At 66.7% G+C, this 57,671-nt stretch carries 45 protein-coding genes and 1 tRNA gene (1 of these 46 running past the window's edge); 25 read left to right on the top strand and 21 right to left on the bottom strand.

The window, feature by feature from the left end:
- Positions 1 to 595, bottom strand: partial view of a CBM96 family carbohydrate-binding protein gene (locus AC1DGD_RS14950; RefSeq protein WP_476857314.1) — the 5' portion only. It extends 2,330 nt beyond the left edge of the window; the window shows 595 of its 2,925 coding nt (coding positions 1–595); its start codon is at positions 593 to 595; its stop codon lies beyond the left edge, outside the window.
- A 440-nt stretch (positions 596 to 1,035) separates the two neighbouring features.
- Here AC1DGD_RS14950 and AC1DGD_RS14945 point away from each other — a divergent pair, with 440 nt between their 5' ends.
- Positions 1,036 to 1,488 carry an FAD synthase family protein gene (locus AC1DGD_RS14945; RefSeq protein WP_476857313.1) on the top strand — a complete coding sequence of 151 codons (453 nt, stop codon included), beginning with the start codon at positions 1,036 to 1,038 and terminating at the stop codon, positions 1,486 to 1,488.
- Between the two features lies 1 nt (position 1,489).
- Positions 1,490 to 2,968 carry a glycerophosphodiester phosphodiesterase gene (locus AC1DGD_RS14940; RefSeq protein WP_476857312.1) on the top strand — a complete coding sequence of 493 codons (1,479 nt, stop codon included), beginning with the start codon at positions 1,490 to 1,492 and terminating at the stop codon, positions 2,966 to 2,968.
- Between the two features lie 46 nt (positions 2,969 to 3,014).
- Here AC1DGD_RS14940 and AC1DGD_RS14935 read toward each other — a convergent pair whose 3' ends face one another.
- From AC1DGD_RS14935 to AC1DGD_RS14915, 5 genes are read right to left on the bottom strand one after another with little or no spacing between them, the layout of a single operon-like run.
- Entirely contained in the window at positions 3,015 to 4,289 is a 1,275-nt protein-coding gene (locus AC1DGD_RS14935; protein WP_476857311.1) for an MATE family efflux transporter, read from the bottom strand.
- Positions 4,290 to 5,048 carry a CDP-alcohol phosphatidyltransferase family protein gene (locus AC1DGD_RS14930; protein WP_476857310.1) on the bottom strand — a complete coding sequence of 253 codons (759 nt, stop codon included), beginning with the start codon at positions 5,046 to 5,048 and terminating at the stop codon, positions 4,290 to 4,292.
- Positions 5,045 to 6,487 (bottom strand): hypothetical protein, encoded by a 1,443-nt coding sequence (locus AC1DGD_RS14925; RefSeq protein ID WP_476857309.1) that lies wholly within the window; start codon positions 6,485 to 6,487, stop codon positions 5,045 to 5,047. Before AC1DGD_RS14925 ends, AC1DGD_RS14930 begins: the two co-directional genes overlap by 4 nt.
- On the bottom strand, positions 6,471 to 7,625 hold the full coding sequence (locus AC1DGD_RS14920; RefSeq protein WP_476857308.1) for a glycosyltransferase: 1,155 nt from the start codon (positions 7,623 to 7,625) through the stop codon (positions 6,471 to 6,473). The genes AC1DGD_RS14925 and AC1DGD_RS14920 overlap by 17 nt, the downstream gene beginning before the upstream one ends.
- Complete coding sequence (locus AC1DGD_RS14915) at positions 7,618 to 8,466, bottom strand: glycosyltransferase family 2 protein (protein ID WP_476857307.1); 849 nt, start codon at positions 8,464 to 8,466, stop codon at positions 7,618 to 7,620. Before AC1DGD_RS14915 ends, AC1DGD_RS14920 begins: the two co-directional genes overlap by 8 nt.
- A gap of 41 nt (positions 8,467 to 8,507) precedes the next feature.
- Here AC1DGD_RS14915 and AC1DGD_RS14910 point away from each other — a divergent pair, with 41 nt between their 5' ends.
- Positions 8,508 to 9,290 carry an SGNH/GDSL hydrolase family protein gene (locus AC1DGD_RS14910; RefSeq protein ID WP_476857306.1) on the top strand — a complete coding sequence of 261 codons (783 nt, stop codon included), beginning with the start codon at positions 8,508 to 8,510 and terminating at the stop codon, positions 9,288 to 9,290.
- Between the two features lie 14 nt (positions 9,291 to 9,304).
- On the opposite strand, the gene AC1DGD_RS14905 is transcribed toward AC1DGD_RS14910, so the two are convergent.
- From AC1DGD_RS14905 to AC1DGD_RS14890, 4 genes are all read right to left on the bottom strand, one after another.
- On the bottom strand, positions 9,305 to 9,769 hold the full coding sequence (locus AC1DGD_RS14905) for an LbetaH domain-containing protein (RefSeq protein ID WP_476857305.1): 465 nt from the start codon (positions 9,767 to 9,769) through the stop codon (positions 9,305 to 9,307).
- Positions 9,770 to 9,909: 140 nt separating this feature from the next.
- On the bottom strand, positions 9,910 to 11,169 hold the full coding sequence (locus tag AC1DGD_RS14900) for a glycosyltransferase family 4 protein (protein WP_476857304.1): 1,260 nt from the start codon (positions 11,167 to 11,169) through the stop codon (positions 9,910 to 9,912).
- Positions 11,170 to 11,175: 6 nt separating this feature from the next.
- Positions 11,176 to 12,141 carry an NAD-dependent epimerase/dehydratase family protein gene (locus tag AC1DGD_RS14895; RefSeq protein ID WP_223915147.1) on the bottom strand — a complete coding sequence of 322 codons (966 nt, stop codon included), beginning with the start codon at positions 12,139 to 12,141 and terminating at the stop codon, positions 11,176 to 11,178.
- Positions 12,142 to 12,186: 45 nt separating this feature from the next.
- Positions 12,187 to 13,803: a sugar transferase gene (locus tag AC1DGD_RS14890; protein WP_223915145.1), complete on the bottom strand. Its 1,617-nt coding sequence runs from the start codon at positions 13,801 to 13,803 to the stop codon at positions 12,187 to 12,189.
- 600 nt (positions 13,804 to 14,403) lie between these two features.
- Between AC1DGD_RS14890 and AC1DGD_RS14885 the strand changes: the two genes are divergently transcribed.
- From AC1DGD_RS14885 to AC1DGD_RS14875, 3 genes are all read left to right on the top strand, one after another.
- A tRNA-Gly gene (locus tag AC1DGD_RS14885) sits at positions 14,404 to 14,477 on the top strand.
- Positions 14,478 to 14,567: 90 nt separating this feature from the next.
- Entirely contained in the window at positions 14,568 to 14,717 is a 150-nt protein-coding gene (locus AC1DGD_RS14880; protein WP_018774018.1) for a hypothetical protein, read from the top strand.
- Positions 14,714 to 15,874: a N(5)-(carboxyethyl)ornithine synthase gene (locus tag AC1DGD_RS14875; RefSeq protein ID WP_476850773.1), complete on the top strand. Its 1,161-nt coding sequence runs from the start codon at positions 14,714 to 14,716 to the stop codon at positions 15,872 to 15,874. The genes AC1DGD_RS14880 and AC1DGD_RS14875 overlap by 4 nt, the downstream gene beginning before the upstream one ends.
- Positions 15,875 to 15,932: 58 nt before the next feature.
- Here AC1DGD_RS14875 and AC1DGD_RS14870 read toward each other — a convergent pair whose 3' ends face one another.
- A complete protein-coding gene (locus AC1DGD_RS14870; RefSeq protein ID WP_476857303.1) occupies positions 15,933 to 17,288 on the bottom strand; it encodes an MFS transporter in 1,356 nt (451 codons plus the stop codon).
- A 140-nt stretch (positions 17,289 to 17,428) separates the two neighbouring features.
- Here AC1DGD_RS14870 and AC1DGD_RS14865 point away from each other — a divergent pair, with 140 nt between their 5' ends.
- Complete coding sequence (locus AC1DGD_RS14865) at positions 17,429 to 18,283, top strand: LysR substrate-binding domain-containing protein (protein ID WP_476857302.1); 855 nt, start codon at positions 17,429 to 17,431, stop codon at positions 18,281 to 18,283.
- A 240-nt stretch (positions 18,284 to 18,523) separates the two neighbouring features.
- Positions 18,524 to 18,919: a hypothetical protein gene (locus tag AC1DGD_RS14860; RefSeq protein ID WP_476857301.1), complete on the top strand. Its 396-nt coding sequence runs from the start codon at positions 18,524 to 18,526 to the stop codon at positions 18,917 to 18,919.
- Positions 18,920 to 19,051: 132 nt separating this feature from the next.
- Here the strand turns inward: AC1DGD_RS14860 and AC1DGD_RS14855 are convergent, their stop codons facing one another.
- Positions 19,052 to 22,606: a proline dehydrogenase family protein gene (locus AC1DGD_RS14855; RefSeq protein ID WP_476857300.1), complete on the bottom strand. Its 3,555-nt coding sequence runs from the start codon at positions 22,604 to 22,606 to the stop codon at positions 19,052 to 19,054.
- Between the two features lie 249 nt (positions 22,607 to 22,855).
- Positions 22,856 to 24,319 carry an amino acid permease gene (locus tag AC1DGD_RS14850; protein WP_476857299.1) on the bottom strand — a complete coding sequence of 488 codons (1,464 nt, stop codon included), beginning with the start codon at positions 24,317 to 24,319 and terminating at the stop codon, positions 22,856 to 22,858.
- Between the two features lie 142 nt (positions 24,320 to 24,461).
- On the opposite strand from AC1DGD_RS14850, the gene AC1DGD_RS14845 reads away from it, so the two are divergent.
- The 5 genes from AC1DGD_RS14845 (at position 24,462) to AC1DGD_RS14825 (ending at position 29,485) form a co-directional block, all read left to right on the top strand.
- On the top strand, positions 24,462 to 25,412 hold the full coding sequence (locus tag AC1DGD_RS14845) for a LysR family transcriptional regulator (protein WP_476857298.1): 951 nt from the start codon (positions 24,462 to 24,464) through the stop codon (positions 25,410 to 25,412).
- Positions 25,413 to 25,504: 92 nt separating this feature from the next.
- A complete protein-coding gene (gene panD / locus AC1DGD_RS14840; protein WP_028275366.1) occupies positions 25,505 to 25,933 on the top strand; it encodes an aspartate 1-decarboxylase in 429 nt (142 codons plus the stop codon).
- Positions 25,934 to 26,060: 127 nt separating this feature from the next.
- The gene (locus AC1DGD_RS14835; RefSeq protein WP_018774009.1) at positions 26,061 to 26,987 is read left to right on the top strand and encodes an AEC family transporter; all 927 of its coding nucleotides are present in this window, start codon (positions 26,061 to 26,063) and stop codon (positions 26,985 to 26,987) included.
- Between the two features lie 67 nt (positions 26,988 to 27,054).
- Positions 27,055 to 28,185 carry an FAD-dependent oxidoreductase gene (locus tag AC1DGD_RS14830; RefSeq protein WP_476857297.1) on the top strand — a complete coding sequence of 377 codons (1,131 nt, stop codon included), beginning with the start codon at positions 27,055 to 27,057 and terminating at the stop codon, positions 28,183 to 28,185.
- A gap of 151 nt (positions 28,186 to 28,336) precedes the next feature.
- Positions 28,337 to 29,485 carry a GmrSD restriction endonuclease domain-containing protein gene (locus tag AC1DGD_RS14825; protein WP_476857296.1) on the top strand — a complete coding sequence of 383 codons (1,149 nt, stop codon included), beginning with the start codon at positions 28,337 to 28,339 and terminating at the stop codon, positions 29,483 to 29,485.
- Positions 29,486 to 29,515: 30 nt separating this feature from the next.
- Here AC1DGD_RS14825 and AC1DGD_RS14820 read toward each other — a convergent pair whose 3' ends face one another.
- On the bottom strand, positions 29,516 to 32,143 hold the full coding sequence (locus AC1DGD_RS14820; protein ID WP_476857295.1) for a trehalase-like domain-containing protein: 2,628 nt from the start codon (positions 32,141 to 32,143) through the stop codon (positions 29,516 to 29,518).
- Positions 32,144 to 32,332: 189 nt separating this feature from the next.
- Positions 32,333 to 33,664: a right-handed parallel beta-helix repeat-containing protein gene (locus tag AC1DGD_RS14815; protein ID WP_223915113.1), complete on the bottom strand. Its 1,332-nt coding sequence runs from the start codon at positions 33,662 to 33,664 to the stop codon at positions 32,333 to 32,335.
- 239 nt (positions 33,665 to 33,903) lie between these two features.
- On the opposite strand from AC1DGD_RS14815, the gene AC1DGD_RS14810 reads away from it, so the two are divergent.
- The 8 genes from AC1DGD_RS14810 (at position 33,904) to galK (ending at position 44,935) form a co-directional block, all read left to right on the top strand.
- The gene (locus AC1DGD_RS14810) at positions 33,904 to 35,220 is read left to right on the top strand and encodes an ABC transporter substrate-binding protein (protein WP_476857294.1); all 1,317 of its coding nucleotides are present in this window, start codon (positions 33,904 to 33,906) and stop codon (positions 35,218 to 35,220) included.
- An 88-nt stretch (positions 35,221 to 35,308) separates the two neighbouring features.
- Positions 35,309 to 36,259 (top strand): carbohydrate ABC transporter permease, encoded by a 951-nt coding sequence (locus AC1DGD_RS14805; protein WP_028278192.1) that lies wholly within the window; start codon positions 35,309 to 35,311, stop codon positions 36,257 to 36,259.
- The gene (locus AC1DGD_RS14800) at positions 36,256 to 37,224 is read left to right on the top strand and encodes a carbohydrate ABC transporter permease (RefSeq protein ID WP_476850786.1); all 969 of its coding nucleotides are present in this window, start codon (positions 36,256 to 36,258) and stop codon (positions 37,222 to 37,224) included. Before AC1DGD_RS14805 ends, AC1DGD_RS14800 begins: the two co-directional genes overlap by 4 nt.
- Positions 37,225 to 37,226: 2 nt before the next feature.
- Positions 37,227 to 39,347 carry a beta-galactosidase gene (locus AC1DGD_RS14795; protein ID WP_476857293.1) on the top strand — a complete coding sequence of 707 codons (2,121 nt, stop codon included), beginning with the start codon at positions 37,227 to 37,229 and terminating at the stop codon, positions 39,345 to 39,347.
- Between the two features lie 9 nt (positions 39,348 to 39,356).
- A complete protein-coding gene (locus tag AC1DGD_RS14790; RefSeq protein WP_079550600.1) occupies positions 39,357 to 40,175 on the top strand; it encodes a DeoR/GlpR family DNA-binding transcription regulator in 819 nt (272 codons plus the stop codon).
- A gap of 104 nt (positions 40,176 to 40,279) precedes the next feature.
- Positions 40,280 to 42,517: an alpha-galactosidase gene (locus tag AC1DGD_RS14785; protein ID WP_476857341.1), complete on the top strand. Its 2,238-nt coding sequence runs from the start codon at positions 40,280 to 40,282 to the stop codon at positions 42,515 to 42,517.
- Position 42,518: 1 nt separating this feature from the next.
- Positions 42,519 to 43,700 carry a galactose-1-phosphate uridylyltransferase gene (gene galT, locus AC1DGD_RS14780; RefSeq protein WP_476850788.1) on the top strand — a complete coding sequence of 394 codons (1,182 nt, stop codon included), beginning with the start codon at positions 42,519 to 42,521 and terminating at the stop codon, positions 43,698 to 43,700.
- The gene (galK, locus tag AC1DGD_RS14775) at positions 43,697 to 44,935 is read left to right on the top strand and encodes a galactokinase (protein ID WP_476857292.1); all 1,239 of its coding nucleotides are present in this window, start codon (positions 43,697 to 43,699) and stop codon (positions 44,933 to 44,935) included. Before galT ends, galK begins: the two co-directional genes overlap by 4 nt.
- Before the next feature lie 19 nt (positions 44,936 to 44,954).
- On the opposite strand, the gene AC1DGD_RS14770 is transcribed toward galK, so the two are convergent.
- Together AC1DGD_RS14770 and AC1DGD_RS14765 are read right to left on the bottom strand one after the other, a co-directional pair.
- A complete protein-coding gene (locus tag AC1DGD_RS14770; RefSeq protein WP_028278201.1) occupies positions 44,955 to 45,944 on the bottom strand; it encodes an LLM class flavin-dependent oxidoreductase in 990 nt (329 codons plus the stop codon).
- A 133-nt stretch (positions 45,945 to 46,077) separates the two neighbouring features.
- Complete coding sequence (locus AC1DGD_RS14765) at positions 46,078 to 46,878, bottom strand: glycoside hydrolase family 25 domain-containing protein (protein WP_476857291.1); 801 nt, start codon at positions 46,876 to 46,878, stop codon at positions 46,078 to 46,080.
- A 178-nt stretch (positions 46,879 to 47,056) separates the two neighbouring features.
- Here AC1DGD_RS14765 and AC1DGD_RS14760 point away from each other — a divergent pair, with 178 nt between their 5' ends.
- The 4 genes from AC1DGD_RS14760 to AC1DGD_RS14745 all read left to right on the top strand — a co-directional run bounded on the left by AC1DGD_RS14760 (position 47,057) and on the right by AC1DGD_RS14745 (position 51,626).
- Positions 47,057 to 47,926: an aldo/keto reductase gene (locus AC1DGD_RS14760; protein WP_476857290.1), complete on the top strand. Its 870-nt coding sequence runs from the start codon at positions 47,057 to 47,059 to the stop codon at positions 47,924 to 47,926.
- 70 nt (positions 47,927 to 47,996) lie between these two features.
- Entirely contained in the window at positions 47,997 to 48,701 is a 705-nt protein-coding gene (locus tag AC1DGD_RS14755) for a type 1 glutamine amidotransferase domain-containing protein (protein WP_476857289.1), read from the top strand.
- Between the two features lie 49 nt (positions 48,702 to 48,750).
- Positions 48,751 to 50,499 (top strand): helicase HerA-like domain-containing protein, encoded by a 1,749-nt coding sequence (locus tag AC1DGD_RS14750; protein ID WP_476857288.1) that lies wholly within the window; start codon positions 48,751 to 48,753, stop codon positions 50,497 to 50,499.
- Between the two features lie 134 nt (positions 50,500 to 50,633).
- Positions 50,634 to 51,626, top strand: coding sequence for a hypothetical protein (locus tag AC1DGD_RS14745; RefSeq protein WP_476857287.1), 993 nt, complete (start codon positions 50,634 to 50,636; stop codon positions 51,624 to 51,626).
- Positions 51,627 to 51,732: 106 nt separating this feature from the next.
- Here the strand turns inward: AC1DGD_RS14745 and AC1DGD_RS14740 are convergent, their stop codons facing one another.
- The 4 genes from AC1DGD_RS14740 to AC1DGD_RS14725 form a co-directional block, all read right to left on the bottom strand.
- A complete protein-coding gene (locus AC1DGD_RS14740; protein ID WP_476857286.1) occupies positions 51,733 to 53,691 on the bottom strand; it encodes an NHL domain-containing thioredoxin family protein in 1,959 nt (652 codons plus the stop codon).
- The gene (locus AC1DGD_RS14735; protein WP_476857285.1) at positions 53,688 to 55,862 is read right to left on the bottom strand and encodes a bifunctional copper resistance protein CopD/cytochrome c oxidase assembly protein; all 2,175 of its coding nucleotides are present in this window, start codon (positions 55,860 to 55,862) and stop codon (positions 53,688 to 53,690) included. The genes AC1DGD_RS14740 and AC1DGD_RS14735 overlap by 4 nt, the downstream gene beginning before the upstream one ends.
- Before the next feature lie 221 nt (positions 55,863 to 56,083).
- On the bottom strand, positions 56,084 to 56,371 hold the full coding sequence (locus AC1DGD_RS14730) for an HU family DNA-binding protein (RefSeq protein WP_011776355.1): 288 nt from the start codon (positions 56,369 to 56,371) through the stop codon (positions 56,084 to 56,086).
- A 425-nt stretch (positions 56,372 to 56,796) separates the two neighbouring features.
- Complete coding sequence (locus tag AC1DGD_RS14725; protein ID WP_476857284.1) at positions 56,797 to 57,279, bottom strand: hypothetical protein; 483 nt, start codon at positions 57,277 to 57,279, stop codon at positions 56,797 to 56,799.
- Positions 57,280 to 57,671 lie beyond the last annotated feature (392 nt).

Genomic DNA, 57,671 nt, shown 5'->3' with positions numbered 1-57,671 from the left:
CGTTCGCGCCGGTGTTCGTGTCGACGACGGCGATCGACTGGGATGCCACGCCGTTCACAGTTGCGAAATCGCCACCGAGGACGGCCACGTTGCGGCCGGCGGGGATGTCCAGCGCGCGGGCTGACGCGTTGACGGCCGGCGCCCATGGAAGGAGCGCGCCGTTTGAGTCCATGGCCGCGTAACGGCTGCGGGCCTCGGTCCCGACCGTTTGGAAGTCGCCACCGAAATAGACGGCGGTGTCGGTTGCGGCGATTGTCCGGACTGTGGCCGAGACGATTGCCGGCCGGAAGGTCGTGTCTACCGTGCAGCCAGGAAGCTTGACGGCAGCGATGCGGGTGGTGTTGACGCCGTTGATGGCCCCAAACAGACCGCCCACATAGAGCCGGCTGCCGTCCGGAGTTACCGCCAGGGCACGAACGGTTGTACCTGTGCCGCCCGTCACGGACAAGGCGCAGGAAGTGGGGTTGCCGGTGAACGCATCGAAGGCCGCGAAGTTCACCGCATTTCTTGACTGGGCGCTGCCGGCGGCGGTGCCAGGAGGCCGGATCTGGGTGAACGTTCCGCCGGCGTAGACAACACCGTTTGACTGGGCCATGGTCCAGGCAACGCCGTTTGTCTGCCAAGTCGGGAGGGCGTTGGCGGAAAACGCAACTCCCGGAGATAGAGCGAGCGCGGAGCTGCTGGTGGCAATTAACGGCGCCACCGCTAGCGCTATGCCCGCTAGAACAGCTGGGATTTTTTGACGCATGGAGTCCCCCCCGGTTACGTAATCATGAACTTCAGGGCTGAAGCTACCAAGATCAAATCAGCAAAGACCAAGGGCGGGAACGGTTGCTCCTACTAGCTTTTCCACCCCTCCTACTTGTCTTACTAGTCCCGCTACCTGCTTTAGCCGCCCGCCCACGCGTTTCTCCCCAAAGTGCTTTCCGTTAGGCAATAACACCCTCAGCATGGAATTGGGGGGACCAGCCCAGCGCCTCGACGGCCGGCCGGTGCCTATGACCTATTCGGCATTCGTGAAGAATCGAGTTCGTTGTGACTGTTCGTATCGGCTATGCATCCGGTGTCTACGATCTTTTCCATGTCGGGCACCTCAACCTGCTCAAACATGCACGGTTGCACTGCGACTATCTGGTCGCGGGAGTGGCTTCCACTGAAGCGACACTGCTTGTGAAGAACAGAGAGCCTGTCGTGCCTCTTCATGAACGGCTTGAGATCGTCCGGAATATCCGGCTTGTCGACGAGGTGGTGGTCGACAACTACCCGGACAAAGTAGACGCCTGGCATGCCGTTGGCTTCCACGTAATTTTCAAAGGCGATGATTGGCGCGGAACAGAAAAGGGAAACCGCCTCGAAGCCGGCATGCTGGCGCTCGGCGTCGAGGTGGTGTATTTTCCCTACACCGTTCACACCTCCAGCACCCTGCTGCGGCGCGCCCTGAACCTGCTTGATAACGGCCTTGAAGACAACGAGTCATTGAAGGCGTGAAATGCAGGCAAATCGAAGTGCGGGGAAATCAGGAACCGGCACTGGGAATATTCCGGACAATCGCAGAGCGCTCTCCCGGCGCCAGGCCATCTTCCTTGGAGCATCGGGATTATTTCTGGCCGGATGCACGCCCGCTCGTCCGCCTGTTCAAGCTCCACCAATTCACACAGTAGCCACGCTATTCGAAAATGATCGTTTTATTGTGGCTCACCGCGGCTCAGGAGATAACTGGCCGGAACACACTATGCACGCCTATGAGCAGTCGGTAAATTCCGGTGTTCCGGCGCTCGAAGTTTCGGTGAACGCCACCAAGGACGGCGTGCTGGTGTGCCATCACGACCAAAGTGCGCTCAGGGTGACCGGGCAAAACCGCAAGGTCGCGGAACTTACCTATGCCGAGCTCAGCGGCCTCCGGGTCGATGCCCGCGCTTGGCTTGGCCCGTCGACGGCCCTTGAGCCCATTCCGAAGCTACGGGACGTCCTTGACCGGTTCGCGGCTTCGCATGTCATCTTCATCGAAGACAAACAAGGCACGAACACAAGAACGCTTCTTGACCTGATGGACAGCTACCCGAATTCCACCGAGCATTTCATCTGGAAGCAACCGGCCCCCGCCCTCCAGGTTGCGGCAGCCGCCAAGCGCGGCTACAAAACGTGGGGGTACTTCATGCCGGATGCCATTCCCCGTTCGGACGAGCTCGCCGCCGGATTCGATTATCTTGGCGTTTACCACACCGCCGATGACGCGACGGTCCGCAAGGTCGTGGCCTACGGCAAGCCCGTCATCTGCTGGGAAATCCATACCCGTTCCGCTGCCAACCGCGTGACCAGCCTGGGCGTTCAAGGCCTGATGTGCTCAAACATCCCCTATGTGACATCGGCGACCGCGGAATCTCAAGACACGTTCTCGACCGGTTCCCGGGCCGCCGGCGACCTTCCTTGGACTGTGGACCAAGGCTGGGGAGCCCAACCGGTGATCGACGCGTCATCGGCATCAGTAGTGCTGGATAAAAGCGAGAACTTCAGCTACCGGCTGGGTTCAATGGGTCCTGTCACGAAAGAGATCCACAGCATTACGTTCGAAATGTGCTGGCCCCAGGAACTTCCGTCGAACCTTCAGCACGCCGGGATCGCGTTCGGGCAACAGGATGACACCCCCTACCGGGTGTTGGTGCCAAGCAGCGTCGGGGGATATCACCTGATCATTCGGCCGGCCGGAGAGCTGGTCCTGTACCGGCGCGACCCAGGCAATCCCGCCGGCACACGGCTACAGACGATCGCGACGTCACCCGTGAAGCCCGGGGAATGGATGCACTTCAAGATCGACGTTACGCCGTCTTCCATCCGGTTCTCGAGGGTAGACGGCGCCGGCTGGTCAGGAGAGACGATGGACCGGGAGTATCGCGGGGGCTACATCAGTCTCTGCAAGGATTACCCTGCCCCGGTCCCCGTGCAGTTCAGGGGTGTCACGGTCACCTAGACCGGATGCCGGTCAGGGCCGGCCACCCGCCGTGTTTCTGCCGCGCTCACCGGGCGTCAGCAGCCCGCCGGAGCTCGACTTCCGCCGGATCGGGCCGATGCAACGACGATTCTGTCCGGGAACGGGAACGGGATCTCGACACAACGGTGGCGGTCCCCCCGACGACAACCGCGGCCGCGACTGCCAGCGCAAACGCCCAGGCGGCGCCAACGGTGCCGCCGGCATACGCCAGGGCAAGGGGCAGCACAAGCGTCAGAAGGGCCAGAACTGCCCGCATGAGCGTCGACAGCCTGTTCGCCTGGACGGACCTGTAGTAGGCCAGCAAGACGGTGTAGGGAACCATCGCGACGTATTGCACCAAGTAAGGAAGTCGCAGCCCGGACGCAGCCTCCCAGGATGCGCCGAGCACGAGGGCCCCTATGGAGCCCGGCAGCAGCATGACGGCCGCGCCCCACAGCCCGGCCATGGCTGCCACGACCACAGCCGTTTCGATCAGCCGCATTCGAAAGACCGCAGTGCCCTTGGAGCGCACGAGCTCGGGAATGACAGCCATCTTGATAGCGGAAAAGGCGGTGTTGAGGGGCGAGAACAGCAATTGCGCCGCCCGCAGCGCACCCACGCCAGCAGCACCCAGAGGCAGCGCCAAGAGATACAGCACGACGAAGTTGGACGCATTGAGCGCTGAAAACTCCCCGAGATAGCGAAGCCCGGGGTTACGGTTGACGCCCAGCCAGCGCCTGCCGTCGCGCAGCGAAGGCAGCACCCGCCCCAGCAGGAGTCCCAGGACCAATGCTGCCGCTGCGCCGCCGCCCCAGCACAGAACGACGGCCCACACGGCTCCGGTGGTGGCCGCGACAGCCACCATGGACGTGATCGACAAAACGGCCCACACAGCGTCGATGAGCAGCGCCCGCCATGGACGGTGCTCGCAGATAAACAAATACCGGAGTGTGTCTTGGAGGAGCACGAAGGGCAGGCTCGCGGCGATGACAAACCAGATGAGGCGGGCCGATTGGTCAGCCACGACGGCGCCGGCCAGCAGCAACGGAACGGTGGCGGCTGCGACCAGTACGCTGGCACCCATAACGCCTCTTCTCACCGGGGCTTTCAGGGAGCCCGCGGCGGAGTATTTGACCAGCATTGTCTCTCCGATAAGCGCACGCTGGGCGCCCAGGAACAGGAGCAACCCCGCATAGCCCAAGGAGAACTGACCGAACTGGCCGGGGGTCGCGACATTGGCCGTAATGGCTACCGCGACGAAGTTCGAGATGCTGGATACGGCCTGATCGCCGAAGGCGACATACCTGCTCAGGCGGGCCATCTAGTCCATCCTTGCCAGGGCACGGGAAAACTTCGCCACATAGGCGGCGCAGAAGACGCAATGGAAGATCGCCAAAGCCGCGTAGCTGGGCAGGAATATGTTGATCCACGGCACTGTCATAAGGGCCAGGCACGTCACGCCGTAGTCGACTGGCAACGTGAGGATTGATCGCTTTATCGAAGTTGAGGCATCGTGGCCGGGAGGTGACGGGCGCTGCCCCGCCTGGCGGGTCAGCTGATCGAACAGTGCGCCGGCGAAGAAGATTGTGGAGTTGGCGAAAAGGAACACGCCGCACAGCGCGGCCAGCTGCAGCGCCGGAATGGAAGTTGTGCGCAGGAGGAAGCAGAAAACGGCTCCGTGCAGGACGACGATCCGCCCGCTGTCCAGCACGTGGTCGAGCCACTCACCCAATTTTGAGCTCCGTCCCTGGAGCCTTGCCAGCTGCCCGTCTGCGGAGTCGAGGACAAACCCGGCGGCGAGCACTACTCCCACCAGGGCTGAGCCTGCCCCGGTTCCTGCCCCGAGGGCCAGCCACAGCAACGCCCCGTAGGTAAGGAACGCCCCCGCGAAAGTCACCTGGTTTGGCCCGAACCGGGTGTTCCTGAGCGCGGCTGCGACCACCCGGCCGGCCGGTCGGTTGACGTACAGGCAGTACAGGGGCACCCCCTTCTTGCCTTTCTGCGCCAGGCTGAGCTCCCTGAAGGACTGGGCAAAACCGGGCCCTGCGGCATGTGGACGCTCGAGCTTGTCCGTACTCATTTCGTGTCACCTGGCTTTCGTTTGGCGCTCACGCTCAGAACAGCAATGGCCAGGGCGAGGATCAGCAGCCTCCCCATCGACTGCAGCAAAGAGCCGCGGAGCAGGATAAACATGTACCCGGAGAAGATGGCGACGCCCAGATAGCCCACCGATCCGGCGGACAAGGCACCCGCGCCGAAACCGACGTCGAGCCTTCTGCTCAGCAGTCCCAGCAGGGCGAATGTGACCGCCACCCCGAGGACCCCGAAATTGATCCAGGCCTCTGCCCACAGCGGGGACGACAGGTTGACGTTGGCACTGCTCATCCACTGGCCGACCTCAACACCGCTGTCGAGCGGTTTGGTCGGCCAGACGACGCGCGGCACCCAAAACAGCACGGCGCCAAGGAACTGGTACCCCCAGGTCAGTCCCTCATCCCGGGTGAACCCAAGGGTATTCGCGAGCATGCTGAACTGGTCATAGTCCTTGGTCGAGATCATCCGCCACACCGAGTCCGTCTGGAGCATGACGCCGGTCCCCGCTGCCCGGCGGGTGATGTCGCTTAGCGGAAAAAGGAAGATCGCCGCCACCACCCCGCCGACGATCGCCAAGTTGAAGAGGGCTTTGCGTGACCCGATGAGCGGCATGACCAGGCCGAAAAGCACGGCCAGCGTCCAGTAACGAGAGTTGGAGATCGGGTTGTTCACGACGACATTGAGCACCACCAGGCCGACTATTAATACGGAGTCAAGCAGGTTGAGGGAACTTCGGAGGACCCGGAATATGTGGATGTAGAAAATGAGCGCCACCAGGCAGGTTACGGAGCCGAAGGCGGAGATGATCGCCCGGGCGGCTTGTCCGCTGTCGGGGCTCACCTGGTCAAGGGCCTGGCTCGCCTCCTGCCGGCTGGCAAAGAACACGCTGATTCCGCCGACCTGAGCCACGTATATCAGCCCGCCCAGGATCGCGGCTGTCGCAAAGATCCTCAGGGTTTCCATGCTCCGCAGCCTGCGCACGGGCGCCGGGCCGCCCAAGTTCTTGAAGAGTCTGAGGTGATAGGCCAGGTCGAAGCTGACGCAGCCAAGAAGAGTGATGGCGGTTGCCGCGTACAAGGTCGAGTCGTCGACCTGGACGGCAAGGATGGTTGACGCGCCGGTCGACAATTGGGCCAGTGGAACCACGCCCAGGCAGACATAGACGAACATCCAGAAGACACCGGCTACCGGTCGCACCTGGTCTTTCCAGAGAATGGCACTCATGCGGAAAGCCGCATAGAGGAGCACCGAATATCGGATGAGGAAGTCAGTATCGCTGTAGGTGGCTTCCGACGTCGACCGCAGGATGAGCGGTATGGCGACGGCAAAACACAAGAAAGTCAGGATCGCCAGCGCCGCGCCGATTCCTGACTTCCTCTCGCCCGGCAGGCTGACCGGGCTCCGGAGGTCACTGCCGGCCAGCATCTATCGCCTCCGCATACAATCCCAGGAGACTTTCCGCGAGGGATTCGGCAGACCAGAGACCCAGGTGCAGCTCACGGGCCTGCGCACTCAGCCGGAGCCGCAGATCCTGGCTGGCCGCCACTGTGGCCATGGCTGCGTGGAAGGCCCCGGCCGTGGGCGCGGCGACAACCGCCGCGCCCGCTTTCTGCAAGGGCGCGGCCAGTCCACATTCCGAGGTCAGGATGATGGGCGTACCCACAGCCGCCGCCTCGATGATCACCATCGGGTAAGGCTCGTGGCGGGCGGGCAAAACGACGGCGGTCGCATGGGACAGCGCCTCCAGCACCTGGGGTTCCGTCAACTCCCCCGGAAGATCGAACCGGTCGCGGAAGCCTGAAGCCTCGATCAAACGGTGCACGCTCTCCAGTTCGCCTTGGTCAGGTCCGGCAACCACGAACCGGGCTTCCGATCCCTCCCGCAGGAGGGCAATGGCTGCCTCGACGAACACCGTGGGCTGCTTGCGCGCCGCCAGCCGCGAAACAAACAGAAAGGTGGGGGTCTGCGGGTCTTCCCACACGGTGCCGGGGTCGGCTGTAGCGTTCACCACCCTGCGCATCTTCGTCTTCGGCACGCCGAGGGACTCAAGGTTCTTTTCTTCGGCCTCCGTCAGGGTCAGCCATATTTGCGGCGTCCGCATCGCCCGACGGAAGATCAGCGCATCGAACACCCGCAACCCGCGCGAACGCGGCGCTGCCAGCATGCCGTGGGCCTGCGCGATGACGGGAATGGCAGCACCGCGGAGCACCAGGGCGCTGAAGGTCGTGATGAAGTCGCGGCAGAGGTGCAGCTGGACGACGTCGACCTGGCGGCTCCGGTCCCAAACATGCCTGACGAGGCCAACCCCAATCAGGCCCCTGAGACGCGCGCCCCGGAAAGGGCGCCGGACGCGGAAAATTCTTTCATGCGGTTCCGGGCGAGTGGCCGGCCGGCCGCCGAGCCAGCCCCCGACGAGTTCAACAGCGGCACCGCGGCGCACCAGCGCTGCAGTCTGCATGCGCGCGACCGCCCAGACGCCGCCCGCGACGGCCCCCGGGCCGGCCAGGCCGCCGATCTGCAGCACGCTCAGGGGCGGCCTCGACGATGCGCGATTTTCAGACATGCTCAGCCAGCCGGCTGCCGTTTTGCTGTAGTTCGCGGGTCTTCAGGCCGATCTGCCAGTAGTACGTGGCCAGGGCGACGGCGTAGTCCATGCCGGCCCGTCCGTCCAGGAAGCCGCCCCGGACGATGTAGCTGTAGACCCAGAAGGCAACTGGTTTGAACGGGACGACATCAAAGCGCTGGCCTTGCATGCTTTTCGACGAGCGCACCGAGCGCCGCATGGCCGGGTCGGCATGGATGTACGCCTCCCAGTCGGAGTACTTGTTGTGCCTGTCGAACCAGGTGCGGACCGGATCCAGATCGTGGTGTGCCAGCAGGCCCGCTGTGCGTCCCACCTCACCTGTCGCCTCTGGCTGGTAGTGCACTTCCAGCTCTGTCATCACCGGGAGATTCACCAAACCAGTGTCCTCATAGCGGTTGAAGCCCCGCTTCAACAGCGAACGCTTGACCACCCGGTGGCCGTGTTTGAGGACCTTGCCAGCGAAGTGATAGGAGATGGGGATGTCGAAAGCCACACGGCGTTCCAGCGGATCCGAGACGATCACGGCGATTTCCTCGATCAGTTCCCGGCTCGGAAATTCGTCGGCGTCAAGGAACAGGATCCACGGGTGGCGCGTCGGCGCATGTTCAAGCTGCCACTGCTTCTTCTGCGGATAGGCCCCGTTCCAGGTGAAGTTGATAACGGTCGCACCGCCGGCGGCGGCAAGTTCCGCGGTCCGGTCGGCGCTGTTTGAATCGACCACGATGACCTCGTCAAAGTCGCTCAGTGCCGCCAGGCACCTCTCGATGCTCGCCTCTTCATTTTTCGTCTGAATCAGGACCGAAGCTGGTATCTTCTGCATTCACTTCCCCCTCGAGAGTGGATTGCCGATAGTCTTTGCGAATGGATTTTCTGAAGAGCACAAACAGGACCAGATCATCCTTCCGGTTCCGTCACGTGAAGGAACTTGGATTTGGCCTGCTGGCCGTCGTGGCGGTCATGATTGCTGTGCTGGCATTCACCGCGCGGGGCAACGGGGCCGCTCCCTCGCCGGCTCCAGCTGCCAGCACGCCGGAATCGAGCCGTGCCGCGGTCCCAAACGTTGACATCATCGGCGACTCCTACGTTGTTGGCTCCGACCAGGGTGGCTACGGAGCAGCAAACTGGGCAAAGATCGTCGGGTCCCGCTTTTACTCGGAATCCCATCCGGTCGACATGAACGTCATCGGCCATCCCGGCGCCGGGTACATCGTCAGGGGAACCGAGAAAGTCACGTTCGCCGAAGCCGCCACCACCAGCCTGCGCTCGACGGCAGATCTGGTTCTCGTCTTTGGGAGCAGGAACGACGGTAAGCAGGACCCTGCAACGATGGCTGCGGCTGCGACGGATCTCTACACAAAGATCCACGAGCGGGCGCCCCACGCGAAGCTGATCGTCGTCGGGCCGGCCTGGGTCAACGAGCGGGTGCCGGACTTCATCACCAGTGACAGCAAGGCGATCGCCGGGGCAGCGTCTGCCAGTGGCATTCAGTTCGTCGACCCGTTGAGCGAGCGCTGGTTCTTCGGCGCCGATTCCAAGCTCATCGGCGCCGACGGCGTCCACCCGACCGACGCCGGCCATCAGTACCTCGCCGACAAGATGTACGCGTTGATTTCCAAGACCCTGGCCACCATGGCTACCCCCTAGGATGCATTGTGCCATCACAGGACATCATTTCCCCGGAACCGTTCTCTGATCACTGAGGGGCCGGGCACCCGCCCGTAGACAGCATTCGGCGGAACCTCACCACGGACCACGGTGAGCGGCTCCACGACGGCTGACTGGCCAATGTGGGCTCCGCCGAGCACCATGCAACGCGAGGTGACCCATGCACCATCGTCAATGTAAACGGGGCTGGTTATCAGGCCCATGTCGCTGCGGGCCCGGTGGCTTCCCGTGGTGATGAAGCATTCCTGTGAAACCACAGCGTTGGCGCCGATGTAGACATCGTCCTGGTTGTGGAACCAGACGCCCTCACCAATCCAGCAGCCGGCCCCGATGTGCAGCTTCCACGGAAACTTGACGCGGGTGCGGGGCCGGAATGTGACGCCCGGACCGATCTCGGCGCCGAAAGCCCGCAGCACGGCGACCCGAAGCCGTGAACTTATCTGCCAGGGGTTGCTCACGAACAATAGCTCGCAGGCCCCCCACAGATAGACAATCGCCCGTGGCCGGTCCCAGGCCTCACCGGCGCCCGGCGCCTGAGCCAGATCAATGACAGGCGTCTGCCGCCCTGGTCCGGCGTCCGGCGATGATTGTGCTGGCATCAGGACACCGCCTCGGCAGTCTGCGCGGACCCTTGTGGTGCCAGACGGCGGTCCGCAACGGCTTTGGCCAGCACTTCTTCGAATCGGGTGGCGATCGGACCAATACCAAACCGCTCGACGGAAAGCTGGCGGCTTCGCTCTCCGGCGGAGACAAGCGCCCCTGGCGACTGGACCATCCCCTGGAGCCAATCGGAGGCACCCACCACACCCTGCGCGTCCGGAGTCCCGACATACCCGCCGGCCGCCCCGATGTCCACGGCCGCTGGATTGTCCCGCGGCATGAGTCCCAGGACGGGACGGCCAGCCGCCAAGGATGAGAGCACCTTGCTGGGTATCGAAAACTTTGACGCCCCGGGCTCCAGGAGGGCCAGGAGCACGTCAGCGGAGCCGAGCATTTCAGAGAGTTCGGAAGCAGGCTGGAACGGCAGCAGGGTGATCGGCAATTCCGGCTGCCGCTCCGCGATCTGGCGCACGGCTTCAATCCCTTCCCCCTCCGAGGCGACCACGAGACGCGCCGGGATGCCCTTGCCCAGGGCGGCGCGCAGGAGATCAATCAACAGCAGCGGATTGTGCTTCCGGCCGAGCGTTCCGGCATAGAGCAGACGGATCTCCCGGCCCTGCGGGAGATGGGCGCGCGCCCACCCGTTGTCCCTTGGCCCGGGCAGGATCTCACCGAGCGGCGCCCAGTTTGGAATGACAGAAACGTGGCGCACATCGAGGCCCCAGCGCCGGTACGCCCGGCGGAATTCCTCGCCGATTGCGACGACCTGGCTGGCACTGCGGACCAGGTTCTTCTCCGTGCGCGTGACCCATCGCTGCGCTGCCGGACCGACAGCCGCAGGCAGCCGTTTCCTGATCTCTTCTCCGATGGCTCTGCTGAAGAGGTCCTGATGCCACAACACCCAGGGCTGCCCCGACTTTGCCATCGTTGAGCTGAATCTGTTCAGGACGAACAACGGAACGTTGCATGCCACGACGCAATCGGGACGGGCCTGCTCGAGGTGGCTGACCCAAGCTTGGGCAAATGACTTCTCGAACCGCATCCGTCCCAACGGCGAATACTTCTCGAAGGTCCTCACGGCGGTGATTCCGCGGAAAGTCAGCGCGTCCGGGTCACCGTCCAGGCGCTCCAGCTTTCCCTTGCCACTGGGATACTGGGTCGCGTAGGCGTGTTCGACGTCGTGTCCCCGCGCGGCGAGTTCCCGGGAGAGCTCCGCCTGGAACGGGTGCCCGGCGAAGTCGTGAATATGGATGCGCACGGGGGTTCACCCCTGCGCCTTGAGCTGGTCGAAGATCCACTCGTAGGTCTTTTCCAGTCCGGTCCGGAGCGTGATGGACGGCTCCCAGCCGTACGTGGCATGGAAGAGAGTGTTGTCGCTGTTCCGCCCGCGAACTCCCTGCGGGGCGTCGAGCTTGTAGTGCCTGGTCACCACGGTGCCGGAGATCTGCTCGAGGAGATCCACCATCTGGTTGATCGAGACCAACTCAGAGGATCCCAGGTTGACGGGCTCGGTCAAATCGCCGTGCAGGACGTCTTTAGTGCCCTGGATGCAGTCGTCAATGTACATGAAGCTGCGGGTCTGTTCGCCGTCGCCCCAGATCTCAAGATTGGTGTCGCCTGTCAGTGCCGCCCGTGCGAACTTGCGCGAGAGTGCGGCCGGCGCCTTCTCCCGCCCACCGTCCCAAGTGCCGTGCGGGCCGTAGACGTTGTGATACCGGGCGATTCTGGTCTGCAGCCCGAAGTCCTCGCGGTAATGCCGGGCCATGCGCTCGGTAAAGAGCTTCTCCCATCCGTAGCCGTCCTCCGGCTGTGCGGGGTACGCGTCTTCTTCACGCAGTGCGATGACGTTAGAGGACGTTTGATGTCCGGCAGCATAAACGCAGGCTGAGCTGCTGTAGAAGAACCGCTCAACGCCTGCTTCCTGCGCTGCCATGAGCATGTGAGTGCTGGTGAGCACAGTCAGCATGCAGGCCGCCTTGTTGTTCTCAATGAAGCCCATGCCGCCCATGTCGGCGGCGAGGTTGTAGACGTACTGCACGCCCCGGTTGACCTCGCGGGCCGTCTCCAGCAGCGAGCAGTCGCCCTGGATGTTCTCCGCCTCCGGGTGCACCTGGTACCACTCTGCAAAAGGCTTGCGGTCTACTGCCCGGACTGATTGTCCGTCTTTGAGGAGTTGGGCCACCAAATGGCCTCCGATGAATCCACCAGCCCCCGAAACAAGTGTGGTCATTGCCTTGCCTTTCTCAATTTTTGTAGAACAGAAACCCTTGGTTTGTCAGTAGGCCCCGACCGGATTGATGAGCATCTTTGCTGTGCGCCAAAGGATGATCAGGTCTCCGGCCAGCGACCAGTTTTCGACGTAGTACAAATCCAGGCGGACGCTGTCGCGCCAGTTCAGCTCCGATCTCCCATTGATCTGCCACATGCCTGTCAGGCCCGGTTTGATGTAGAGCCGCCGGAGCACCTTGTGGTGGTAGTTGTCGACCTCGCGCTGCAGCGGGGGCCGTGGACCGACCAGGCTCATGTCGCCCTTAAGGACGTTCCAGAACTGCGGCAGTTCGTCGAGGGAGTGCTTGCGCATCCAGCGGCCGACCCCGGTGACCCGCGGATCGTTGTGCATCTTGAAGAGCACACCCGCGCCCTCGTTGTGTTCCAGGAGCCCGGCGAGATCGTCCTCCGCGGTTTCGACCATTGACCGAAATTTCAGCATGTTGAATTTCTCACCGCCGCGACCCACCCGTTCCTGCCTGAAGATCACGGGCCCGGGGCTGTCCCGCTTGATCATCACCCCGAGGACCAGAAACACCGGGATGAGCGCCACCAGGGCCGCGGCGGCCAACGTGATGTCGAATAGCCTCTTCAGAGCATGCTTGGCGCCGGCGTACTGCGGCAGTTCCACGTGCATGAGGGGCAGGCCCTCCACGGGACGGGAGTGGATCCGGGGACCGGCGACGTTGGTCAGTCCGGTGGTGAGGATCAGCTGGGTGGACGACTGTTCCAGCTTCCATCCGAGTCGTTGTATGTAACGGCTGCCGCCCTTCATGGGTCCGGCCACGATGACAGCATCGGCGTCCACGGAAGCCACTGCTTCCACGACGCTCCGCTCGTCTCCAATGACGTTGAGGACATGGCTGCCCTGGGTGAAGGTGCCGGCGCCGGCGGACCCGGAAAGTGCGACACCCACGACCTTGTACGCCGCACCGGACTTCTTTTCGATCTGGCTGACGACGTACCGGACGTCATTCGGCCGGCCCAACACGATCACACGCGAAAGGTAATGGCCGTGAACCCGCTGCCTGGACAGCCACTGACGCATGCTCCAGCGTGCCGCCAGCAGGCCGGTCAGCCCGGCGGGCAGGGCGAGCGCGAAGAATCCCCGGGCCACGTCGATATTCAGGACAAAGCAAACCAGAGCGATGAGGCCCAGAAGCATTGCGCTTGCGCTGACGACCCGTCTGTATTCGTCGATTCCGATTCCGACGATCCGCGTGTCCCTGCTCTTGTACAGCCCCAACGCAAGCATCCAGGCGGCCGCGATGACCACGGAAATGTAGAGGTAATCCACTCGGAACTCGCCCACTTGAACCGAACTCACTGTGCTCAACCCGAACCGGGTGATGTGGGCCGCCGCAGTCACTGCCGCAATCACCAGGGCGTCTGCGGCTATCAGCAGATGCCGATAACGGTTTGCCCAACGAATGCCCTCGCGACGGGAGCTGCTCGCAAGCCGGAGTTTCGCCGACCTGAAGTCGGGAAATGGGATGGACGGCGGGGCTAAAGCTGCCGCGCCGGCAGCAGACCTCGGTGAATCTTGCGTTCGTGGGGTGACCCGGACATGATCCGGGGATCGATACCCCGTATGGACCGGAACGCGCTGCTTGAGCTCACTCATGCTTGCCGCCAATAGCGCCGACAGGACCACTGAACCCGGCCGTCCGGCGGCCCTGATGCCATGCCAACTGCGTGGCCCGCGAGTGGCCTTGATCCGGCACGTTTGGGTGGGCAAACCCACCCGTTGGCAACAAAGGACGGGCCACCATCAACTTTTGGTCGTACATGTGAGACCTTCTAGCGACTCGGTTGGCTGTGGTCTCCTCCAGTAAATTCGATGGCTTTCTGCTGCACACGAGTGTGGCCTACCCCTCTTGAGTTGGTGGACCACTCGTCAAATTCGCCGCCACGGGCGGACTACTTGCGCCCATTACCCGGATTCGAGACAGCACTACCCATTTCGGGGTGCGGTTTCGGCTCGCTTTCTGTGCAGATGAACGAGGCGTTCCCACAGCGTTTCGGGGAAATGACGGGCGCGGGGATGCCGGGATCAGCGATCTTCAGAGCGAGGGACACCGCAGGCGCGCCATCCGGTCACAATCACGCCACCCCGGCGTGGTACCGGCCAGGCGAGCGCGGCGTGTACAACCTCGAACTCAGACTGAGGTAATGTAAACCTCGTTGATCGGGACTCACGGCTGGAATTCAGGCCGGTCCCACTGCGGCTGTAGCTCAATGGTAGAGCGCTAGCTTCCCAAGCTTGATACGCGGGTTCGATTCCCGTCAGCCGCTCCAAATGCCCCCACAGCATCCCGGGCTCCTATTAGGTTGCTACCTGTATCGTCGGAAGTCAGGAACCTCTTCGGTTCCGCTACAGGAGCAATCATGGCTGACAAATCCCCCCGTCAAGCAGCATCCAAGAAATCCGGCAAATCCATTAAGGAAAAGCGCGCTGACAAGAGGGCCGCTTCAGCGCCGGCCAGCTCCCTCGATAAAGTGACCGCCGCAAAGACGGCGAGCCCCAAAAAGAAGTGACCCGTTCACCGAATTACCTCACGCTCGGCATCCTCGCCGGCACACGCAAACCGGACGAGCGGCGCCTCCCGATCCACCCCCTGCACCTGGACCGCATCGCGCCGGAGATCCGGGACCGGTTGATCCTCGAGGAAGGCTACGGCGAGCGCTTCGGCCGGTCCGACGCCGAGCTCGCACCCCTCGTGGGGCGCATCGCGCCGCGACAGCAACTGCTGGCGGAAGCCGACGTCGTCCTCCTGCCCAAGCCGCAACCCGAGGACCTGGCCGAACTCCGGGACGGGCAGGTCCTTTGGGGCTGGCCGCACTGCGTCCAGGACCGGGCCATCACCCAGCTGGCGATCGACAAGAAACTCACGCTGATCGCCTTCGAGGCCATGAACCACTGGGCCAGCGACGGCGGGTTCGGCCTGCATGTCTTCCACAAGAACAACGAGCTCGCCGGCTACTGCTCCGTGCTGCATGCCCTGGCGCTGACCGGTTCCACCGGGGACTACGGCCGCCGGCTGAGCGCCGTCGTGATCGGCTTCGGGGCCACCGCCCGCGGCGCTGTGACGGCGCTGAATGCCCACGGCGTCCATGACGTGCAGGTGCTGACCAACCGCGGTGTTGCCGCCGTTGGCTCTCCCATCCACTCGGTACGCATCGCGCAGTTCGACCATGACAGCGAGGCGCCGTTCCTGAGCGAGGTCATCACCGAGCGCGGGCGCGTGCCGCTGGCGCCGTTCCTGGCCGCGAGCGACATCGTGGTCAACTGCACGCTGCAGGACCCCAACGCGCCGCTGACCTACCTGCGCACCGGGGACCTGGCCGCCTTCCGGCCCGGCAGCCTGATCGTGGACGTCTCCTGCGACGAGGGCATGGGCTTCAGCTGGGCGAAAACCACCACCTTCGCCGAGCCGATGTTCAAAGTGGGTGACCACATCGACTACTACGCCGTGGACCACAGCCCGTCCTATCTGTGGAATTCCGCCAGCTGGGAAATCAGCGAGGCGCTGCTGCCGTTCCTCGAGACCGTGGTGTCCGGCCCCGAAGCCTGGGCGGGAAACGAGACCATCCGCCGCGCGATCGAAATCCGCGACGGCGTGGTCCTGAACCCGGATGTGCTGCAGTTCCAGCAGCGGGAAGCCGAGTTCCCGCACCGCCCCTTGGAGCTCTAGGGGTTTCCGCGACGAATTAGGACAGCCGCTGCGTGGATCCACGTAGCGGCTGTCCTTTTTAGGTGCGGAAATCGGTCCGGACGATCCGCAGCAGCCGGCGCCGGTCCTTCAGGTCCACTTTGAGCATGAGCTGCCCGCGCCGGGCGAGGACGACGGCGACGGTCGCGGCAGCCAGCACCGGGACGCCGCCGGAGACGAGGACGGCGGTGTGCGGGTCCGCGTGCTCGGCCAGCCAGCCCATCATCGGGCCGCCGATCGCCTGGCCGCCGATCAGCACCATGATGTACAGGCTCATGACCCGCCCGCGGATGGCCAGGTTCGCGCTGACCTGGACCAGCTGGTTCGCGGCGGTCAGGAACATCAGGCACCAGAATCCGGCCAGCACCATGGCCGCGCCGAACCAGGCCATGGACGGTGCCAGGGAAGCCAGGCACAGCATGAGCCCGTACATCCCGGCGCCCAGCACCACGGAGCGCAGCCGCAGGGCGCGCCGCCGGGCCGACGTGATGGCGCCGGCCAGGGCGCCGAGGGCCACGAGCGTGTTGAGCAGCCCGTAGCCGCCGGCACCGGCGTCGTACACGTGGTCCGCGAAAGCGGCCAGCAGCACCGGCAGGCTCATCGCGAACACCGCGATGAACCCGGCCATCAGCCAGGGCCAGTAGATGGTGGGCTTGCTGAGCGCATAGTCCAGGCCTTCCCGCAGCATGCCCGGGCGCTTGGGGGCCGGGGTGCTGACATGCAGCTGGTCCTTGCGCAGGCTCAGGAGCATGGCCACCGTGAAGCAGCAGGCCACCGCATTGGCGGCAAAGGCCCAGCCGGCCCCCACGGCGGTCAGCAGGATCCCGGCGATCGCAGGACCGATCAGGCCGCCCAGCTGGAAGATCGTGGAGTTCACGCTGATCGCGTTTCGCAGATAGCCGGGGCCCACGAGCTCGTTGACGAACACCTGGCGGGCCGGCTGGTCCAGCACGGTCACGAGGCCCAGAACCAGCGCGATCGCGTAGACGTGCCCCACCTCGATCCGCTGGCTGAGCGCCAGGACGGCAAGGACCGCGGCCAACGCGGCGGCCACCGACTGGCACAGCATGAGGATCTTCCGCTTCGCGAAGCGGTCCGCCATCATGCCGGCCCACGGGCCGAGGAACAGGGACGGCAGGAACTGCAGGGCCACGGTGATGCCGACGGCGGTGACGGAACCGGAGAGCTGGAGCACCAGCCAGTCCTGGGCGATCCGCTGCATCCAGAGCGCGATGACGGCGACGAAGTGCCCGATCGCGAAGATGCGGAAGTTGCGGACCTTGAGCGAAATGAAAGTGTGGCGCCAAGGCAGAGGCTGGCTGACGACGGCGAGTGGTTGGGTGATGGTGTCCGGCAGGGAAGCTGCGTTCGCCTCTAGCGGCGGAGGGGGTGCCACGGAAAAGTCCTCAAAAGAGCGGGTGAGTGGAATGGACTTAACGCTAGGCTGGCCCTAAGAGATTATGGAAGCCTATTCCACGCATAACTCGCATTACAAAACGCAATGCAGGGTATGCGGCACCTGATCCGGAGACCGCCATGTTCGAACCCGCCCAGCTCCGCTCGTTCCTGGCCGTGGCCGAAACCTTGAGTTTCACCAAGGCCGCCGAGCGCCTCGGCCTGGCCCAACCCACCGTCAGCCAGCACGTCCGCAAGCTGGAGACCGCCGCCAAGCGGGTGCTGATTGCCCGGGATACCCGGGATGTACGCCTGACCGACAACGGCGATGCCATGGCCGGCTTCGCCCGCAGCATCCTCGCCGCGCACGACTCCGCCGCCCGCTATTTCTCCGGCTCCGCCATGCGCGGCCGCCTGCGCTTCGGCACGGCCGATGATCTCGCCATCACCGGGCTGCCACGCATCCTCCGGGAGTTCCGGCAGATCTATCCCCAGATCAACCTCGAGCTGACGGTCGGGCAAAGCGACCAGCTCTACAAGCGCCTGAACGCCGGGCAACTGGATCTGGTCTTTGTGAAATGGGTGGCCGGGGCCAAGGACGGAACCGTGGTCCAGCAGGACGCCTTCGCCTGGGTCGGCCTGGAGCAGACCGTGCTGGAACCGGCTGATCCTGTCCCGCTGATCGCCTACCCCTCCCCCAGCCTAAGCCGGACGCTTGCGATCGACGCCCTGGAGGCCACCGGGCGCACCTGGCGGATCACCTGCACCACGCGCCAGATCAGCGGCGTACTGGCCGCCGTCCGGGCCGGCATCGGCGTGGCGGTAATGCCTTCCTCCCTGGTGCCGGAGGATCTGAAAATCATCACCCGCCGCTTCGATCTGCCGCCGGTGGGCGACGTCGATTTCACGCTCATCCGCAATCCGCTGGCCAATACCGAGGTGATCGATGCCCTCACGCAGGCGATCGTGGGCCGGACCCTGAAGCGACCGGCCTGACGCGCGGGCGGTCCCGCAGCCAGCGCTGATCCTGCCACGGTACCTACGGGGCGGACTACCCGGACCCGAGCAGTACTTACTTGACCATTGAACCGTGCACGTACTTCATCTATCCTGACACTACTTAAGATCCACCGTTCGAGGTCAAGCAGTGGCCCACGACAACGATTCGAAAAACGAACGCTGTCCGTCGCTGGCGCCTGTGGCTGGCGTCGGAACGTTCGGGATAGGCCGCCATTGATGCCAGCCATTAATCACCCCCGATTGCCCGCCCCCGCCGCCCACGCGACAAAGTCCGCCCGTCAGGTAACCGCGCCGGCCCACCCCGCAGCGGCCATGCACCACTCGACCGCCGGAATGCAGCACTCAGCCGCGGCCCAGCACGCGGCCACCCCGGGCCAACGGGGAATCCGCCCGGCTACCCTCGCAGAGTCCGATTATGTGGCCAGCCCGTACTGCGAACGCTGCGGCACGGACGAGTTCATTTACCTGGAGACCTTCGTCCCGGCCACGCACCGGAGGGACGGCTCGGTCAGCAAGCTCGGCGAGGTCACCTACTTCTGCTCGGGCTGCGACGATTTCTCCGCCCACGCGGTCCCCGCTTCCTGGGTCCCGCCGGGCTGGTACTTCGGCTAGCCCCGGCTCTACTTAGCGCCTTCGCCGTTAAACGCCGCCGCCGTGCCGCACCTTATGGTGCCTGCACAGCGGCGGTGTTTTTTGGGTTTCAGGGTTTTAGCACGCCCGAGACGGGGTTCTAGCAGCCCCGGGCTAGATCAGGGCGTCCGAGATGTGGTTGGGCGTGCCGAAACGGTGCGCCGTGATGCTGATGGCCTGCTCATGCAGGAACGGCAGCAGTTCCACGCGTCCGGCTTCCGTGACGGGGTGGACATACACCGCCAGGTCCGGGCGTCCGCCCGTGGCCTCGGCCAGCGCCTTGGCGTCCCCGCCAATCAGCCGGATCCGGGCGCCGGAGAGCTTGCCCGCCGCGGCGAGGGTGCCGGCGGAAGCGAGCCATTCGGCGTCGTTCTCAACAGTCGCGGCGATGCCAAGCCCGGACAGGACGGCGCGCAGCTGGGCGGGCAGTTCGACGGCGGTGGAGACCGTCAGGACGGACCCGGCCAGGACGCCGGCGGCGACGGTCCGGACGAGGCCGGCAAGCGGCTCGCCTTCCGCGAGGCGGACCGTGACGGGCAGAGCACGGTAGCGGAAGACGTTGCGTTCCGCACTCAGGCCGGAGACGTCCTTCGCGGTGCCGAACTCTTCGGCCCAGGCGCGGGCGTCGGAGGCGAGCGCGCGCTGCAGCGGCGCGAGTTCGTCGGCGGTCAGGAAGCCCTTGGCGGCGTCCTCGATCCGGCGGACGCCGGCGTGGGCGGGAGCAGCGCCCGGGGTGCCGGCGGCGGTGCTGGGCTTGCTGACCCATTCGCCGAGGCCGACGAGGTAGTTCGGGCCGCCGGCCTTGGTGCCGGCGCCGACGGCGGATTTCTTCCAGCCGCCGAAGGGCTGGCGCTGGACAATCGCGCCGGTGATGCCGCGGTTGACGTAGAGGTTGCCGGCCTGGATGGTGTCCAGCCAGATCCCCAGTTCCTCGCTGTTCAGCGAGTGCAGGCCCGCGGTGAGGCCGTATTCGATCTGGTTCTGGATCGCGATGGCCTCCTCGAGGGTCTCGGCGGTCATAACGCCCAGGACCGGGCCGAAGAACTCGGTGAGGTGGAAGTAGGATCCGCGGCGGACACCGGAGCGCACGCCGGGGCTCCAGAGTTTGCCCGTATCATCGAGCTTCCGCGGCTCGACGGCCCAGGTCTCGCCCTCGCCGAGGGTGGTGAGGGCGTTCAGGAGCTTGCCGTTGGCGGGCTCGATGATCGGGCCCATCTGGCTCGCCGGGTCCTGCGGGTAGCCGACCTTGAGCGAGGTGACGGCGTCGATCAGCTGGTTGTGGAAGCGCTTCGACTTCGCCACGGAGCCGACGAGGATCACCAGCGAGGCGGCGGAGCACTTCTGGCCGGCGTGGCCGAACGCGGAGTACGCGACGTCCTTGGCCGCGAGGTCCAGGTCCGCGCTCGGGGTGACGATGATGGCGTTCTTGCCGCTGGTCTCGGCCAGCAGGGGCAGGTCCTTGCGGAACGAGCGGAACAGCTCGGCGGTCTCGTAGCCGCCGGTCAGGATGACGCGGTCCACGGCCGGGTGGGAAATGAGCTGCTGGCCCAGTTCCCGCTCGCCCAACTGGACCATGGTGAGCACGTCGCGCGGAACGCCGGCCTCCCAGAGGGCCTCGATCATGACGGCGCCGCTGCGGCGGGCCTGCTTGGCGGGCTTGACCACGACGGCGGAGCCGGCGGCGAGGGCCGCAAGGGTGGAGCCGGCCGGGATGGCGACCGGGAAGTTCCACGGCGGCGTCACAACGGTGAGCTTGGCCGGGACGAAGGTGGCGCCGTCGACGTCGTCGAGCTTGCGGGCGGACTCGGCGTAGTAGTGCGCGAAGTCGACCGCCTCGCTGATCTCCGGATCGCCCTGGTCGATCGTCTTGCCGGTCTCGGAGGCCATGACCTCAAGAAGGTCCGCGCGGCGGGCCTCGAGGACGTCGCCGGCGCGGTGCAGGATTTCGGCGCGCTCGGCGCCGGAGAGCGCACCCCAGGCCTTGCCCTTCTCGACGGCGGTATCGATCACGGCATTCAGGGTCGCGGCATCGTTGATCGTGGCGGCCTCGACGGAGGAGTTGCCCAGTGTCGACGTCGTGACGCGGCCCAGGATGGCGCGGCCCCAGTCGCGGTTCGCGGGCAGCGACGGATCTGTGTCGGCAGTGTTCTCGAACGAGTCGTGCGGCAGCGGCGCGGCCGGAAGGGCGCGGTTCTGCAGCCGGTTCGGGCCCGGGACCTCGTCGTCGAGCTTGGCCAGCGAGGCGAGGAAGCGCTGCTTCTCGCGCTCAAACAACGTTTCGTTTTCGCTGAGTTCGAACACGGCGGACATGAAGTTGTCCTGGCTGGCGCCCTCTTCGAGGCGGCGGATCAGGTAGGCGATCGCGACGTCGAACTCGGCAGGGTGGACCACGGGAGTGTAGAGCAGGAGGGAGCCGACGTCCTTCTTGACGGCTTCGGCCTGGCCCTGGGCCATGCCGAGCAGCATCTCGAATTCGATACTCTGCGGTGCGGTATCCGCGATGCCGCGCTGCTTGGCCAGGAGCCAGGCGAAAGCGATGTCGAAGAGGTTGTGGCCGGCGACGCCGATCCGGATGTTGCGGATCCGGTCCGGGTGCAGCGAGTAGTTGATGACGCGCTTGTAGTTGGTGTCCGAGTCCTGCTTGGTGCCCCAGGTGGCGAGCGGCCAGTCATGCAGGGAGGCCTCGACCTGCTCCATCGGCAGGTTGGCGCCCTTGACGACGCGGACCTTGATGGCGGCGCCGCCGTCGGCGCGGCGGGCGGCGGCCCAGTCCTGCAGGCGGATCATGGCGGACAGGGCATCCGGGAGGTAGGCCTGGAGCACGATGCCGGCCTCCAGGTTCTTGAACTCGGGCTTGTCCAGGATCCGGGTGAAGACCGCGATGGTCATGTCCAGGTCCTTGTATTCCTCCATGTCCAGGTTGATGAACTTGGCTTTCTGGCCAGTGGACGCGTAGGAGGCGGCGCGGGCGAAGAGCGGGGTGAGCTTCTCCACGACATGCTCCACGGCCTCGTCGAAGGCCCAGGCGGAGTGCGGGGCCACCGTGGAGGAGACCTTGATCGAGACGTAGTCGACGTCGGGCCGGGACAGCAGGGTGTGCGTGCCCTCGAGCCGGCGGGAGGCCTCGTGTTCGCCGAGCACGGCCTCGCCGAGAAGGTTGACGTTGAGCTTGATGCCGTCTTTGCGGATCTTGGCGATGGCCGGGCCGAGCTTGGCGTCGGTGGCGTCGACAATGAGGTGGCCGACCATTTCACGCAGCACCCGGCGGGCAACCGGTATGACCACCTGGGGCAGGACCGGGGCCATGGTGCCGCCGAGGCGGACCGCGCTGCGCATGTACCAGGGCAGGAAGGCCGGGACCTTGGGGGCCAGTGCGGCGAGGTTGCGGGCGGCGACCTGCAGGTCTTCGGGACGGACGACGCCGTCGACGAACCCGACGGTGAAGTCCAGGCCGTTGGGGTCCTTCAGGACCCCGGCGAGCTGCTCGGCCGAGGCGTCGACGGGCACCTTTGCAGCCTCGGTGAGCCAGCGGCGCACCAGCGCGATGGTGTCCTCGGCGAGGGCTGCGGCCTCAAGGACCGTCGAGCCTTCCGAAACGGCGGCGTGCGTGGCGTCGTTGCCTGCGGCGTTTCCGGTGGTGGCGCCGGGCTCCGTGGAGATGTTGGTCATGGCTGAAACACGTTCTTTCTCAAAATGTGGACCTCTTACGAAACAGTATGCGACCGGATTTTCATAAGATAAAGCGAAGTTTTCTGAGCAATACCGGTTAGAAAAACCGACGCTTCCGGTTCCCGCCCGAACGTTCGGGAACCACCCCTGCCGCTTAAAAACCCGTTGCGCTATCACTTCCGGGCCTTAAACCCCGGGAAGAGCCGGGAATGGGAGCCAGAAGTGATAGCGCAACGGGGGGTGGGGTGGCTAGGTCAGGGGGCGGTGCATCTCCACGATCTCCTCGTGCCGCGGGCTGTCCGGGTTCATCAGCGAGTGCCTGCGGCCGTACGTGAAGTAGATGATCAGGCCGACGATGAGCCAGACGACGAACCGCAGCCAGGTCTCCCAGTGCAGCTGGAACATCAGGAAGAGCGAGGCAAACACGCCGAACGCCGGAACCACGGGCATCAGCGGCAGCCGGAACGTCCGCGGGGCGTCCGGCTTCTTGTAGCGGAACACGATCACCGACAGGCACACGACGACGAACGCAGCCAGGATGCCGATGTTGGTCAGGTCTGCCACGGCCTTGATCGGGAGAATGCCGGCCAGGACTGCGGCCCCGGCGCCGGCGATCCAGGTCACGCGCTGCGGCGTGCCGTTCTTGTCCGTCTTCGAGAACCAGCCGGGCAGCAGCCCGTCGCGGCTCATCGAGAACCAGACGCGGGTGACGCCGAGGAGGAAGGTCAGCATCACCGTGAGGATGGACAGGACGGCGAACACGGAGATGATCGTCGCGATCACCGGAAGGCCAACGCTGTTGAAGGCGGAGGCGAAGCCGGCCTTGGGGTCGATCTCCGTGAAGTTCTGCATTCCGGTGAGCACCAGGGTGGCGGCCGCATAGAGCAGCATGGCAATGACCAGCGAGAGGATGATCGCCTTCGGCATGTGCTTCTTGCCGTCGGTGGCCTCCTCCGCCGCGGTACTCATGGCGTCATAGCCGAACACCGCGAAGAACACTGTGGCGGAGCCGGCCACCACGGGACCGAAGCCGCTGGGGAAGAACGGGTTGTAGTTGTTGGTGTTGATGTAGAAGATGCCCAGGCCGATGATGAACAGGATCAGCACCACCTTGATGCCGACGGCGATCAGCTCGAAGCGGCCGAAGGTCTTGGTGCCGCGGGAGAGGATCCAGGTCACGAGCAGGCAGACGAGGATCGCAGGAAGGTTGATGATGCCTCCCGTGCCCTCGTCCGGCGTCGAGGTCATCCAGTCGGGCATATGGATGCCGATGCCGGAAAGAGCAGCATCGAAGTAGCCCGAGATGCCGATGGCCACCACGGCCACGATGGCGATGTACTCCAGCAGCAGGTCCCAGCCGATAAACCAGCCGATGATCTCGCCGAGGGCAACGTAGCCGTAGGTGTAGGCCGAGCCCGCCCGCGGGATCATTCCTGCGAACTCCGCGTAGGACAGCGCCGCGGCGGCGGATGCCAGGCCGGCGATCAGGAAGGAGATGAGCACGGCCGGTCCGACTCCGGGCTCGGACTCGCTGCCGTGGGCCACAAGGCCCGCCAAGGAGAAGATGCCGACGCCGATAATGCCGCCGACGCCGATGGCCGTCAACTGCCAGAGCCCCAGGCTCCTGTGCAGACCGCTGTGTTTGTTTTCTTCCTCGATGTCGTCGATGGGCTTGCGCCGCATGATCGACTGTGACAAATCCCGTGTAGCCATGAGGGCCTCCTGCTTAGGTGCGGTGCCCATCACTCCACCCTGTGATGGGGCTTATCGAGTGAGAACAGTATGCAAGCCCGGTTGCATTAGATAAAGTGAATTCTCTTAATGAATAACCGTCAGGATTCACAAAGGAATAGAGATGCTCGACGTCCGGCGTTTGCGACTGTTGCGCGAACTGAAGATCCGGGGCACTTTGGCCGAAGTGGCCGAAGCGCTTCAGTACAGCCCGTCGTCAGTCTCGCAACAACTGGCCCTCCTTGAGAAGGAGGCAGGGGTGGAGCTCCTCCGCAAGACCGGGCGCCGGGTGCAGCTGACCCCGCAGGCCGAAGTCCTGGTGGCCCACACCTCCCAGCTCCTGGAGACCCTCGAGCAGGCGGAGGCGGACCTGGCCGCGTCGCTGACCACGGTCACCGGCACCGTGCGGATTGCGGTGTTCCAGTCTGCCGCGCTGGCGCTCATGCCGGACACCCTGACCAGAATGACCGCCAGCTACCCGGAAGTCCGCGTCGAAATGACCCAGCGGGAACCGGAGACGGCCCTGCACGAGACGTGGGCCCGCGACTTCGACCTCGTGATCGCCGAGCAGTACCCGGGCCATGCCGCCCCGCACTACGCCGAACTGGACCGCGTGGCCCTGACCCGCGACGCCATCCGACTCGCCGTTCCGCCCCCCTCGCCGGACCGCGGTCCCATCAGGACGCTGGCCGATACCGCAGGGCTGGCCTGGGTGATGGAACCCCGCGGAGCGGCCTCCCGGCACTGGGCCGAGCAGGCCTGCCGGAGCGCCGGGTTTGAGCCCGACGTCCGCTTTGAAACCGCCGACCTGCAGGCCCAGATCCGGCTGATCGAATCCGGAAATGCGGTGGCCCTGATGCCCGACCTCGTGTGGACCGGCCGCGGCACCAGCGCGCAACTCCTGGACCTGCCCGGGGATCCGCACCGTACGGTGTTCACCTCGGTGCGGCGCTCGAGCGCCAGGCGGCCCGCACTGCTGGCGGCCCGGGAAATCCTGGCGGTGACGGCGGCATCCATCGTGCCGGCGGCGGCCGCGGGCGTCCTCGGTCCGGCTCCCGTGGACCGGCCCGCGTGACGTCCGGCATGTGGAACCGTGCGCGTAACGGCCCGCGGCATGTGCAGTGGGCCACAGCGCGGGCGGTGGCCCCGCGTTAGACTGATGTCGTTATGAATCGCACAATATTCAAATCCAAGATCCACCGCGCGACGGTCACGCACGCGGACCTGCACTATGTCGGATCCGTCACCGTGGACCTGGATCTGCTGGAGGCGGCCGACATCCTGCCCGGGGAGCTCGTGGCAATTGTCGATGTCACCAACGGCGCCCGGCTCGAGACATACACGATTGCCGGCGAGCGCGGTTCCGGCGTGATCGGCATCAACGGCGCCGCCGCCCACCTGATGCATGAGAACGACATCGTCATCCTCATCACCTACGCCCAGATGACCACGGAAGAGGCCAAGGCGTACAACCCCAAGGTGGTCCACGTTGACCAGGACAACAAGATTGTCCAGATCGGCAACGACCCCGCCGAGGGCATGACACCCGGGCTCATGCGTCCGCCGCACTCGCTGAACAACGCCGCGCTCAACTAGCGGCAGCGCGCCGTCGGGCGTAAGCAGCGCGCCGTCGGGCGTAATAGGACAGCCCGCGGAATAAAGCTGATTACTCTGGACGGGTGACCATCACCCGCCGCCCACCCGCCCCGCTGCGGAGAACCGCGTGCTAGGGGTACTGGCGGGATTCTTTGTCGTCTGGGCCATCATCCTGGTCGGCATGTTCGTGGGCCGGCGCAATATCCTGGGCGAGAACGCCCGCCCCGTCCTGAGCGCCCTGACTTTTTTTGTGGCCAGCCCCGCCCTGCTGTTCGAGACCCTCAGCAAGGCGAAACTCCACGACGTCTTTGCCGCGCCGCTTCTCGTGACGGCAGTCGGGGCGGTGACCACGGCGGTCCTGTTCTTTGGCATTGTGCGCTTCGCGCTCAAGCGGTCCCTGCCGGAAGCCCTCATCTCCTCCATGAGCTCGTCGCTGGCCAACTCGGCCAACCTCGGCATTCCCATAGCCGTCTTCGTGCTCGGTGATGCCAGTTATGTGGCACCCCTGCTGATCTTCCAGCTGGCTTTCTTCACTCCGTTGTTCCTCATGGCGTTGGACGCCACCACCAGCTCGCACCGCACCACGCCCCTGAGTTTCGTGCTCATGATCCTGCGCAACCCGATGATCGTGGGCACCGGACTCGGGCTCCTGGTGGCCGCAACCGGCTGGACGGTACCGCCGCTGATCCTGGAGCCCATCCACTTGATTGGCGGGGCCGCGATCCCGGCCATGCTGATCGCCTTCGGCATGAGCCTGAACGGTTCCAAGCCGCTGCAGGCGGCCGCCGGACGCCGGCTGGACGCCCTGCTGGCGAGCTTCTTCAAGCTCGTTGTCCACCCGCTGGTGGCCTACCTGTTTGCCCATTTTGTCCTCGGCATGCAGGAACAGGCGCTCTTTGCCGCCGTCGTCACGGCCGCCCTGCCCACCGCCCAAAACGTGTTTGTCGCGGCCAGCCGTTACCGCACCGGCGTAACGGTAGCCCGGGACACCGTGCTGATCACTACGGTGGTAGCTGTGCCCGCCATGATCGGCGTGGCCCTGCTGCTGGCCTGACCTCGCCGGGCAGCCGGGCCCGGCTGAACGGGATCGGCGGACCGGCACCAAACCCGGAGGAGGACCCTTGAAAACAACCCTGGACACTGTGGTCATCGGCGGCGGCGCGATGGGCTCGGCCGCCGCGTGGGCGCTGGCCCGGCGCGGCCGGGAGGTGACCCTGCTGGAGCAGTTCGGTCCCGGCCACCGCAACGGTGCCTCCCACGGCACAACCCGGAACTTCAACCCCGGCTACGCGGATCCGGACTACGTCGCCATGCTGGCAGAGGCGGCCGGGCTGTGGCGGGAGCTCGAAGCGGACGCCGGCGAGCGGCTGCTGGCGCGCACCGGCGTCGTAAACCACGGCCCCGATCCGCGGTTGCCCGAGATCCGGAACGCGCTGCTTGCCGCCGGGCTCCGGGCGGAGTTCCTCTCCGCCGGGGAAGCCTCCGGGCGCTGGCGGGGCATCCGTTTCGATACGCGCGTGCTGCACATGGCGGATGGCGGCCAGTTGAACCCGGACGCCGCACTGCCGGCGCTGCAGCGGCTCGCCGCCGGGCTCGGCGCCGGGATCCGCCATCATGTGAAGGTCCTCGAGTTGAATGTCCTCGACGACGGCGTCCGGCTCACGCTCGAGGCCGGGGGCCGCAGCGAGGTGCTCACCGCAAGGCAGGCAGTGGTCACCGCCGGCGGCTGGACCACGAAACTGCTCTCCGGGGTCGCGCCCCTGCCCCGGCTGACGGTCACGCAGGAACAACCCGCACACTTCGCCATCACCGATGAGGGCGCCCAGTGGCCGGGGTTCAACCACATGCCCGGCCACGGGGACGCGTACGCGTACTGGCGTTCGCCGGTCTACGGCATGCAAACACCGGGCGAGGGGATCAAGGCCGGATGGCACGGGGTGGGCCCGGTGGTGAACCCGGACCGGCGGAGCTTCGCGCCGGAGCCCGAGCAGCGGGCGGCCCTGCAGCGCTACGCCCGGGACTGGCTGCCCGGGGTCGACGCCGACTCCCTCACCGACATCAGCTGCACCTACACGACCACCGTTGATGAGAACTTTGTCCTGGACCGGATCGGGCCGGTTGTCATCGGCGCCGGCTTCTCCGGGCACGGCTTCAAGTTCACGCCGGTCGTGGGCAGGATCCTGGCCGACCTCGCGACCGGCGACGGCGGAGCGCCGGCTCTCTTCTCGGCCTCCCGCCCCGGGGTCCGCTGACTCCGTCGGAGAGCCAACGCGGGGTCACATAGCGCCCATGGTGGGGCCCGGCATGGGCGTGATGTGACCCCGCGTTGCCGTGTGGGCCGGTAGGCTGGGGCCGGTCTTATGCGCCCGGATACCCGGCGCGCCAGCATGAGGTGGGGGAAAATTGCTCAGCACGCGATCAGGCAGCATCCAGTCCAGCGACAACCAGTCCAGCGGCGCCCAAGGCATGAGCGCCCGCAGCCCGAGGATCGGTGCGGTCGACTGGATCGCGCGAGGGGTGGCGGGCCTGTTGCTGGTGGCGACGTCAGCGTGCTCCGGCCCGGGTACTGTTCCCCCGGCCGCCGGCAACGGCGTCCTCCCCGTCGTCACGGCTACCCCCGCCACTGCGTCAGCCGGCACGGACAGCGCTCCGCTGGATCCGGACGCCACCCCCGGTGTCGAAGTTCCCGGTGCCGAAGTTCCCAGTGCCGAAGCTTCAGGCATCGAAGTTGCCGGCGCCGATGTTGCGGCCGCCGCGCCCCGGCAGCCGGCATTGGCGGGCAAGGCCCTCGCGGTACTGGCCACGCTGCCCGTCAAGGGCCGCGCCCCCAAGACGGGCTATTCCCGCGACCAGTTCGGCCCGGCCTGGTCCGACGTTGATCACAATGGCTGCGATACCCGCAACGACGTGCTCCGCCGCGACCTTACTTCTGTCGCGCTCCGGCCCGGGACGCGGGACTGCGTGGTGCTCTCCGGCGTCCTGGCCGACCCCTACACGGCCGTCGCCATCCACTTCCTGCGCGGCAATGCCACCAGCACCGCCGTCCAGATCGACCACGTCGTGGCCCTCAGCGACGCCTGGCAGAAGGGCGCGCAGCAGCTCAGCCCGGCACGGCGGCTGGCCTTCGCCAACGATCCCCTGAACCTGCTGGCGGTGGACGGCCCGGCCAACCAGAGCAAGAGCGACGGCGACGCCGCCACCTGGCTGCCGCCGAACAAGTCCTACCGCTGCAACTACGTCGCCCGCCAGATTTCGGTGAAATCCAGCTATGGGCTCTGGGTGACCCAGGCCGAGCACGACGCCATGGCCCGGGTCCTGTCGAACTGCCCGAACGCCCTGGCCCCCGCCACCCAGCCGGCAGCCGCTCCGGCCCAAGCAGCACCCGCGCCAGCGCCTGCGCCAGCACCCGCGCCCGCACCGGCAACGGCGGCCGGCGTGGCGTACGCGAACTGTGCCGCGGTCCGTGCGGCCGGCGCGGCGCCCATCCGCGTCGGCCAGCCGGGGTACAGCCGCAGGCTGGACCGGGACGGGGACGGCGTCGGCTGCGAATAGCGGCGGCCGGCCCGTCCCCGGGTCGGGTGGTCAGTTCTTCTGGTGCTCGTGCAGGAGCCGGGCGCAGCGGATGAAGCCCAGGTGCGAATACGCCTGGGGATGGTTGCCCAGGTGGGTTTCCGTGCCGGGGTCGTATTCCTCGGGCAGCAGCCCCGTGGGACCGAACAGGTTCACCAGCTGGTCAAAGAGGTCCCAGGCCTCCTCGATCCGGCCCACGGCGATGTAGGCCTCGATCAGCCAGGTGGTGCAGATGTGGAAGCCGCCCTCCAGGCCCGGCAGTCCGTCGTCGTACCTGTAGCGGAAAACGGTGGGCCCCACCCGCAGTTCCCGCTCCACCGCCGTGACGGTGGCCAGGAACCGGGGGTCGTTGACGTCCAGCAGGCCGGAGAGACCGATGTGCAGCACGGCTGCGTCCAGGTCCGGGCTGTCGTACGCCACGGTGTAGGAGGACGCCGACTCGTCCCAGCCCTCGCGCAGGACTTCCTCCCGGATCTTCGCCGCCGTGGGCTCCCAGGCCGGCAGCGGTTCCCGGCCATGCCGGACGGCCGTGCGCAGCGCCCGGTCGAGCGCCACCCAGCACATCACCTTCGTGTAGACATGGTGCCGCGGCGCCCGCCTGGCCTCCCAGATGCCATGGTCGGCCTCGTGCCAGCGGGCCAGCACGGCGGCGGCCATCTGGACCAGCAGGTCCCAGTGCCCGTCGGAGAGCATGCCCTGGCGGGCGCTGAGGGCGTGGATCAGCTCGGCGATCGGGCCGAACACGTCCAGCTGCACCTGGTGGTCGGCGGCGTTCCCGATCCGCACCGGGCGGGATCCCGCGTAGCCGGGCAGGCTCTCGATGATGGCCTCGGTGGACAGCGGCGCCCCGGTCACGGAGTAGAGCGGATGGAGCCACTCCGGACCCGGGGCGTGGGCCAGGATCCGGCCCAGCCACGCCAGGAATCCCTCGGCCTCGGCCGTGGAGCCCAGGTCCACGAGCGCGTTGACGGTCATGGACCCGTCCCGCAGCCAGCAATACCGGTAGTCCCAGTTGCGGGTGCCGCCGATTCCCTCCGGCAGAGACGTGGTGGGCGCGGCCAGCACAGCGCCGGTGGGTTCATGGACCAGCGCCCGGAGCACCAGCGCGGACCGACGGACCAGCGACGGCTTCACGCCGGGCAGTTGCAGTTCGTTGACCCAGCGCCGGGAGTGATGGGCGACGGCGGCGCGGCGCCCGGTCTCATCATCCGGCATCGCGGGCTGAGGTTCCGTGTCGCCGCAGCGCAGGTTGAGGACCACCGGTCCGTCCCGCAGATCGACGTCGCCCGTGGCCGTGGCGTGCCGGCCGTCGGAGGTGATGGCAAAGGCCACGCCGGGAGCCCGGAGAATGATCGGATCCGCGGTTCCCACGACGTGCAGTTCAGTTCCTCGCGCCTCCATGCTGAACGGGGCATTCGCGTAGTCCGGCCGCGGGGCGAAGACGACCCGGGCCGTGCCGGTGCCGGACAGCACCCGGACCAGGCTGGTGATGCCGTCCGGGGCCGGCTCCAGGTAGTCCGTCACGGTGACGTCGGCCCAGCGGGTTTCGACGATCATGGTGCTGTCCACGTAGCGCTGGCCCAGGACCTGCGAGGCCTTCGCCGGTTCCACGGAGAAGTGCCCCGCCGCATCGCCGCCGAGCAGATGTGCAAACAGCGACCCGCTGTCCGGCAGCGGGTGGCTCATCCAGCAGATCTTCGCGTCCGGGGTGATCAGGGCGGTGGACGAGCCGTTGCCGATCATGGAGTGCCGCTCCAGCCCCACGGCATCCTCGCCGAACAGCCACGCCCGCCGCAGTTCGAACAGGATCGCCAGGACGCGGGCGAACGACTCCGGGTCCCGGAGCGTGTGGGCTGCCACGCTGGGCCCCTCCCCCACGCGCAGCGCCATGTCCGGCCCGCGCAGCGTCGCCATGGCCAGCTCATCGCTGGAGGCGTCGCCTGCGTAGAGGGCGGCACTCACGCCGAGCATGGAGCGCAGGTGCTCCAGCGCGGAGGCCTTGGACGGTTCCACCACGGAGAGATCCAGCACCGAGCCGTCCACGACGAAATGCAGCCCGTGCGCCCGGGCGATCTCCTCCGCCTTCGAGGTGGCCAGTGCGACGATGTCCGGGCCGGCCGGGCGGGTGTGCACCGATACGGCGACCGGCTTGCGCTCAATGCTGATGCCCCGGTAGGCGCCCACGGTTTCGGCGAGTGCCTGGCTGGCCTGCTGCAGCACTGATTCGGTGGCGAGGGACAGCCCGTGGGCGTAGCCCATGTCGAACTCCGCGCCGTGTGAGCCGACCAGGTGCACCTCCGCGGGGAGCCGTGAGACGGCGGCCAGATCCCGCAGCGACCGCCCGGAGATGACAGCCGCGTGCGTGTTCGGGAGGGCTGCCAGGGCCCTCAACGCGATCGCCGCGCTGCCCAGCGGCAGGGTCTCGGTGGAAATGCCTTCTGCCGCGCACAGCGTGCCGCCGTAGTTGCAGGCCACGAGCAGCCCAGGAGTGCGGGCCAGGATCTTGAGCTCAGCCAGCAGTTGCGGCGTGAGCCCGTCGTCGGCCGCGTTGGTCTGCACGAAAGCGCGGAGCAGGCCCAGCGGGAGGGATTTGGTGAGAAGCGCAGAGTCGGCCAGGGCCTGGTTGAGCGGTGTGGGCATCGGCGCGGTCCTTCGAGTAGTCCCCAATGCCTGCATGCGAATCGTCCCCGGGAGGACGCACTTCAAGTATGACCCCGGGACGATTTCGCATGGGTGTCCCGGCAGTTGCGACTGTGTAACATCCGCCGGGCCGCCCGGACACCCTGGCACCAGTGCTGGTTCCTTGCTGCGCCGCCGGGCCGTTGCGTTTCAGCAGCCGGCTGGCCTGTATTCGTAGGTCCCCGCATCGGCCGCGCCGCCGCCCTGGCAGTCGCCCTTCTGGTTGGCCGGCCGCCCGTCCAGATCCAGGGGGAAGGGGCTGACCCCGGCCCGGTCAATGGCCGGGCTCGCGCCGGAGAGGTGGAGATCGGCGGGTGCGTTGACAAAGTCGGCCGGCTCGGTAGTGGAGGTGGCATTGGGACTGATGTTCGTGGGCCCGTTGAGGACGTTTTCCCGCTCGGTCCAGCCGGCGCCGTCCATCCACAGCGCGTTGCGGGCGGCCACCAGGATGTTTCCCCTGACGACGGTGGAGGCCGGGCACGACGCGTGGCAGACCAGAGCCTGGGAGTCCGCGCCGTCCAGCCACACGGTGTTGTATTCGAACGTGGTGCCGTTGGTCGGGCCGAAGGAGGACGTCCTGCCGCGCGCGATCAGCCCCATGGCCTGGGAGCAGTTGGGGCCGCAGGTGGACCGGACCAGGTTGTAGCTGTACGTGTTGCCGTCGGCAGTTCCCCCCTTGCCGCGCCCCAGTTCGGAGAAGACGTTGTTATCCACGGCCACGTTGTGGTGGATCCTGTTCCGGTTGCCGTTGAAAATTTCGAACGCGCTGCCGTCGTGGCCAAAGTCGTAGGACAATGCGGTGGAGCCGGTGACGGTATTGCCGGCGAACTCGTTGTCGCTGCCGTTGATCAGGAAGCCAAAGGCGCCCGAGTCGTCATCGCACTTCAGGGCCGTGGCGGTGCCGCACAGCTCCCCCGGCGTATTGACGTTCATGATGTTGTTGTCGGCAAGAGTGTTGTTGGTATAGGTGCCGAAGTCGGAGCCCTCGCTCACTTTGATGCCCGCGGCATTGTTCCTGGCGGCGGAGTTCCGCACGGTGCCGTGGTCGCCGTAGATACTGAAGCCCGCATAGCCGCACGACTCCGCCCGCAGGCCGTCAACGGCGATGTAGTCGCCGTCGAGCCTGACGCACGTTCCTGCCAGTCCGCCCGTAACAGCGGGCGGATCGCCGCTTCCATAGGCATTCAGCGTGACCTTGAGCCGGCTGGTGCCGCTCTGGCCGACAACAAGGCCGCCGGAGAAGATGTCTCCGCGGCGAAAGCTGACCGAGTCCCCGGGCCGAAGCGCAGTGGCATTGACCTTGTCGAGCGTCGCCCAGGCTGATTGCGGCGACGTCCCGTCGTTGGCGTCACTGCCGTCGGCGCTCACGTAATACGTGGCGCCCTCGGACGACGCCGGCGCGGACGCGGAAGGGCCGCCGAGCAATCCTCCCAGGAACAGCAGGACGAGCAGCGTGGCGGCGGCTGTGGACTTGATCTTCATGGGTGCACCTGGGTTTTCGCCATGTATCCGCGGTTCCGGGCGCCACCGCCAACCGGCGGACCACATCGGCACCCTGAGGGGCTTAACGCTAAGAGCGGTCCCGCCCTAAGTCAACGGACGAGTCCGGCCATGCGCATCAAAATGTTCTTTTTTGCTACTTGACGTTCCTTATTGTGCGATTATGATAGCTAATGATGTGAGCTGCTTCACTCCACCCGCGTTATTTCAAAGGAGAAATTATGACCATGCATGAAGACGCACTGCTCCGGGCCTCCAGCCGAGGCGGGTGGGACCGGAGGACGCTGCTGAAGACCTTCGGCGCCGGAGCGGTCGCGATGGCCGGCATTCCCCTGCTCTCGGCCTGCACGGGCGGCAGCGCACCTGCCAGCGGCGGCGCCAAGACGGCCACGTTCGGTTCCGGGTCCTCCGACGAGGTCCCCAAGGCTGCCTACAAGGCGGTGACCGACGCTTTCCAGAAGAAGTCCGGCATCGCGGTCACCACCAACGTGGTGGCGCACAACGACTTCCAGAACAAGATCAACACCTACCTCCAGGGCAGCCCCGACGATTCTTTCACCTGGTTCGCCGGGTACCGCATGCAGTACTACGCCGGCAAGGGGCTGCTCGCCCCGATCGATGACGTCTGGGAAAAGGTCGGCGGAAACTACTCCGATGCCCTGAAAAAGGCCTCGACCGGAGCCGACGGCAAGATGTATCTGATCCCGAACTACAACTACCCCTGGGGCTTCTTCTACCGCAAGAGCCTCTGGACGGAAAAGGGGTACACCGTCCCCACGACGTTCGATGAGCTGAAGACCCTCGCCACCAAGATGAAGGCCGACGGCCTGATCCCGATTGAATTCGCGGACAAGGACGGCTGGCCCGCCATGGGCACGTTCGACTACCTGAACATGCGCCTGAACGGCTACCAGTTCCACATGGACCTCACCGCGCACCGGGAAAGCTGGGACCAGAAGAAGGTCAGCGACGTCTTCGACACCTGGAAGGCCCTGCTCCCGTTCCAGAACCCGAACGCCCTGGGCATGACCTGGCAGGACTCGGCGAAGTCCCTCGCGGACAAGAAATCCGGCATGTACCTGCTCGGCTCCTTCCTCACCCAGCAGTTCACGGACAAGGCAATCGCCGACGACATCGACTTCTTCCCGTTCCCCGAGGTCGCGGTGGAAGGCCAGGATGCCATCGAGGCACCCATCGACGGCCTGCTGCTCTCCAAGAAGGGCGGCCAGAACCAGGCCGCCCGGGACTTCCTGGCCTACGTCGGCACCCCGGAAGGACAGGATGTGTACGCCTCGGTCGACTCGTCCAACATCGCCACCGCCAAGGGCGCCGATACCTCCAAGTTCACTCCGCTGAACAAGAAGCTGGCCGAGGCCATCAGCGGCGCCAAGAACATCAGCCAGTTCTTCGACCGCGATGCCCTGCCCGCCATGGCCAACAACGTGATGATCCCGGCGCTCCAGTCGTTCATCAAGGACGGCAACGTCGATGTGAAGAACCTGGAAGCCCAGGCCAAGTCCCTGTACGCCGCCCAGTAGCGCCGTGCTGACCGCGCGGGTGACCGCGCGGTCAGCACGGCTCTTTCCTCTGCATTTCGCTCTGAATTTCACAAGGCAAGGAATCTCCATGAGTGTCTCTACCAACCCGTCGGCGCGGGGGCGCAAAGCAGCCGCAGCCCCCGCGCGGCGGGTTCGGCGGCTGTCCGGCCGCGACAAAGTGGTGCTCGGCTTGATGGTGGGCATCCCCACGCTGATCCAGCTCGTACTGGTCTGGATCCCCACCCTCATGTCGGTCGGACTGTCCTTCACCCGCTGGAACGGGCTGGAGCTGACCGACATCAAGCCCGCCGGCGTCGAGAACTACCAGTTCATCGCCCAGGATTACCCGCCGTTTTGGCCGGCCATGCAGCACAACGTGCTGTGGCTGGCGTTCCTGGCACTCGTCGCCACCCCGCTGGGGCTGCTCCTGGCCGTGCTCCTGGACCAGAACATCCGCGGCACGCGGATCTACCAGAGCATCTTCTTCGCCCCGGTGATGCTCTCCCTGGCCCTGATCGGGATCATCTGGCAGCTGTTCTACAACCGGGACAGCGGCCTCCTGAACTTCCTGCTTGGCACCGCCGGCACGCCCCAGGCCGTCGACTGGTTCGGGGATTCCAGCGTCAACATCTGGGCAGCCCTCTTCGCCGCCACCTGGCGGCACGCCGGCTACGTCATGATCCTGTACCTGGCCGGGCTCAAGGGCGTGGATCCGACCCTGCGCGAGGCGGCCCAGATCGACGGCGCCAACGCGGTCCAGACCTTCTTCCAGGTGGTCTTTCCGGCCATGCGCCCGGTGAACGTCATCATCATCGTCATCACCGTCATCGAATCCCTCCGGGCGTTCGACATCGTCTACGTGATCAACCGCGGCACCAACGGGCTGGAACTGATCAGCGCCCTGGTCATCCAGAACCTGGTGGGCGAAGGGCAGGTGATCGGCATCGGCTCGGCACTGGCCGTCATCCTGCTCGTCATCTCGCTGATCCCCATCACGTTTTACCTCTCCCGCGCATTCGGAAAGGACAAAGAGGCATGAGCATCGCCCATCCAACCGATGCCGCCGCGGCCGGCAGCCCGGCAGACGCCCGGCAGCGCAGCTCCGGCCCAGGCAGGACTGGCCCCCGCCCCGGCCGCCCGGCCAACAACAAGCAGGGCAAGAAGCACTACGGCACCCACGTCTTCCTCATCGTCATGGCGGCGATCTGGCTCGTACCCCTGGCCTGGGCCATTTTCACTGCCCTGCGGCCCAAAGCTGACACCGACAAATACGGCTACTTCAGCACCGGCGGCGCCTTCAACTTCGACAACTTCGCCCAGGCCTGGACACAGGGCGGCTTTTCCCAGCTGTTCTGGAACTCCGTGCTCATCACGGTCCCCTCGGTGTTCCTGATCCTCTTCTTCGCCTCCATGATGGCGTTCGCCGTGAGCCGGGTGAGCTGGAAGTTCAACATCACCCTGCTGATCATGTTCACCGCCGGAAACCTGCTGCCGCCGCAGGTGCTCGCGGCGCCGCTCTTTGAAATGTTCAAGCACTTCGAGCTTCCCTACGCCATCAGCGATTCCGGGAACCTGCTCAACACCTACATCAGCGTGATCGCCGTGGACACCGCCTTCCAGATCGGCTTCGTGACGTTCGTCCTCTCGAACTACATGAAGGCCCTGTCCCCCGAGCTGACCGAGGCGGCCCTGGTTGACGGTGCCGGCGTCTGGCGCCAGTACTGGGACATCATCCTGCCCCTGTGCCGCCCGGCCCTGGCCGCCATGGGCACGCTCGAGGTGATCTTCATTTACAACGACTTCTTCTGGCCCCTGCTCTTCATCCAAAGCGGAGACCGGCTCCCGGTCACCACCGCGATCAACAACCTCCAGGGCCAGTTCCTCTCCAACTACAACCTGATCGCCGCCGGCGCCATGATCACGGCCGTTCCGGCCCTGATCATCTACCTGCTCCTGCAGCGCCACTTCGTGGCGGGCCTGACCCTCGGCTCCAGCAAAGGATAAACGTGGACAACAGCTCCAACCACAACAACGCCATGGACTACATCACCGCCCGCCTCGGCTCCGAAGGCTCCCCGATGCTGGCATTCGGCGGAGACTACAACCCGGAACAGTGGCCCGAGGAGACCTGGGACGAGGACGTCCGGCTGATGCGCGAGGCCGGCGTCAACCTGGTCAGCGTGGGCATCTTCAGCTGGTCCCTGCTTGAGCCGTCCGAGGGCGTCTACGAGTTCGGCTGGCTGGACCGGGTCCTGGACCTGCTGCACGCCAACGGCATCCGGGTGGACCTGGCGAACGCCACGGCGTCGCCGCCGCCCTGGTTCAGCCACAAGTACCCCGAGTCCCTGCCCGTGACAGCCGACGGCGTGCGGCACAGCTACGGTTCCCGGCAGGCCTTCGCGGCGTCGAGTGCCGAATACCGCCGGGCCGCCGCGGCCCTGACCGAGCAGATCGCCACCCGGTACAAGGATCACCCCGCCATCGTGATGTGGCATGTCCACAACGAGTACGGCTGCCACAACCAGCCTGATTTCTCGGACGGTGCCGCCGCGGGTTTCCGGCGCTGGCTCGAACGCCGGTACGGCAGCCTGGAGGCCCTCAATGCCGCGTGGGGCACCGCCTTCTGGTCCCAGCGCTACTCGGCCTGGGAGCAGATCCTGCCGCCGCGCACCTCCGGTACATGGGTGAACCCGACCCAGCAACTGGACTTCGCCCGCTACTCCTCCGATGAGCTGCTCGAATGCTACAAGGCCGAGGCCGCGATCATCCGCACGCACTCGGGACATCCCGTGACCACCAACTTCATGGGGTTCAACATGGGCCTGCACCAGCCCGTGGACTACTGGCGCTGGTCCGAGGAGATGGATGTGGTCTCCAACGACCACTACCTGATTGCCGAGGATCCGCGGAACTTCCAGGAACTGGCGGCAACCGCAGACCTCACCCGCGGCTGGGCCAAGGGCAAGCCGTGGCTGCTCATGGAGCATTCGACCTCTGCCGTGAACTGGCAGCCGCGCAACATCGCCAAAGCGCCGGGCGAGATGCTGCGCAACTCCCTGCAGCATGTTGCCCGCGGCGCCGACGGTGCGCTCTTCTTCCAGTGGCGGGCCTCGCGGGCCGGCGCCGAAAAGTTCCATTCCGGGCTGCTGCCGCACGCCGGCACGGACACGAAGGTTTGGCGCGAAGTGGTCCAGCTGGGCCAGGCGCTGCGCAGCCTGGCCGAAGTCAGCGGCTCGGTGGTTACGGGCGCGTCCGGCCGGGTGGACGTCGCGATCCTCCACGACACTGACGCCCGCTGGGCCTCGGAACTGGACTCGCACCCGAGCGTGGACGCCTCCAACATCGCCGAAACCCGGCGCTGGCACGATGCCTTCTACCGCGCCGGCATCCCCACCGACTTCCGCCAGGGCACCGATGACCTATCCGGCTACCGGCTCGTCGTCGCGCCGATGCAGTACCTCGTGAGCGATGCCGGGGCCGCGAATCTGGACGCGTACGTGCGCTCCGGCGGCCACCTCGTGGTGACCTATTTCTCCGGTATCGTGGACGAAAATGACCACATCAGGCTTGGCAGCTACCCCGGCGCGTTCAGCGGACTGCTGGGCGTGAAGATGGAAGAGTTTTTCCCGCTGCGCGGCGGCGAAAGCATCCGGCTCAGCAGCTTCGGGGCGGGTAGCTGCTGGAACGAATTGGGGCATGCCACCACCGCCGAAGTCCTCGCGGCCGTGGAAGAGGGACCGGCCGCCGGTTCTCCCGCCGTGACCCGTAACCGTGCCGGAAGCGGCCGCTCCTACTATGTCGCCACGTCACTCGCGCCGGAGGGCCTGGGCGAACTGCTCGCCGTCGTCTGCGCTGATGCCAGGGTGCAGCCGCTCGTCCCGGACCTGCCGGCCGACGTCGAAGTGGTCCGGCGCAGCAAGGACGGGACGGATTGGACGTTCTGCATCAACCACGGCGCCCACGACGTCCGGCTGCCGCTGGAAGGCGTGGATCTGCTCACCGGCGCCGAACTCGACGGCGGGCTCGGCCTCGCGGCCGGCGGTGCCGCCGTCGTCCGTTCGGCTGCCGCCCGATTGGTCGGCACCTCCGCCAGCCACTCAAACCAGTCAAGCCACTCAAACCTGTAAGGACTCCACATGCTAGCCGCAGCCCGCCATTCCGCCATCCTCGCGGAGGTCCAGCGTGAGCGGATCGTCCGTGTCGCGGACCTCGCCAAGATGCTCGGCGTCTCGCTGATGACCGTGCGGCGGGACATCGAGGCCCTGGACGCGGCGGGCGCCGTGGAGAAGATCCACGGCGGGGCCAAGTTGCCCGGCGGCGCCGGCACCCACGAGCCAGGCTTCGAGCTGAAGGTGACCCAGCTCAAGGACGAGAAGATGGCGATTGCGCAGGAGGCGGCCGCGCAGGTGCGCGAGGGCATGGCGGTGGGGCTCAGCGCCGGCACCACCACGTGGGCGCTGGCCCAGCTGCTGTCCGCCGGCCCGCGCATCACGGTGGTCACCAACTCGGTGCGGATCGCGGACGTCTTCCACCAGAGCGCCTCTCCGTCCACCGTGATCCTGACCGGCGGCGAGCGCACACCCTCGGACGCCCTCGTCGGCCCGCTGGCCACTTCCTCGCTCAAACAGCTGCACCTGGACGTCTTGTTCCTCGGCGTCCACGGTGTCGACGCCGACGCAGGGTTCACCACCCCCAACGTGCTCGAGGCCGAAACCGACCGGGCCTTCGTCACCGCGGCCCGGCGGGTGGTGGTGCTGGCGGACCACACCAAGTGGGGCACCCTCGGCATCAGCACGATCGCCGGCCTGGAGGACGCTGACGAACTCATCAGCGATGACCTTCTGGGCAGCGAGGCCCGGCGCATCCTCGGCGAGCGCGTCGGCCGGCTCCGCCTGGCCCATACCGGCGACGCCCGGAGCATCAGCGCAGCCAGCCCCGCAGCAGCCACAGGCTGACCGCTCGGCCCCCGCCCACCCAAACCACTACGCCTGGAGCTGCCGTGAACAACCCGGACCTCACCCTTGCCGCCGAGACCCGCTCCCCCGTGGGCGTCCCGCCGGTGGAGCCGTTGTACCTGCGCCGCTCCGGAACGTCCCTGCTGATCGACTTCAGCACGGGCGAGGCCGCCATGTTGCACTTCGGCGCCGACCTCGGCCCGGCCCTGCCGGATCTTTCGCTGTTGGGCCAGGCCGTGCCGCACTCGGCCCTCGACGTCCCGGTGACGCTGGGACTGATCCCGCAGGCGTCCTCCGGCTGGCGCGGGCGCCCCGGCCTCCGCGGCCACCGGAACGGCCAGGCGTTCTCGGCCCGTCTGCGTGTTGTCAGTGTTGAACGTTCCAGTGCTGAGCTGTCCAGCGGCGAGCGGTCCCGCGGGGCGGACTGCTCGGCTGTCATCACCCAGGCCGACCCCGAGGCCGGTGTCAGCGTCCGCACGGAGATCAGGATCAACGACGGCGGCCTGCTCCAGCTCCGGCACCGGCTCGACAACGACGGCGCCGGCCCGTACAGCCTCGACGAACTCGCCGCCGTGCTGCCCGTGGGCCGCGCCGCCTCAGAAATCCTGGACCTGACCGGCCGCTGGTGCCGGGAGTCCCACCCCCAGCGCCTGCCGCTGCGCCAAGGCACATGGGTCCGCTCGGGCCGGCACGGCCGGACCGGCCACGACGCCTCGGTCCTGCTCGCGGCCGGCACCCCCGGATTCGGGAACCGCCACGGGCAGGTCTGGGCCGTGCATCTGGGCTGGAGCGGCAACCACGAGAGCTTCGTTGACGCCGCCGCGGACGGCCGGACCGTCCTGGGCGCCTCGGAACTGCTCGGCGCCGGCGAGATCAGCGTGGAAGCGAACGCCAGCTACGAGACCCCGTGGCTGTACGCTGCCTACTCCGCCGCGGGCCTGGACGGCATCAGCGATGCCTTCTACAGCTGGTTCCGCGGGCGCCCGCACCACCCCGGCGTGCGGTCCGGCAAAGCCCGTCCCGTGGTGCTCAACGTCTGGGAAGCGGTCTACTTCGACCACCGCCTCGAGCCGCTGCTCGAACTCGCCGAAGCGGCCGCCGGGCTCGGCGTGGAACGCTTCGTCCTCGACGACGGCTGGTTCCGCGGCCGCCGCGACGATCACGCCGGCCTCGGCGACTGGTACGTCGACGAGGGCCTGTGGCCCGCGGGCCTGACGCCGCTGATCGACGCCGTTACCGGCCACGGCATGGAATTCGGGCTCTGGGTCGAACCCGAAATGGTCAACGAAGACTCGGACCTGGCCCGCGCCCACCCGGACTGGATCGCCGGCCCGGCCGGCCGGCTGACTGGCCGGCTGCCCATGCAATGGCGGCACCAGCAGGTCCTTGACCTGGTCAATCCGGCGGCCTGGCAATACATCTTCGACAGGCTCGATGCCCTGTTGAGCGAATACCGGATCAGTTACCTCAAATGGGACCAGAACCGGGACCTGGCCGAGATGGGCCACGCCGGCCGGCCGTCCGTGCACGCCCAGACTCAGGCCGTCTACCGGCTCCTGGACGAGCTCCGCAAGGCCCACCCCGGCGTCGAGATTGAAAGTTGCTCCTCCGGCGGGGCCCGCGTGGATCTCGGCATCCTGGAGCGCACCGACCGGATCTGGGCCTCGGACTGCAACGATGCCCTGGAACGGCAGACCATCCAGCGCTGGACCGGCGTGGTGGTGCCGCCGGAGCTCGTAGGATCGCACATTGGCCCCACCACGAGCCACACCACGGCGCGAACGCACGATCTCTCGTTCCGGGCGATCACCGCGATGTTCGGCCACTTCGGCCTCGAATGGGATGTCCGGCGCCTCGACGATGCCGAACGGACCGAGCTTGCCCGAGCCATCGCACTGTTCAAGCAGTACCGGCCGCTCCTGCACAGCGGGCGCATGGTGCGGGCCGACGAGCCCGATCCCGCCCTCCGGCTGCACGGGGTCGTGTCCCACGACGGCGGCGAGGCCCTCTACGCCCTGGTCTCGGTGGCGACGTCGTTCGCCGAAGTCCCGGGGAAGGTCTGCCTGCCCGGGCTGCTCCCGGACACCGCGTACCGGGTGGAAGCGGTCTACCCGGCGGCCGGGGACCGGCGGGCGTTCCTGCAGGCGGCGCCACCGGCGTGGCTTGCGGGCGGCGTCGAGGCCTCGGGACGCTTCCTGGCCGAATCCGGGCTCCCAATGCCGGTCCTGAACCCGGAACACGGGCTGCTCCTGGCAGTCCGCCGCGCCACCGCCGCCGCTCCGGCCGCCTATCCAGCCGCCTATCCAGCCGCAAACAGCGCACACCCCGTGAGGAACCCCTAGCATGGGCCAGATTACGAAACGCTCCCACAAGCTCTCCGACGGCCGGGACATCATCTACTTCGATGATGCCGATACCGCCCTGCCCCCGCACCGGGGCGAGGATCTCCGCGCGCCGGCGGTCCGGCCGCCCACGGCCACCATGCGCCAGGACGCCCTGACCGGGGAGTGGATCTCGATCGCGGCAGCCCGGCAGAACCGGGTGGTCCTGCCGCCCTCGCACCTGGACCCGCTGGCCCCGGCGTCGCCGGAGAATCCCTCGGAGATTCCGAGCCTCTACGACGTCGCCGTCTTCGAAAACAAGTCCCCCTCCTTCGGGCCGGACCTGGCGGGGGCCGCCGCGCCGGAAGGCCTGGATGACCTCGCCCGGGTGGGGCTGGGGCGCAGCCGGCAGTCCGTGGGCCGGTGCGAAGTGGTGTGCTTCTCCCCGGAACACACCGGCTCCCTGGCGGGCCTGCCCCTGTCCCGGATGCGCACGGTCGTGGAAGCCTGGGCGGACCGGACGGCCGCGCTGTCCGCGCTGCCCGGCGTCGAACAGGTCTTTCCGTTCGAGAACCGCGGCGAAGCGATCGGCGTGACGCTGCACCACCCGCACGGACAGATCTACGCCTACCCGTACATCACGCCGCGCACGGCCCAGCTGGTCCGCACGATCGAAAGTTACGGCGGCGCGCTGTTCGAGGACATCCTCAGCTTCGAGCAGAAATCCGAGCGGGTGCTGCTCCAGGGCGAGCACTGGACGGCGTTTGTCCCGTTTGCCGCGCGCTGGCCGCTGGAAGTGCATATCCTCCCGCACCGGCACGTCCCGGACCTCGCCGCCACGACCGACGAGGAACGCGATGAGTTCTCCCTGCTGTACCGCCAGCTCCTGCGTGGCGTCGATGCCCTCTATGACAGCCCCACGCCGTACATTTCGGCGTGGCACCAGGCTCCCGTCCACGCCCACCGGGACGACATCCGGCTCATGCTGCAGCTGACCTCGCCCCGCCGGGAGGAGGACAAGCTCAAGTACCTGGCAGGGTCGGAAGCCGCGATGGGGGCATTCATCGCGGACATCCCGCCGGAAACGGCCGCCGCCCGGCTCCGGGACGCCATGGAGGCAGCATCGCCGCCACCGCGTACACCAGGGCTCGAGCCATTCCGCACAGAACTCCCAGCAACAGAACAGGAAGCAGCCCAGCCATGAACGAGGTCCTTGAACGGGAAAGTGGGTACTTTTCCAGCGAGTTTGGGGGCGCGCCGGACGGCTTGTGGTCGGCGCCCGGGCGGGTCAACCTGATCGGTGAGCACACGGACTACAACGAGGGCTTCGCGTTTCCGATCGCGATCGACAAGCGCACCACGGTGGCGGCCCGCGTCCGCGCAGACCGTCTGCTCCGGGTCACCAGCAGCTCTTTCCCCGGCGTCATAGAGGTAAGCCTCGACCGCCTGGACCCGGATAGCCTCACCGGCTGGGCCGCGTACCCCCTCGGCGTGGCCTGGGCGATGTCCCGGGCGGCAGCAGCCGGCGCCGGTTCCGACGTCGCGTCCGGTTCAGCAGCCGGTTCCGGCGTCGCGTCCGGTTCAGCAGCCGGTTCCGGCGTCCCGTCCCGGATGTCCGGCCTGGACCTGGCGCTGACCTCGGATGTCCCGGCCGGCGCCGGGTTGTCCTCCTCCGCCGCAATCGAATGCGCGGTGGCCCTGGCCCTGAACGATCTCTGGGACTTGGGGCTGGGCAGGCCTGAACTGGCACGGATCGGCCAGCTGGCCGAGAATCGGGTGGTCGGCGCGCCCACCGGCATCATGGACCAGTCGGCCTCGCTCCTTGGCGAGCCCGATCATGGCATCCTGCTCGATTGCCAGAACCTGTCGACCGAGCCGGTTGCCCTCGGCTTCGCCGGTGCCGGGGTGGGGCTGCTCGTGATCGACACCCGCACCAGCCATTCCCATGCCGACGGCGGCTACGCCAGCCGCCGCCGTTCCTGCGAGGACGGCGCCCGCCGCCTGGGCGTCGGCAGCCTGCGGGCGCTGGGCCCGGACGATCTTCCCCGCGCCGCGGCACAGCTCGACGGACAGACCTACCGCCGGGTCCGGCACATCATCACGGAAAACCAGCGGGTGCTCGACACCGTGACGGCACTGCGGACCTCCGGCCCCGCCGCGATCGGGCCGTTCCTCAACGAATCGCACGAGTCCATGCGCGACGACTTCGAGATCTCCACCCCTGAGCTCGACCTCGCCGTGGCCAGCGCGCAGGGATTGGGCGCCATCGGCGCGCGCATGACCGGCGGCGGTTTCGGTGGCGCAGCCATTGCTCTGGTCCGCAACGACGGCGCCGCAACGGTGGCCGCGGGCGTTGCCCGCGACTTCGCCCGGGCCGGATACGCGGCCCCGCACATCTTCCCCGTCACCGCGTCCGAGGGCGCCCGCCGGGAACTGTAGCCCGGAAGGCCCCAGGTCGTTATGCCCGCACGAGGCGGGCGGCGTCGGCCAGAAGTTCCACAGAACGGAGCCGGGGTTCGGTCCCGGTGCTCTGGTGCGCCACGATCAGTTCGTCGGCGTCGGCGTGCGCCGTGAACTCCTCGAGGTACGCCAGGACGGCCTCGGGGGTGCCCACCGCGGAGTACTTCATCATCTGCGCCATCTGCTGGCCCTGGGGCGAGTCCAGGATCATATCCGCCTCGTCGTCGCTGAACACACGGCCATTGCCGAAGAACAAGGAAACCCTGGCCCGCTTGGTGGCCTGGAACATCGCCTGCGCCTCAGCGGCGGAATCGGCGGCAATGACATTGACTCCGGCGATCACGTGCGGGGCCTCGAGCTGCGCGGAGGGCCGGAATTCGCGGCGGTAGACCGCCACCGCATCCTGCAGCGCGTTGGGCGCGAAGTGCGAGGCGAACGCATAGGGCAGGCCCAGCTGGGCGGCCAGCCTGGCGCCGAACAGGGAGGACCCCAGGATGTACAGCGGCACGTTGGTGCCCTTGCCCGGGGTGGCCTCCACGCCCTGGATGCGGGTGGGGCCGCTCAGGTAGCCCTGCAGCTCCAGGACGTCCTGCGGGAAGCTGTCTGCCGACATCGGATCGCGGCGCAGGGCGCGCATGGTGTTCTGGTCGCTGCCCGGCGCCCGGCCCAGGCCGAGGTCGATCCTGCCCGGGTGCAGGGTCTCAAGCGTGCCGAACTGTTCGGCGATGGTCAGCGGCGAGTGGTTGGGCAGCATCACGCCGCCGGCGCCGAGCCGGATGCTGGAGGTGTGGGCCGCGACGTGGGCGATCAGCACACTCGTGGCGGACGAGGCGATCGCGGACATGTTGTGGTGCTCGGCGTACCAAATCCGCCGGTAACCCCGGTCCTCGGCGAGCTGCGCCATGGCCACGCTGCCGGCGAAGCTTTCCGCCGCCGTCTGGCCCGGGCCGATGGTAGCGAGATCAAGAATGGAAAGCGGAACAGTCACGGAAAAGCCGGCCTTTCGTAGCGGAGCAGTGTGCGGGCCGGAGTTTGGACTGCGGTCCTGGGTGGCACCGGGTTTCCGGCGCGGGCACACTGGGGTCAACGACGGGGGCCCCCGGGATATTTCTGCAGGCGGCTCAGGGGCACGAGTAGTTGTAGTCAAGGCCTCCGGAGATGTACTGCGTCATCGAGACACGGCTGTTCGGGGTGAGTCCGGGGCGGGCGCAGTTCGCCTTGGCCCCGGCCGCCGATCCCGCTCCAGCGAGCCAGCTCGGCAGACCTGCCAGCGGGCTGGCGAACTTCACGGTTCCGGCGATCTCCCCCCACTGGTAGGCGGTGGAGTAGAGGCCCACGCGGGCGCCGATCTTCTTGAAGTAGGCGGCCATGCCTTCCAGGACGGCGACGTTGGCGGCTTTGTCTGTCTGCCAGGTGTTTTCCGTTTCCACATCCAGCCACCAGAGGTAGGACTGCGGGTTGCTGACCCCGCGGCGCTTGGCGTCGTCGGACGCCTTGGCCCACCCATACATATAGGAGCAGGCTTTGAGCGACCCCAAGGCGCAGTTGCCGTAGGGGTTTGTGACCTTCACCCCGTTGTAGGTGTTCAACGTGGGCCACCAGGACCCCTGCCGGGCGGGGTTGGCCGTGTTGACGTACAGCGCCACCCTCGGCTGCGCCGTCGTTGCCGGGGACTTTGCGGTCTTGGCCCAGGCCAGCTGGCTTGCCAGGCACGGGTTCGTGTTGTTGGCCAGGCCATGGTTGACGCCGACGATCGCGAAGGTCGGCTGCTTTGGGAGGGTCTTCCCGCATTGCGGCCAAGACACATCGATTCCGGGTCCCGAGGTACTGGTCGTAGCGGCCGAAGCGGGGCTTCCGCCCAGCATTACAAGGCCGAGGGTCACGGCAAAGGCCAGCACGATGCGCGGGAACGAGTTGGGCATGCCACAGTCTAAGGCAAAATCGCAGAAACGCTAATCGGTGGCGTAATTCCGCCACGGCGCAGGTTTTGCCGCCGGAATGCCCGGAACGCACGCCTGCAGGCGCCCCCGCATCGACGGGCGGGGACGCCCCGTTAGGGAGCCTTGGAATAGTCAGCAGACTGACGATGTTCACTCTCCTATGAGCCACGACAATTCACAGCATCCGGAAAAATCCGCCACGATCGCCCTCAAGGATCTGGGAACCGTCCACCGGCTGGGCTTTGGCGCCATGCGGATCGTCGGCGACGGCGTCTGGGGCGAGCCGGCAGACCGCGCCGCCGCGGTCGCCGTCGTGCGCCGCGCCGTGGAGCTCGGCGTCGACTTCATTGACACCGCAGACTCTTACGGCCCCAACATCAGCGAGGAAATCCTCGCCGAGGCGCTGCATCCCTACCGGGACGGCCTCAAGGTCGCCACCAAGGTGGGGTTCACCCGCACCGGCCCCAACGTCTGGGTTCCGGTCGGCCGGCCCGAATACCTGCGCCAGCAGACGGAACTGAGCCTGCGCAAACTCAAGGTCGACTCCCTCGACCTCCTGCAGCTGCACCGGGTCGACCCCAAGGTGGACCGCGACGAGCAGTTCACCGTGCTTCGCGATCTGCAAAAGGAAGGCAAGGTCAAGGCACTCGGCCTCTCCCAGGTCAGCGTCGAGGACCTGGAGGAAGCCGGGAAGTACTTCACCGTCTCCACGGTGCAGAACCGCTACAACCTCACCGACCGCAGCTCCGAGGACGTCCTCGAGTACGCCGAGGAGAACGGCATCGGCTTCATTCCGTGGGCGCCGATCTCCGCTGGCGAGCTGGCCCGGCCGGGCGGACCGCTCGACGAGGCGGCGAAGCGGCTGGGCGCCACGACTTCCCAGGTGGCGCTGGCCTGGCTTCTGCGCCGGTCCCCCGTCATGATGCCGATCCCCGGCACCGGCTCCGTCAAGCATCTTGAAGAGAACCTGGCCGCCGCCGGCGTCGTCCTCGACGACGCCACGTATGCGGAACTCGAAGCGACCCGCTGAACCGCGCCGCTTCCCATATTTCACCTTATCCACCGTCCGCCGGCCCTGCCGGCAGAACAGGAGCAGCACCATGGCTAAAAATATTCTGATGGTTGTCTCGGCAGCAGATTCCCTGACGATGCGCGACGGCAGCGAACACCCCACCGGGTACTGGGCCGAGGAGCTCGTCGTCTCCCACCGGACCCTTCTCGACGCGGGCCACACCGTGCACATCGCCACCCCGGGCGGCAAGAAGCCGACGGTGGATGAGGTGAGCCTCGCGGCCGGGTCCGCCGGTGGGCAGGACCGTGCGGATAGCTTCCGCCGCTACATCGATTCCCTCGACGCCGAACTGTCCAACCCGCTGGTGCTGGCCGACGTCGACGCCTCCGCCTACGACGCCGTCGTGATGCCGGGCGGCCACGGGCCCATGGCCGACCTGTACCAGGATGCCGACCTTGGCCGCCTGCTGACGGCCGTCAACACGGCCGGCAAGATCATTGCCCCCTTCTGCCACGGCCCGGCCGGGCTGTTGAGCGCCACGGACGACGACGGCGCGTTCACCTTCGCCGGACGCCGCCTCACCGTCTTCACCAATGAGGAGGAGCTGGGTGGCGGCACGGGACCCAATACACCGTGGTTCGTGGAGGACGTCCTGAAGGAGAAGGGCGCGGTAGTGGAGAACGGCGCGGCCTGGACGTCTCATGTTGTGCGGGACGGAAACCTCATCACCGGGCAGAACCCGCAGTCCAGCGAGGACGTGGCCAAGGAGGTCCTCAAGGCCCTCGCCGAATAAGCCACTCCTAGCCGGGTCCGGGAACCCCGGACCCGGCTAAGCTAACCGCATGGCCATCAAATCCACTGCAGACAAAGTCGCCACGATCGTCCAGGGCTACACTTTGGACGGCCCGACGATCGAACTCGGCGCGGCGATCGTCGACGGCGAACTCCACAAGGAAGCCTCCGTCCGGCTGCCGCTCGCGATGATGAACAGGCACGGCCTCGTGGCCGGGGCGACAGGCACGGGCAAGACCGTCACACTGCACATGATGGCCGAACAGCTTTCCACCGCCGGTGTGCCCGTGTTCCTGGCCGACATCAAGGGCGACCTCTCGGGCCTGGCCACCGCCGCCACGGGCACCGAAAAACTCCTGGCCCGCACGGAGAGCATCAGCCAGGCCTGGTCCGGCAAGACTTTTCCGGTGGAGTTCCTGGCCCTCGGCGGCGACGGCAAGGGCATACCGGTCCGCGCCACCATCACCTCCTTCGGCCCCATCCTGCTCTCCCGCATCATGGACCTGAACGAGACCCAGGAATCCAGCCTGCAGCTCGTCTTCCATTTCGCGGACAAGAAAGACCTGGAGCTGATCGACCTCAAGGACCTGCGGGCCGTGATCCAATTCCTGACCTCGGCCGAGGGCAAGGACGAACTTGAGGAACTCGGCGGCCTCTCCAAGGCAACCGCCGGCGTGATCCTGCGCGAACTGATCACGCTCGAGGCGCAGGGTATGGAGAAGTTCTTCGGCGAACCCGAGTTCGACACCGCCGAACTGCTGCGTACCGCGCCGGACGGCCGCGGTGTGGTGAGCTGCCTGGAGCTTCCGACGCTGCAGACCAAGCCCATGCTCTTCTCAACGTTCCTCATGTGGCTGCTGGCCGACCTCTTCGAGGACCTGCCCGAGGCCGGGGACCTCGACAAGCCCAAGCTCGTCTTCTTCCTCGATGAGGCCCACTTGCTGTTCAACGGCGCCTCGAAAGCCTTCCTGGATGCGATCACCACCACCGTCCGGCTCATCAGGTCCAAAGGTGTCGGAATTTTCTTCGTGACGCAGACCCCCAAGGACGTCCCCGCCGACGTCCTCGGCCAGCTGGCAAACCGCGTGCAGCACGCCCTCCGCGCCTATACCCCGGAGGACGCCAAGGCCCTCAGGGCCACCGTCTCCACCTTCCCGACCAGCGACTACGACCTCGAGGAGACCCTCACTACCGCCGGCATCGGCGAGGCCGTCATCACAGTCCTGAATGAGAAGGGCGCGCCGACCCCGGTGGCGCTGACCCGGCTCCGCGCCCCGGAGTCCGTGATGGGTCCCAGCACCGACGAGCTGATCTCCAGCACCGTCGCCGCTTCCGCCCTGCTGCCCAAGTACGGCACGGCCGTCGACAACATCTCGGCGTACGAGAAGATCGCCGCCGAAGGCGGTGACCGCACAGGCGCTGCCCCCACCGGGCCGGCGGCCGGGACCGCACACCACGGCGGCGCCCGGGACGGCGGCAGCCAGGAATCCGCCCAGGGCGGCGGTTTGGACCCCCGCGCCATCGACGCCGAAGCCCGGCGGATCGAGGAGGAAATCCTTGGCCGCCCCAGCAGCCGCCCCGCGCCGGCGCCCAGGATGCCCGACGATGACAATGTGGCCGAGCGGCGTGCCCCCCGGCCGGCGCAGCCGCCGGCCGGCGGTGGCGGGGGCATTGGCGGCGAACTCGCAGGGGCCCTGGGCGGTGGCCTTCAGAGCATGGCCCGCTCGCTGGGGACCCAGCTTGGCAGGGAACTGCTCCGCGGCGTCTTCGGCACTTCCTCCAAACGCCGCCGCCGCTAGGGATCACCGCGGCGGCATCCAACCGAACGTTCCCTGCCCGTGGGCCGGGGGGCCTTCAGCCATGCTCCGCGTCACAGATGCGGACTGTGACACCGGGATTCCTGTGGGGTACAGGTAACGTAAGAATGGTGCAGATGAGTCAGGCGTTGGTCAAAATCGCAGCAGTGTGGCTGCTGGGACTGATGCTTGCCGTCGCCGGGGCCATCGTGTCGATCAACCTGGTGAACGACTCCATTGCCGGGCCCCAGCAGCCAGTCCGCGAATATTTGAGTGCCCTGCAAAAGGGCGATGGCGAAAAGGCGCTGGGCCTGTTGCGCGCCTCCGTGCCACAAAGCAACCCGGCGATGCTCGACGGCACGGCCCTACAAACCGCGGCGGCACGCGTCTCCGACGTCAAGCTTGGCGCCGCGGAAGAGCGCGGTGCCAATCAGGTCATGGTGCCCATGGAGTACACAGTCGACGGCAACAAGTTGCGGACCGAGTTCCTGTTGGAGCGCTCCGGCACCGAGTGGCTGTTCTTCCACAAATGGTCTTTCGTCCCCTCTGAGCTGCCCGTCCTGGACGTCACCGTGGTCAACTCCAGCGAGGCCACCCTCAACGGCGTGCCGGTGAACATGCCCAACGGCCGCAACTCCTTCGCAGTCTTCTACCCGGGCGAGTACGAGGCGACCCTGAACGGCCAGTATTTCTCCGCCCCGGCCACCCGCGCCACCGTGTCGGCCGCGGACGCGCCTCCGGCCCCGCTGAACCTGCTGACCGAGGCCACGGGCGCCCTGAAGGAGGCCGTGAGCGGCAAGGTCAAGGAGTTCCTGGACTCCTGCGCGGACGAGGCCGACAAGCAGCAGAAGCTGCAGCCCAACTGCCCGTTCTACCACGCCACCAACAACCGCGTGATGGACGGGACCATCGACTGGAGCATCACGGACTACCCGAGCGTCAGCATCGAGCCGTTCGGCGGCCGCTGGGTGGTGGCGCCCCTCGACGGCAAGGCCCGGATCAAGGCCCGCCAACAGGATCTGTTCTCGGGCGCCGTGTCCGACATCGACTCCGTCCACGATTTCAGCTTCACGACCCGTCTGGACATCGACGGCGACACCGTCAAGCTCACGCCGCAGCTGGACTACTAGTACCCGCCGGGGCTCCGCGGCCGGAGGCCCGAAGAAAGCCAAAAGGCTGCTGTCCGTGATTCAGGGTCACGGACAGCAGCCTTCGGCTCAGCCTTGGCGCAGCGGCTCAGTCCATTCCGCGCAGGTCCAGGACCAGCTCGGTGTCTCCGTCGGCCTGCAGGAGCACGGGGATTCCCCAGTCCTGCTGGTAGAGGTGGCAGGCCGCATGGTCCGGGATCTCGCCGTCGGCGTCTTCGGGCCCGTCACACGCGGCCGCGCGGGCGGTGATGTGCAGGACGCCCTCGGGGACGTCGGAGGAAAGCTCCAGGGTGCGCAGGAGCCCCACGGACGTCCCGCCGCCGGAGACCAGCAGTTCGGGGGGTGTGGACGAGATCTTCAACTGGGTGGGATCGCCCCAGCGGTCGTCCAGCTTCTGACCGGTGGGCGCCGTGAAGCGGACCGCCAGTTCGAGCGGCCCAGGCGCCACGGGGCTCTTGGGCCGGTGGGTCTGCGCCGCACCCTCGTCCACCTGCTGGGCTTCCTTCGGGATGGGCACGTACACGAGCTGGTGCTTGTTGGCCTCGACCACCACCAGCAACGGCTCGGATCCGGCGACCTGGGTGTGGTCCACAATCACGTCCGAGGGCTCGGACAGTCCGCGGGCCAGCGTGGAGACCGTGCCCGTTGCGGGGTCGTAGCGGCGGACTGCGCCGTTGTACGTGTCCGCGATGGCCACCGAACCGTCAGGGAGCACCGTGACGCCGAGCGGGTGCTGCAGCCGCGCCTCCGCGGCGGGGCCGTCGCGGAAGCCGAAGTCGAACAGGCCTTTGCCCACCGCCGATTCGACGGTGATGCTGCCCGCGTCGTCAATCACGAGTTTGCGCAGGGCGGAGGTCTCGGAGTCAGCCACCCAGATGTTGCCGTCCGCGTCTTCGGCGAGGCCGGAGGACTGGGCGAACCAGGCTTCAGCGGCCGGGCCGTCCAGGAGCCCTTCGAGGCCGTTGCCGGCGATGATCTTTACGGCGCCGGAGGTCGGGTCGAAGCTGAAGATCTGGTGCACTCCCGCCATCGCGACCACCACGGCGTTGAGCTTGGTGGACCAGACGACGTCCCACGGCGAGCTCAGGGACACCGCGAGCGGGTCCGCCTCGAGCCGGGTACCGTAGGCGGCGCCTTCCTCGTCCACGCGGGCCGGGCCGGTTTCCAGCAGCCGCTGTACGCCGTTGCCGGCCAGCGTCCGGACGGTGCCGTCCGTGAGGGACAGCCCGCGGAGCCGGTGATTCACGGAGTCGGCAATGACGACGTCGTAACCGGCGTCAGCGGCGACATCATCGGGCAGCAGCACCAGGCCCTGCGGTTCGTTGAACCGGGCGGTGGCGGCGTTGCCGTCGGCGTGGCCCTTTTCGCCGGAGCCGTACGTGGCCAGCACGGTCTGAAAGTCGGTAGAGAGTTCCACGAGCCGGTGGTGGCCGGTGTCGGTCACCAGCCACGAGCCGTCGCCGGCGCCTCCGACGCCGCGGCCGGCGGGCAGGAACAGGGCCTTGCCCGGGAAGCGCAGCGTGCCCGACGTCGGTTCCGGCGCCACATAGGGGCCGTCGCCCCGGTGCAGGGTGCCCCTGGCTTCGTGTTCGGCGATCAGCTCGGGGATCAGCACGGCGAGGCCGTCCGCGTGGCCCTCGCCGGAGAGGTGCGCCACGATGTAGCCCTCGGGATCGATGACCACCAGGGTCGGCCAGGCCCGGGCCGTATAGGCCTTCCAGGTGTCCAGCTCGGGGTCGTCGAGGACAGGGTGGCGGATCTCATAGCGTTCGACGGCGGCCGCCAGCGCCACGGGATCGGCCTCGTGCTCGAACTTGGGCGAATGCACGCCGACCGTCACGAGGACATCCGAGTACTGCTGCTCGAGCGGGCGGAGTTCGTCCAGGACGTGCAGGCAGTTGATGCAGCAGAACGTCCAGAAGTCCAGCAGCACGATCTTGCCGCGCAGGGATTCAAGGTCCAGGGACTTGCCACCGGTGTTAAGCCAGTTGCGGCCCACCAGTTCGGAGGCCCGGACCCGGAGGTGGGTGCGTACGGTTTCGGTCATGAGCGTCCTTCCAGCTTTGAATTGCGTTCGGCAAGCCTGGCGTCGCGCTCGGCCAGCTTGGCAAACATATCGTTGTAAGCGGTGAGATCGGCGTCGTTATTCCTGTCCGCCGCCCGGTCGGTGCGTTTGGACTCGCGCGCGTCGGAGCGGGACCACATCACGGCGACTCCGATCGCTACCAGCAGGGTTGGCACTTCGCCGATCCCCCACGCCACGGCACCGCCCATCTGCTGGTCCAGCAGGGCCGCGGGGCCCCAGGTCCGCCCCAGGTTGCCGAAGTAGTCGGCGGCCAGCAGTCCGGTGCCGCCCATGATGGCGACGCCGAAGAACGCGTGGAAGCCCATGGTGGCCAACAGGAGCAGCAGCCGCATGGGGTACGGTGCGCGGTGCGGCAAAGGATCGGTGCCGATCATGGTGAGCACGAAGATGTAGCCGGTGAGGGCGAAGTGCAGGTTCATGAGTTCGTGGCCCACGTGGTCCCGCATCGCGTAGCCGAACGCGTCCGAGTAGTAGAAAAGCACGATCGAGCCGGCGAAGTTGGCGGCCGCGAACAGCGGGTGGGTCACCAGTTGCGAGAACTTGGAGTGGATGAAGATCATGAGCCACTCGCGCGGGCCGCGGGAGCTGTCGCGCCGGGGGGTCAGCGCCCGCAGTGCCAGCGTCACGGGGGCGCCGAGGACCAGGAATATGGGGGCCACCATGGTCAGGGCCATGTGGTCCATCATGTGCGCCGAAAACAGCACCCTGCCATAGACCGACGGCGGCCCCGAGGTCACGTAGGTGAGGACCATGAGTCCGATCACCCAGTTGACCGTCCGGAACCAGGGCCACGAGTCGCCCCGCTTCAGCACCCTTCGTACGCCGAGGAGGTAGGACACCAGGCCAAATACGACGACGGCGATCCAGAGCCAGTCGAGCCGCCACTCAGTGAGCCATCGGTCCGGGGTCAGTTCCGGCGGCAGCTCGTAGCCCGAGAGGATGAAGGCCGGCGAAGCGTCGGGGGCGAAAGTGGTGGGCTGCGGCGGGGCGGAACGCCCCAGCGCGACGGCGATCCCGGACGTCGCTCCCATGATGATCAGCTCCACGATCACCAACTGCCACAGCACCCGGCGCGCGGACCTGCCCATGGCGCGGTTGCCCAGCTGCGGGATGACCCAGCGGCGGTGCATGAGCCCGATGCCGCCCAACACCAGGACCGCTGCCGTCTTGGCCAGGATCAGTTGCCCGTAGGCCGAGCCGAAGAGGTCTGCCCATGTGGTGAGGCGGATGCTGGCGTTGATCACGCCTGAGGCGAAGACCAGCGCGAAGGCAAAGCCGGCCAGGGATGAGAACCGGCGCAGGGTTGGCTCGGTAATGTCTGCAGTCCCCGAAGCTGCCCCCGAGGTGCGTCCGCCGGCGCCCGTGCCCTCCAGGACCCCGGAGAGGACCGCGAGCATGATGATGCCGCCCACCCAGGCCGATACGCCGACCAAGTGCAGGCCGAGCGAATTGATGGCGCCCTCGTGGTCGCTGGAGCTGGAGGAGTGTCCGATCAGGGCAGCGGGAACCAGACCGATCAGCGAGAGGACCAGTGTCAGTGCCAGGCCGCCGCGGGAGCGCACTCCGAACAGGGCGGTGGTAACGACGGCGGCGATGATTACGACAGCCAGCCACGCGCGTCCGGTTTCGATGTCCGTCATGAAGTACACGAGGGAGCGGGTGAATTCCGGATCCCCGGAGATGCCCTGCCCCGCAATGTCCGCGTAGCCCAGGACCAGCACGGTGATCGCGGACAGCGTCCACACGGCGCCGGCGGCCGCTGCCACGGCCAGCGCCCGGGTGAAGGCCGGATGTTCCGGGGCGTCCTGCTCCTTGGACCGGGAGCCGTTCCTGTTTCGCGGCAGGATGCCGACGGCGAAGATCAGGCCGCCGATCACGGTGGCGACAGCGACGTTGTGGATTGCTTTGCTCACCGGAAGCCCCCAGCGCACCAGGGCCCCGGGATCTGAGACCTCGCGGGCGGCTGCTGCGCCGGAGAAGATAAGTGCCGCTACCAGGCCAATAAACAACGCGCCAAGGCCTGCGATCAGCCAAGGCCGGGCAATCCCGGCGGGACCGGAGCCAGGGCCGCGTGCGTCCCCGGGGGGAACGGGCGCTGCGGTTGTGGGCGTGGGATTTACTGCGGAAGGCACACCTCCATTGTCCGCTACGCCGCCTAGCTCAGCGAATCGGCCCCGGCGGCTGGGCCTCTGGGGATCCGCCAGGCCGGCCCGGGCCCTCAAAGGACTGCGGATTGGTCGGGAAAGCCGCCCGGCCGGGCTAAGACCGATTAGGGACTGGCCGGGGACTGGCCGGGGACGCAAAAGGAGCGGCAACCCGAGGGTTGCCGCTCCTTTCAAGCCTGCGAAGAAGACTACTTCTTCTTGGCGACTGCAGCCTTCAGCTTGGAGCCGGCGGTCAGCTTGACGCTGTGGCCAGCGGCAATCTGGATGGTCTCGCCGGTCTGCGGGTTGCGGCCGGTGCGAGCTGCACGGTCGGTGCGCTCTACGGCGAGCCAGCCCGGGATGGTGATCTTCTCGCCCGCGGCGACGGAGGTCTCGAAGACCTCGAACAGTGCGTCGAGCACGGAGTTGACTGCTGCCTGGCTGGTGCCGGCCTTGCCTGCTACCTCTGCAACAAGTTCACTACGGTTCTTAGCCATTTATGTCCTCCTGGACGGTCACGATTTTTGGAGCCTGCACACGGCATGCGTACAAACCACTGTTCGAAAACTTACCAGCTTGGCGCCTCAGAGGTGGCAAATTCCGCGTGTTTTCGGCCTTTCTTGGGGAAAATCACTGGAATCGGGCGCCGATCGCCCTCAAATTGCGCCGAGAGCGGAAGCCCCCTCGTCGGCGCCGTTTCACCGAGTTCCGCCGCGGTCCCCGCCGCCGTACTTTGAGCCGCCAGGTAGCCACCCCGGGCGCTGCCCGCTGCTGACCCGTCCCACGGTCTGTAAGTCTTTACCCGGCTGCTCTGTGAGTGGCTGGCAGTCTGGTGCTGTGGCCTGGCTTGGGCGTGGCTCACCCATGGTATTGCCTCCGAGGGGAATCTCCCACGTACTGATGAGGCCTAACTCTTGGTGTTCTAAGACTGCTTGGCACCATTCAAGGATTTGAACTGGCCGCCGAGCTCTTGCGCCAGGCCCTTTAGGTCCTTACCGCTCGGAGACTCCTGAAGTGCCTCGGACATGTCCACGACCATCCAGTTTTTACCCTCCACGATGGCTAAAGGCTGGGTGCTGTCCGCATACAGCTGCTGCTCAGCATTTCGGGCCTCTTCGGTCTTGAACCACTCGACCTGGACACGTTTTGAACAGACGGCGTATTCGGCCGTGTAACCGGCCAGCTCCGGATTGATGATGGGGGCCGTTTTGGGCGCTTCCTCGCAGCCAATGACATCGGCAACGGCTCGGCGGGCTTCCTCGATAGAGCCGAATTCCGTATGCTGCGGGGACTGCGAAGACTGGGCATTCGAGGACTGCTGCGCCTCCATGCCACAGGCTGTTAGGACGCAGATCAGCCCCAGCATTGTGGTCGTAGCGGCGTACTTGAACTTGCCTGTGATCATCACCGGACACCCCCCAAGGTCAGTGGACTCATACTTGCACAACGCCAGGAACTTAAGGAGCTGGTTTGTCCTTTCGCTGCGCTGGCTGCGCTATCAGAACCCGGCTTGACGAATTTAGAAGCATCCTGGCGGGCAGTGAGGGGATGCCTTGGCGGGTCGACGCCGGCACCGGCCTTGGATGCCCTGCCGGCTGCCCGGGGATGTGGGGCGCTCGTAGCGGGCCCTGGGGCCGCTGTTATGGCAGGCCGTGTACCGGACCGGTTTGGGGGCAGCTGGCCGTGGGCCCGGGCTCCGGGGCCGGGGTCCCGGCCCTGCCGGAGAGGGGGGTTAAATGCGGGAGGACCCCCACCTTGTGGTGGGGGTCCTCGACCGTTAATGGTGTTCCGGCGGTG

Source organism: Arthrobacter sp. 05T45, from assembly GCF_056395875.1.
This window is presented reverse-complemented; position numbering and strand designations above follow the sequence as displayed.

What these genes read in the sequence shown, in the direction of transcription:
- AC1DGD_RS14745 (WP_476857287.1), top strand. Translation starts at nt 50,634, where the DNA reads ATGAGTCAGGCGTTGGTCAAAATCGCAGCAGTGTGGCTGCTGGGACTG.
- AC1DGD_RS14810 (WP_476857294.1), top strand. Translation starts at nt 33,904, where the DNA reads ATGACCATGCATGAAGACGCACTGCTCCGGGCCTCCAGCCGAGGCGGG.
- AC1DGD_RS14850 (WP_476857299.1), bottom strand. Translation starts at nt 24,319, where the DNA reads ATGGCTACACGGGATTTGTCACAGTCGATCATGCGGCGCAAGCCCATC.
- AC1DGD_RS14790 (WP_079550600.1), top strand. Translation starts at nt 39,357, where the DNA reads ATGCTAGCCGCAGCCCGCCATTCCGCCATCCTCGCGGAGGTCCAGCGT.
- AC1DGD_RS14935 (WP_476857311.1), bottom strand. Translation starts at nt 4,289, where the DNA reads ATGGCCCGCCTGAGCAGGTATGTCGCCTTCGGCGATCAGGCCGTATCC.
- AC1DGD_RS14920 (WP_476857308.1), bottom strand. Translation starts at nt 7,625, where the DNA reads ATGTCTGAAAATCGCGCATCGTCGAGGCCGCCCCTGAGCGTGCTGCAG.
- AC1DGD_RS14800 (WP_476850786.1), top strand. Translation starts at nt 36,256, where the DNA reads ATGAGCATCGCCCATCCAACCGATGCCGCCGCGGCCGGCAGCCCGGCA.
- AC1DGD_RS14910 (WP_476857306.1), top strand. Translation starts at nt 8,508, where the DNA reads ATGGATTTTCTGAAGAGCACAAACAGGACCAGATCATCCTTCCGGTTC.
- AC1DGD_RS14860 (WP_476857301.1), top strand. Translation starts at nt 18,524, where the DNA reads ATGCCAGCCATTAATCACCCCCGATTGCCCGCCCCCGCCGCCCACGCG.
- AC1DGD_RS14930 (WP_476857310.1), bottom strand. Translation starts at nt 5,048, where the DNA reads ATGAGTACGGACAAGCTCGAGCGTCCACATGCCGCAGGGCCCGGTTTT.
- AC1DGD_RS14855 (WP_476857300.1), bottom strand. Translation starts at nt 22,606, where the DNA reads ATGACCAACATCTCCACGGAGCCCGGCGCCACCACCGGAAACGCCGCA.
- AC1DGD_RS14865 (WP_476857302.1), top strand. Translation starts at nt 17,429, where the DNA reads ATGTTCGAACCCGCCCAGCTCCGCTCGTTCCTGGCCGTGGCCGAAACC.
- AC1DGD_RS14880 (WP_018774018.1), top strand. Translation starts at nt 14,568, where the DNA reads ATGGCTGACAAATCCCCCCGTCAAGCAGCATCCAAGAAATCCGGCAAA.
- galT (WP_476850788.1), top strand. Translation starts at nt 42,519, where the DNA reads ATGGGCCAGATTACGAAACGCTCCCACAAGCTCTCCGACGGCCGGGAC.
- AC1DGD_RS14915 (WP_476857307.1), bottom strand. Translation starts at nt 8,466, where the DNA reads ATGCAGAAGATACCAGCTTCGGTCCTGATTCAGACGAAAAATGAAGAG.
- AC1DGD_RS14755 (WP_476857289.1), top strand. Translation starts at nt 47,997, where the DNA reads ATGGCTAAAAATATTCTGATGGTTGTCTCGGCAGCAGATTCCCTGACG.
- AC1DGD_RS14805 (WP_028278192.1), top strand. Translation starts at nt 35,309, where the DNA reads ATGAGTGTCTCTACCAACCCGTCGGCGCGGGGGCGCAAAGCAGCCGCA.
- AC1DGD_RS14940 (WP_476857312.1), top strand. Translation starts at nt 1,490, where the DNA reads ATGCAGGCAAATCGAAGTGCGGGGAAATCAGGAACCGGCACTGGGAAT.
- AC1DGD_RS14925 (WP_476857309.1), bottom strand. Translation starts at nt 6,487, where the DNA reads ATGCTGGCCGGCAGTGACCTCCGGAGCCCGGTCAGCCTGCCGGGCGAG.
- AC1DGD_RS14895 (WP_223915147.1), bottom strand. Translation starts at nt 12,141, where the DNA reads ATGACCACACTTGTTTCGGGGGCTGGTGGATTCATCGGAGGCCATTTG.
- AC1DGD_RS14890 (WP_223915145.1), bottom strand. Translation starts at nt 13,803, where the DNA reads ATGAGTGAGCTCAAGCAGCGCGTTCCGGTCCATACGGGGTATCGATCC.
- AC1DGD_RS14750 (WP_476857288.1), top strand. Translation starts at nt 48,751, where the DNA reads ATGGCCATCAAATCCACTGCAGACAAAGTCGCCACGATCGTCCAGGGC.
- galK (WP_476857292.1), top strand. Translation starts at nt 43,697, where the DNA reads ATGAACGAGGTCCTTGAACGGGAAAGTGGGTACTTTTCCAGCGAGTTT.
- AC1DGD_RS14845 (WP_476857298.1), top strand. Translation starts at nt 24,462, where the DNA reads ATGCTCGACGTCCGGCGTTTGCGACTGTTGCGCGAACTGAAGATCCGG.
- panD (WP_028275366.1), top strand. Translation starts at nt 25,505, where the DNA reads ATGAATCGCACAATATTCAAATCCAAGATCCACCGCGCGACGGTCACG.
- AC1DGD_RS14820 (WP_476857295.1), bottom strand. Translation starts at nt 32,143, where the DNA reads ATGCCCACACCGCTCAACCAGGCCCTGGCCGACTCTGCGCTTCTCACC.
- AC1DGD_RS14765 (WP_476857291.1), bottom strand. Translation starts at nt 46,878, where the DNA reads ATGCCCAACTCGTTCCCGCGCATCGTGCTGGCCTTTGCCGTGACCCTC.
- AC1DGD_RS14740 (WP_476857286.1), bottom strand. Translation starts at nt 53,691, where the DNA reads ATGACCGAAACCGTACGCACCCACCTCCGGGTCCGGGCCTCCGAACTG.
- AC1DGD_RS14760 (WP_476857290.1), top strand. Translation starts at nt 47,057, where the DNA reads ATGAGCCACGACAATTCACAGCATCCGGAAAAATCCGCCACGATCGCC.
- AC1DGD_RS14730 (WP_011776355.1), bottom strand. Translation starts at nt 56,371, where the DNA reads ATGGCTAAGAACCGTAGTGAACTTGTTGCAGAGGTAGCAGGCAAGGCC.
- AC1DGD_RS14815 (WP_223915113.1), bottom strand. Translation starts at nt 33,664, where the DNA reads ATGAAGATCAAGTCCACAGCCGCCGCCACGCTGCTCGTCCTGCTGTTC.
- AC1DGD_RS14725 (WP_476857284.1), bottom strand. Translation starts at nt 57,279, where the DNA reads ATGATCACAGGCAAGTTCAAGTACGCCGCTACGACCACAATGCTGGGG.